This window comes from Roseateles sp. P4_D2, from assembly GCF_056401875.1.
Map to the genome: position 1 here is coordinate 53383 of NZ_JBFUIM010000017.1, position 55186 is coordinate 108568.

53 protein-coding genes and 1 tRNA gene (2 of these 54 running past the window's edge) are annotated in these 55186 nt (G+C 68.0%); 15 read left to right on the plus strand and 39 right to left on the minus strand.

The window, feature by feature from the left end; translation table 11 throughout:
* The 6 genes in view from map to AC1DW0_RS26130 are tightly spaced (at most 36 nt apart) and all read right to left on the minus strand, a layout consistent with a single transcriptional unit that may run on beyond the window.
* Window positions 1–94 carry the 5' end (the start) of a type I methionyl aminopeptidase gene (gene map / locus AC1DW0_RS26105; protein ID WP_477948885.1) on the minus strand. The gene continues 698 nt to the left of window position 1, outside the view, so only the first 94 of its 792 coding nucleotides appear in the window; it begins with the start codon at window positions 92–94; the stop codon falls past the left edge of the window.
* On the minus strand, window positions 91–339 hold the full coding sequence (locus AC1DW0_RS26110; protein ID WP_056197644.1) for a ParD-like family protein: 249 nt from the start codon (window positions 337–339) through the stop codon (window positions 91–93). The genes map and AC1DW0_RS26110 overlap by 4 nt, the downstream gene beginning before the upstream one ends.
* A 36-nt stretch (window positions 340–375) precedes the next feature.
* Window positions 376–819, minus strand: a complete 444-nt coding sequence (locus tag AC1DW0_RS26115) for an acyl-CoA thioesterase (RefSeq protein ID WP_056197645.1) — start codon at window positions 817–819, stop codon at window positions 376–378.
* Window positions 812–3628 (minus strand): ATP-binding protein, encoded by a 2817-nt coding sequence (locus AC1DW0_RS26120; RefSeq protein WP_457447273.1) that lies wholly within the window; start codon window positions 3626–3628, stop codon window positions 812–814. The genes AC1DW0_RS26115 and AC1DW0_RS26120 overlap by 8 nt, the downstream gene beginning before the upstream one ends.
* The gene (locus AC1DW0_RS26125) at window positions 3628–4308 is read right to left on the minus strand and encodes a hypothetical protein (protein ID WP_477948887.1); all 681 of its coding nucleotides are present in this window, start codon (window positions 4306–4308) and stop codon (window positions 3628–3630) included. Before AC1DW0_RS26125 ends, AC1DW0_RS26120 begins: the two co-directional genes overlap by 1 nt.
* The gene (locus AC1DW0_RS26130; protein ID WP_477948889.1) at window positions 4305–5609 is read right to left on the minus strand and encodes a hypothetical protein; all 1305 of its coding nucleotides are present in this window, start codon (window positions 5607–5609) and stop codon (window positions 4305–4307) included. The genes AC1DW0_RS26125 and AC1DW0_RS26130 overlap by 4 nt, the downstream gene beginning before the upstream one ends.
* Here AC1DW0_RS26130 and AC1DW0_RS26135 point away from each other — a divergent pair.
* The 4 genes from AC1DW0_RS26135 (at window position 5608) to AC1DW0_RS26150 (ending at window position 8434) form a co-directional block, all read left to right on the plus strand.
* A complete protein-coding gene (locus AC1DW0_RS26135; RefSeq protein ID WP_056197652.1) occupies window positions 5608–5934 on the plus strand; it encodes a PEP-CTERM sorting domain-containing protein in 327 nt (108 codons plus the stop codon). The two genes, AC1DW0_RS26130 and AC1DW0_RS26135, sit on opposite strands and share 2 nt — an antisense overlap.
* Window positions 5935–6008: 74 nt before the next feature.
* Window positions 6009–6809, plus strand: a complete 801-nt coding sequence (locus AC1DW0_RS26140; protein WP_457355211.1) for a DODA-type extradiol aromatic ring-opening family dioxygenase — start codon at window positions 6009–6011, stop codon at window positions 6807–6809.
* Between the two features lie 78 nt (window positions 6810–6887).
* Window positions 6888–7733: a ThuA domain-containing protein gene (locus tag AC1DW0_RS26145; protein WP_477948891.1), complete on the plus strand. Its 846-nt coding sequence runs from the start codon at window positions 6888–6890 to the stop codon at window positions 7731–7733.
* A gap of 26 nt (window positions 7734–7759) precedes the next feature.
* Complete coding sequence (locus tag AC1DW0_RS26150; protein ID WP_477948893.1) at window positions 7760–8434, plus strand: 2-keto-4-pentenoate hydratase; 675 nt, start codon at window positions 7760–7762, stop codon at window positions 8432–8434.
* Here AC1DW0_RS26150 and AC1DW0_RS26155 read toward each other — a convergent pair.
* Together AC1DW0_RS26155 and AC1DW0_RS26160 are read right to left on the minus strand one after the other, a co-directional pair.
* Window positions 8412–9011, minus strand: coding sequence for a DUF1294 domain-containing protein (locus AC1DW0_RS26155; protein ID WP_477948895.1), 600 nt, complete (start codon window positions 9009–9011; stop codon window positions 8412–8414). The genes AC1DW0_RS26150 and AC1DW0_RS26155 overlap by 23 nt on opposite strands.
* Before the next feature lie 61 nt (window positions 9012–9072).
* Window positions 9073–10713, minus strand: coding sequence for a DEAD/DEAH box helicase (locus AC1DW0_RS26160; RefSeq protein WP_457355219.1), 1641 nt, complete (start codon window positions 10711–10713; stop codon window positions 9073–9075).
* Between the two features lie 521 nt (window positions 10714–11234).
* On the opposite strand from AC1DW0_RS26160, the gene AC1DW0_RS26165 reads away from it, so the two are divergent.
* A complete protein-coding gene (locus AC1DW0_RS26165; RefSeq protein ID WP_477948897.1) occupies window positions 11235–11510 on the plus strand; it encodes a hypothetical protein in 276 nt (91 codons plus the stop codon).
* Window positions 11510–11749 (plus strand): DUF2087 domain-containing protein, encoded by a 240-nt coding sequence (locus AC1DW0_RS26170; RefSeq protein ID WP_477948899.1) that lies wholly within the window; start codon window positions 11510–11512, stop codon window positions 11747–11749. The genes AC1DW0_RS26165 and AC1DW0_RS26170 overlap by 1 nt, the downstream gene beginning before the upstream one ends.
* Here AC1DW0_RS26170 and AC1DW0_RS26175 read toward each other — a convergent pair.
* A complete protein-coding gene (locus AC1DW0_RS26175) occupies window positions 11729–13483 on the minus strand; it encodes a chorismate-binding protein (protein ID WP_477948901.1) in 1755 nt (584 codons plus the stop codon). The genes AC1DW0_RS26170 and AC1DW0_RS26175 overlap by 21 nt on opposite strands.
* A gap of 16 nt (window positions 13484–13499) precedes the next feature.
* Window positions 13500–14060: an oligoribonuclease gene (gene orn, locus AC1DW0_RS26180; protein WP_056197666.1), complete on the minus strand. Its 561-nt coding sequence runs from the start codon at window positions 14058–14060 to the stop codon at window positions 13500–13502.
* Window positions 14061–14111: 51 nt separating this feature from the next.
* Here orn and AC1DW0_RS26185 point away from each other — a divergent pair, with 51 nt between their 5' ends.
* From AC1DW0_RS26185 to AC1DW0_RS26200, 4 genes are all read left to right on the plus strand, one after another.
* Window positions 14112–15386 (plus strand): M48 family metallopeptidase, encoded by a 1275-nt coding sequence (locus tag AC1DW0_RS26185; protein WP_477948903.1) that lies wholly within the window; start codon window positions 14112–14114, stop codon window positions 15384–15386.
* A gap of 258 nt (window positions 15387–15644) precedes the next feature.
* Window positions 15645–15980: a 4a-hydroxytetrahydrobiopterin dehydratase gene (locus AC1DW0_RS26190; RefSeq protein ID WP_157281616.1), complete on the plus strand. Its 336-nt coding sequence runs from the start codon at window positions 15645–15647 to the stop codon at window positions 15978–15980.
* On the plus strand, window positions 15977–16879 hold the full coding sequence (gene rsgA / locus AC1DW0_RS26195) for a ribosome small subunit-dependent GTPase A (RefSeq protein WP_477948906.1): 903 nt from the start codon (window positions 15977–15979) through the stop codon (window positions 16877–16879). The genes AC1DW0_RS26190 and rsgA overlap by 4 nt, the downstream gene beginning before the upstream one ends.
* On the plus strand, window positions 16879–17556 hold the full coding sequence (locus tag AC1DW0_RS26200; protein ID WP_477948908.1) for a DUF3047 domain-containing protein: 678 nt from the start codon (window positions 16879–16881) through the stop codon (window positions 17554–17556). The genes rsgA and AC1DW0_RS26200 overlap by 1 nt, the downstream gene beginning before the upstream one ends.
* A gap of 1 nt (window position 17557) precedes the next feature.
* Here the strand turns inward: AC1DW0_RS26200 and AC1DW0_RS26205 are convergent, their stop codons facing one another.
* The 6 genes from AC1DW0_RS26205 to AC1DW0_RS26230 all read right to left on the minus strand — a co-directional run bounded on the left by AC1DW0_RS26205 (window position 17558) and on the right by AC1DW0_RS26230 (window position 24000).
* On the minus strand, window positions 17558–17824 hold the full coding sequence (locus AC1DW0_RS26205) for a hypothetical protein (protein WP_056197677.1): 267 nt from the start codon (window positions 17822–17824) through the stop codon (window positions 17558–17560).
* Between the two features lie 53 nt (window positions 17825–17877).
* The gene (locus AC1DW0_RS26210; protein WP_477948909.1) at window positions 17878–18603 is read right to left on the minus strand and encodes an SDR family oxidoreductase; all 726 of its coding nucleotides are present in this window, start codon (window positions 18601–18603) and stop codon (window positions 17878–17880) included.
* The gene (locus AC1DW0_RS26215) at window positions 18603–19568 is read right to left on the minus strand and encodes a CsgG/HfaB family protein (RefSeq protein WP_056197681.1); all 966 of its coding nucleotides are present in this window, start codon (window positions 19566–19568) and stop codon (window positions 18603–18605) included. The genes AC1DW0_RS26210 and AC1DW0_RS26215 overlap by 1 nt, the downstream gene beginning before the upstream one ends.
* Before the next feature lie 92 nt (window positions 19569–19660).
* Window positions 19661–22021 (minus strand): penicillin acylase family protein, encoded by a 2361-nt coding sequence (locus tag AC1DW0_RS26220; RefSeq protein WP_477948912.1) that lies wholly within the window; start codon window positions 22019–22021, stop codon window positions 19661–19663.
* Complete coding sequence (locus AC1DW0_RS26225) at window positions 22021–22809, minus strand: SDR family oxidoreductase (protein ID WP_056197683.1); 789 nt, start codon at window positions 22807–22809, stop codon at window positions 22021–22023. The genes AC1DW0_RS26220 and AC1DW0_RS26225 overlap by 1 nt, the downstream gene beginning before the upstream one ends.
* 75 nt (window positions 22810–22884) lie before the next feature.
* Window positions 22885–24000, minus strand: coding sequence for an ABC transporter substrate-binding protein (locus AC1DW0_RS26230; protein ID WP_477948914.1), 1116 nt, complete (start codon window positions 23998–24000; stop codon window positions 22885–22887).
* 238 nt (window positions 24001–24238) lie between these two features.
* On the opposite strand from AC1DW0_RS26230, the gene AC1DW0_RS26235 reads away from it, so the two are divergent.
* A complete protein-coding gene (locus AC1DW0_RS26235; protein ID WP_457392940.1) occupies window positions 24239–25825 on the plus strand; it encodes a sensor histidine kinase in 1587 nt (528 codons plus the stop codon).
* Window positions 25826–25827: 2 nt separating this feature from the next.
* On the opposite strand, the gene AC1DW0_RS26240 is transcribed toward AC1DW0_RS26235, so the two are convergent.
* The 14 genes from AC1DW0_RS26240 to AC1DW0_RS26305 all read right to left on the minus strand — a co-directional run bounded on the left by AC1DW0_RS26240 (window position 25828) and on the right by AC1DW0_RS26305 (window position 40564).
* On the minus strand, window positions 25828–26031 hold the full coding sequence (locus AC1DW0_RS26240) for a hypothetical protein (RefSeq protein WP_477859059.1): 204 nt from the start codon (window positions 26029–26031) through the stop codon (window positions 25828–25830).
* A gap of 55 nt (window positions 26032–26086) precedes the next feature.
* Complete coding sequence (gene gtfA / locus AC1DW0_RS26245; protein ID WP_477948916.1) at window positions 26087–27583, minus strand: sucrose phosphorylase; 1497 nt, start codon at window positions 27581–27583, stop codon at window positions 26087–26089.
* A complete protein-coding gene (locus AC1DW0_RS26250; protein ID WP_477948918.1) occupies window positions 27580–28893 on the minus strand; it encodes an MFS transporter in 1314 nt (437 codons plus the stop codon). The genes gtfA and AC1DW0_RS26250 overlap by 4 nt, the downstream gene beginning before the upstream one ends.
* 1 nt (window position 28894) lies before the next feature.
* Window positions 28895–29776: a PfkB family carbohydrate kinase gene (locus AC1DW0_RS26255; protein ID WP_477948920.1), complete on the minus strand. Its 882-nt coding sequence runs from the start codon at window positions 29774–29776 to the stop codon at window positions 28895–28897.
* A 5-nt stretch (window positions 29777–29781) separates the two neighbouring features.
* Window positions 29782–32106, minus strand: a complete 2325-nt coding sequence (locus AC1DW0_RS26260; protein WP_477948922.1) for a TonB-dependent receptor — start codon at window positions 32104–32106, stop codon at window positions 29782–29784.
* A 254-nt stretch (window positions 32107–32360) separates the two neighbouring features.
* A complete protein-coding gene (locus AC1DW0_RS26265; RefSeq protein WP_457355252.1) occupies window positions 32361–33413 on the minus strand; it encodes a LacI family DNA-binding transcriptional regulator in 1053 nt (350 codons plus the stop codon).
* Between the two features lie 117 nt (window positions 33414–33530).
* Window positions 33531–35210, minus strand: a complete 1680-nt coding sequence (locus tag AC1DW0_RS26270) for an MFS transporter (RefSeq protein ID WP_056197700.1) — start codon at window positions 35208–35210, stop codon at window positions 33531–33533.
* A 263-nt stretch (window positions 35211–35473) separates the two neighbouring features.
* The gene (locus AC1DW0_RS26275; RefSeq protein WP_477948925.1) at window positions 35474–36133 is read right to left on the minus strand and encodes a DsbA family protein; all 660 of its coding nucleotides are present in this window, start codon (window positions 36131–36133) and stop codon (window positions 35474–35476) included.
* Window positions 36130–36357: a DUF1289 domain-containing protein gene (locus tag AC1DW0_RS26280; RefSeq protein ID WP_477948927.1), complete on the minus strand. Its 228-nt coding sequence runs from the start codon at window positions 36355–36357 to the stop codon at window positions 36130–36132. Before AC1DW0_RS26280 ends, AC1DW0_RS26275 begins: the two co-directional genes overlap by 4 nt.
* A complete protein-coding gene (locus AC1DW0_RS26285; protein ID WP_477948929.1) occupies window positions 36354–36866 on the minus strand; it encodes a YbaK/EbsC family protein in 513 nt (170 codons plus the stop codon). Before AC1DW0_RS26285 ends, AC1DW0_RS26280 begins: the two co-directional genes overlap by 4 nt.
* Before the next feature lie 34 nt (window positions 36867–36900).
* The gene (locus tag AC1DW0_RS26290) at window positions 36901–37290 is read right to left on the minus strand and encodes a hypothetical protein (RefSeq protein ID WP_457355260.1); all 390 of its coding nucleotides are present in this window, start codon (window positions 37288–37290) and stop codon (window positions 36901–36903) included.
* 32 nt (window positions 37291–37322) lie between these two features.
* Complete coding sequence (locus tag AC1DW0_RS26295; protein WP_457325824.1) at window positions 37323–37709, minus strand: DUF3224 domain-containing protein; 387 nt, start codon at window positions 37707–37709, stop codon at window positions 37323–37325.
* Window positions 37690–38955 (minus strand): cyanophycinase, encoded by a 1266-nt coding sequence (locus tag AC1DW0_RS26300; protein ID WP_477948931.1) that lies wholly within the window; start codon window positions 38953–38955, stop codon window positions 37690–37692. Before AC1DW0_RS26300 ends, AC1DW0_RS26295 begins: the two co-directional genes overlap by 20 nt.
* A 124-nt stretch (window positions 38956–39079) precedes the next feature.
* Window positions 39080–40564: a cyanophycinase gene (locus AC1DW0_RS26305; protein WP_457355266.1), complete on the minus strand. Its 1485-nt coding sequence runs from the start codon at window positions 40562–40564 to the stop codon at window positions 39080–39082.
* Window positions 40565–40731: 167 nt separating this feature from the next.
* Here AC1DW0_RS26305 and AC1DW0_RS26310 point away from each other — a divergent pair, with 167 nt between their 5' ends.
* The gene (locus AC1DW0_RS26310; protein WP_477948933.1) at window positions 40732–43434 is read left to right on the plus strand and encodes a TonB-dependent receptor; all 2703 of its coding nucleotides are present in this window, start codon (window positions 40732–40734) and stop codon (window positions 43432–43434) included.
* Here AC1DW0_RS26310 and AC1DW0_RS26315 read toward each other — a convergent pair.
* From AC1DW0_RS26315 to AC1DW0_RS26325, 3 genes are read right to left on the minus strand one after another with little or no spacing between them, the layout of a single operon-like run.
* On the minus strand, window positions 43427–43846 hold the full coding sequence (locus AC1DW0_RS26315) for an acyl-CoA thioesterase (protein WP_477948935.1): 420 nt from the start codon (window positions 43844–43846) through the stop codon (window positions 43427–43429). The genes AC1DW0_RS26310 and AC1DW0_RS26315 overlap by 8 nt on opposite strands.
* Entirely contained in the window at window positions 43843–44466 is a 624-nt protein-coding gene (locus AC1DW0_RS26320) for a YceH family protein (RefSeq protein ID WP_477948937.1), read from the minus strand. Before AC1DW0_RS26320 ends, AC1DW0_RS26315 begins: the two co-directional genes overlap by 4 nt.
* Window positions 44466–45248 carry an SDR family oxidoreductase gene (locus tag AC1DW0_RS26325; RefSeq protein ID WP_056197721.1) on the minus strand — a complete coding sequence of 261 codons (783 nt, stop codon included), beginning with the start codon at window positions 45246–45248 and terminating at the stop codon, window positions 44466–44468. Before AC1DW0_RS26325 ends, AC1DW0_RS26320 begins: the two co-directional genes overlap by 1 nt.
* Before the next feature lie 132 nt (window positions 45249–45380).
* Between AC1DW0_RS26325 and AC1DW0_RS26330 the strand changes: the two genes are divergently transcribed.
* Both AC1DW0_RS26330 and AC1DW0_RS26335 read left to right on the plus strand, forming a co-directional pair.
* Window positions 45381–47057, plus strand: a complete 1677-nt coding sequence (locus AC1DW0_RS26330) for an electron transfer flavoprotein-ubiquinone oxidoreductase (RefSeq protein ID WP_457355273.1) — start codon at window positions 45381–45383, stop codon at window positions 47055–47057.
* Window positions 47058–47126: 69 nt separating this feature from the next.
* Complete coding sequence (locus AC1DW0_RS26335) at window positions 47127–47942, plus strand: DUF72 domain-containing protein (protein ID WP_457447330.1); 816 nt, start codon at window positions 47127–47129, stop codon at window positions 47940–47942.
* Here AC1DW0_RS26335 and AC1DW0_RS26340 read toward each other — a convergent pair.
* A complete protein-coding gene (locus AC1DW0_RS26340) occupies window positions 47939–48556 on the minus strand; it encodes an FMN-binding negative transcriptional regulator (RefSeq protein ID WP_056197727.1) in 618 nt (205 codons plus the stop codon). The genes AC1DW0_RS26335 and AC1DW0_RS26340 overlap by 4 nt on opposite strands.
* 38 nt (window positions 48557–48594) lie before the next feature.
* Here AC1DW0_RS26340 and fdhD point away from each other — a divergent pair, with 38 nt between their 5' ends.
* The gene (gene fdhD, locus AC1DW0_RS26345; protein WP_056197730.1) at window positions 48595–49359 is read left to right on the plus strand and encodes a formate dehydrogenase accessory sulfurtransferase FdhD; all 765 of its coding nucleotides are present in this window, start codon (window positions 48595–48597) and stop codon (window positions 49357–49359) included.
* Here the strand turns inward: fdhD and AC1DW0_RS26350 are convergent.
* The 5 genes from AC1DW0_RS26350 to tilS form a co-directional block, all read right to left on the minus strand.
* On the minus strand, window positions 49350–51428 hold the full coding sequence (locus AC1DW0_RS26350) for a sensor domain-containing diguanylate cyclase (RefSeq protein WP_477948941.1): 2079 nt from the start codon (window positions 51426–51428) through the stop codon (window positions 49350–49352). The two genes, fdhD and AC1DW0_RS26350, sit on opposite strands and share 10 nt — an antisense overlap.
* Complete coding sequence (locus tag AC1DW0_RS26355) at window positions 51425–52423, minus strand: tripartite tricarboxylate transporter substrate binding protein (protein WP_477948943.1); 999 nt, start codon at window positions 52421–52423, stop codon at window positions 51425–51427. Before AC1DW0_RS26355 ends, AC1DW0_RS26350 begins: the two co-directional genes overlap by 4 nt.
* Window positions 52424–52587: 164 nt before the next feature.
* Window positions 52588–52681 (minus strand) — tRNA-Ser (locus AC1DW0_RS26360).
* Between the two features lie 48 nt (window positions 52682–52729).
* Window positions 52730–54010 (minus strand): aspartate kinase, encoded by a 1281-nt coding sequence (locus AC1DW0_RS26365; RefSeq protein WP_477948945.1) that lies wholly within the window; start codon window positions 54008–54010, stop codon window positions 52730–52732.
* A 60-nt stretch (window positions 54011–54070) separates the two neighbouring features.
* Window positions 54071–55186, minus strand: partial view of a tRNA lysidine(34) synthetase TilS gene (tilS, locus tag AC1DW0_RS26370; protein WP_477948947.1) — the 3' portion only. Its footprint extends 189 nt past the window's final position; the window shows 1116 of its 1305 coding nt (coding positions 190–1305); the start codon falls outside the window, past its right edge — the gene reads right to left on this strand; it ends in the stop codon at window positions 54071–54073.

Below are 55186 nucleotides of genomic sequence, written 5' to 3' on the forward strand. Positions count from 1 at the left end.
GGGGCTTGAGCATGGCCAGCACCTCGGCGATGAGGTGCCCGGCCTCGCGAGCCTTGGCGACCTCGGCGGATGTTCGCAGTTTCAGGCTCTTCATGCCCGGGCCCCCTTGGCCTTGGGTGCCTGAGCCCAGCCGGCCAGGCGCGCCAGGTCCAGCCCGCCCTCCTGCTCGGCGCGGATCAGCAGCTGGCAGATCTCGCTGTGGCTCAGCTGCGGGTGCAGTTCGGCCAGCATGCCGATGCGCATCCAGTGCTCGGCCTGGGCATTGATGGAACGCGACAAGGCCTGGCTCGCAACGCGCAGGCTCTCGTGCATCGGATCGGAGATTTTGACGATTCCCATGCCGCGACTATATACGCTTCGTATACGAAACGTATATCACTCAGGCTTGGGCACCACCACCGTTTCGTAGGCGCTCAGGAACTCGGGCGGCATGCGCCGCGGCTTGCCGCTGCTGATCTCGATGCACACCAGCAACCACCGGCCGCGCACCAGCGTGACGCCGTCACTCGCGCGGCGCAGTTGGAAGCGGCGCTCCATCGTCAGCTTGCCGTCGCTGTCGGTCAGCCATGTGCCGAGCACCAGGGCCTCGCCCTCGAACGAAGGCAGCAGGTAGTCGTAGTGGCCTTCGCGAATGGCCATGGCGCGGTCCTGGCGGCGGTAGTCGTCAAGCGACAGGCCGAGCGCCTCGGAATGCGCCCAGCCGGCCTGCTCGCACCATTGCACATAGACGGCGTTGTTGGTGTGGTCCAACCCGTCGATGTGTTCGGCCGCCGGCGTCAGCGCCAGCGTGAACGGGGACGGGTAGTCCCAGTCATTCATACACGGAGACTTCCGGCCGGCGCGCCAGCACCGCGATGGGCGGCGCCCAACGCTCGCCGCGCGGCTTCTTGCTCGTCACCAGCGTGATCTCGCTGGGCTCAAACACCTCGACGTTGTGCGTGATCGGCGTCGTCAGCAGGTATTGCGCGCGGGTCGAGCGCAGGAAGTGCCCGACGAGCTGGATGTTGCGCACGTCCAGGTGGGCGAAGGGTTCGTCGATGAAGACGAAGCCGCCCGGCGTCTCGTCGTCCTTCATCAGGCCCACCAGCAGGATCAGGCTCTTCAGCACCTGCTGGCCGCCCGACGCCTCACCGTCATTCAGGCCGACCTCACCCTTGCCGTCGAAGTTGAACTTGACCTGTAGGCCCGCTTGCGCGAGTACGGTGTCGTCGTTGTCCAGGTGGGGTAGCACGGCTTCGGCGGTCACGCCGGCCAGTTCACCCAGTTCGGCAACGTTCTTCTTGTAGCGGCGCACGGTGGCGCGCATCACGTCGATGTAGCGCTCGCGGGCGTTGAAGGCGGCGATGCGGGCCAGCTCGTTGCTGGCGCGGCGGTCGCTGAGCTGGGTGTCCTGCTCGTGCACCTGGGCCGACATGCGGGCGTGACGGTCCACGACGCTGGCATCGACCTCCCAGTGGCCGCCTTGCAGTTCCTGGTCGACATGGTGGGCGCGGATCTCGGCCTGGCGGGCGTTCTCGAACTCGTCACGCAGCGCGGCCAGCGCGATGGGCGTGACCCAGGACTTGGGGAACTGGCTTTTCTGCGTGCGCGACTGACGCGATGCCGCACGCAGCGCCTCGCGTTTGGCCTCGTGCTCACGCACTCGGCCCGAAGCTGAGCCCTCGCCGTCGCGCAGCGCGATCTGCGCGGCTTCATAGGCCTGCTCGCTGCGCGTGGAGTCGCGCAGCATGCGGTCGTGCTCGCTGTCCAGCGTGCTCATGCGCGTGGACGCTTCGGCGCGCGCTTGGCGCAGCACCGGCAGGCGCGCGCGGGCTTCGGCGAATTCGTCGGAGCGTTCGCTCAATTCCTGCGCAGCCTTATGCCCAACGGCTGCGCGCTGCACGTCCTTGAACTGGCGTTCGACTTCCGCCTGCGCCTTGGCGATGCGGCTCAGCTCACCGTCCCAGCGGGCCAGCTCGGCCTCCAGCGCACCGCGGCGCGAGTCCACGGCCGACGCGCCGAACTGATGGTCGCGCGGCTCGACGAAGACGCTGCGGCCGCCGCGGCCGTCGCGGTAGTAGGCGTCGGTCGTGATCCATTCGCCGCCAGCCTTGGCGCCCTCTTCCGTCGACGTGACGCAGCGGATGCCGCCCAGCTGGCGCACCAGCCAGGTCGGCAGCGGCGCACTGACGTTCAGCGCCGCCAGCAGCGAGCCGGCCGGCGCCTGGCCTGCGGCCTGCGTGTCGGCGACGACGTAGTGGCGGTAGCGCTGCTTCGCCGCAATGTCGAAGGCGCGGCCTTCGTCGCTGCGGTGCTTCAGCACGACGACCCAGCGCGATGGGCGCAGCAGGCCTTCGGCGGCGGCGCGCCAGGTTTCGTCGGCGATGTCGACGCTGTCGGCAACGAGGTGGTGGGCGATGCCCGCGTCGTCCAGCGCGCGCTTCATCGGCGCGACCTCGGGCGGCGGCGGGGGCAGGCGCTTGCCGCTCAGCTCGCCCAATGCGGTCTGCGCGCGGGCGGCCTTGTCGCTGGCACGGGTGTAGTCGGCGCGCAGGCGCTCGCGTTCGCCGGCCAGTTCCTGCATGCGCGCCGTCAGCGCGGCGGCATCGGCCTCCACGTCGGCCAGCGCCTTCAGTTCGTCCTCACGCTTGACCAAGGCCTCGGCGGGCCGCTCGGCTTCGCGCGCCGAGTCGAACGCGGCGCGGGCCTCACGGCGTTCGCCGTCCAGCGCCTTCATGCGCTCCTTGGCCGCTTCCTGCGCCGTGAACAAACCATGCAGCGCCGCGCGCTTCTCGGTCAGCACCTTCACGTCACCCGAGGCAAACAGGCGCTGGCGGTGCAACTCGCGCGCATCGCGGGTGATGCGTTCGCGCACCTCGCTCCAGCGCAGCACGGGCAGCACTTCGGTGGCCAGGCGCTCGCGCTCCTGGATCTTGAGCTGGTACTGGCGGTGGCTGTTGACGCGGTTGGCCAGGTCGCTCAACTGCGCCTGCGTGTGCGCCAGCTCGGCACCGGCCTGCTCGACTTCCTTGCCCAGCTGTTGCTGGTGGCTGCGCGCCTGCTCGTAGCGGTCCAGCACCTCCTGGTCGCCGAACACCTCGAAGACGAGGCGCAGCAGCTCCTTAGGAGAAAGCTCGCAGAGCCGGTCGGTCTGGCCCTGCTCCAGCGCCAGCACGCGACCGATGGCGCGCGTGAGGCCGGCCGCTTCCAGCCGCTTCTTCCACGCCTCGATGCCCAGCCAGTCGCGGTCGCCTTTTTCGGCCAGTTGCTCGATCTCATGCGCACCGTCGAGGATGGTGTAGCGGCGCACCCAGTCGCCACCGTGGCGCTCGATGCGGCAGGCCAGCGTCACTTGGTCGCCGTACAGCAGCGACGAAGCGAATGGCCGGCTGCTGTTCTGGCGCGAGCGCGGGCGGTTGTCCACCAGCGCGCGCAGCCAGGCCGTCTCGGCGTTGGCGTGGCGGGCGTAGGTCTTGTACGTGCGGCCGCCGGAACACTCCAGGCCCAGCAGCGTGCGCATGGCGTCCAGCAGCGTGGTCTTGCCCGAGCCGTTGGGGCCGGCGATGGTGATGATGGCGCCGTCCAGCGGCAGCGTGACGCGCTGGCAGTAGTCCCAGTGCAGCAGTTCTAGCGATTGCAGGTGGAACATCAGTCGTCGATATGTTGTTGTTCTTCTTCACGCGGCAGCGCGTGGCCGGCGCGGGCGAGCACGTCGCCCATGGCGCCATCGAGGATGCGCGGCGCCAGCAGGTCGTAGTCGATCAGCAGGTCCAGCAGCGGCCCCTCGGCAATGTCCTCGCCGCGGCGCGTGATGAAGCCGTGGCGCTCCAGCAGCTTGAGGTTGGTGTCCAGCCGCAGCTTCTTGCCGAGCTGGTCGCCAAAGTCCGCCAGCAGGCTGCGGTAGCTGATCAGCGGCGCGACGCTGGCGGCCTGGGGCAGCGGCTTGTCGGCCGCGAACATCTCGCCCTGGCCGGCGTGGATGGCGTCGCTGCGCGCGACCTGGCGCTGGCGCTTCGGCAACACGATGAGCGACCACAGCACCACCAGCAGCGCCACGCCATCGCGCGGCAGATCGAGGTTGTTGTTAGCGGCCAGGCCCATCTCGCCGAACACGGCGCTTTCGGCCGGTCGCACGAGGGCGACGGCGATGTGGTCGGCGTGCACGTTGTCCACCACCTTGAGCCCGACGGCCCCCAGGCGCTGGCCCAGCAGGGTCCACAGCTCGGTGTCGATCAGCGCGCGGCGCACCAGCGGGTGGCTGCGCGGCAGCCAGCGCCGGGCCAGCAGTTGCGCCGCCAGTTGGGCGGCGTCGTCGAGAGGTTGGCTCATGAAGAAGAGGCTTCAGGTGTGAGGACGCCGCGGCTCATCCATTTGACGAACTCGTCGTCGACGGGGCCTTGTTCGGCGGACCAGCGCACGCTCCACGGCTGGCGGGCCATGTCGCCGGTGGCGCCCTTGAGGTGACGCGCCTGCGCGTCGCCCAGCAGTGGCAGCAGCTGGGCGCGGTAGGCGGCGCGCGCGTAGCTGTCACCCAGCACGGCGGGTGACAGGTCGCGTTCGATGGGATCAGTGGCCGCCCAGGCCGTCAGCAGCGCCTGCATCTGGTCCATGTCAGGCGGCAACTGCATGACAGCCAGCTCGCCCGTCGGCGCGGCCTGGCCTTGCGGCAGCGCGGCGATCTCGGCAGGCTTGGGGCGGTCGCGCTCGAACTCGGCCTCGGCCGTGTCGACGAGGTCGTGCTGCGACACGAGCACGGGGTGCACCGGCCGCTCCCAGCCATCAGCCAGCAGTTTGGCCAGGTCGCCCTGGCTCTGCAGCCAGCGGCGAACATCGGTCGTCGTGATGCCGGTGGAGCCGAGCGTCACACGCTGGCGGTCGGCTTGCTGCAACGCGCGGTTGAACTGGCTGGCCATCGCCAGCAGCCGCGCCTGCGCCAGGCCCAGCTCGCGGGCCAGGCGCTCCAGACGGGCATCGCCGGCGGCTTCGGCCTGGGCAATGATGGCACCCAGCGCCTCGCCAGCGCGATCCACCAGCGTCAGCGCCTTCTCGAAACGGGTGCGTGCGCGGCGCAGCGCGAACTCGCTGCCGCTGGCGATGGCATCGGCAAACTCGTCGTACAGGCGTGAGAGTTGGGCCAGCAGATGCTGCAGTTGCGCAGGTTGCAAGGTGCCGAGCTGATGGGCGCCGGCCACGCCAGCCAGCAGCGAGGCCAGGTCGCCGTCGGGCGCCTGCTCCTGCGTCAGCGGCTGCAGCAGGCCCACGAGCTGCTGGGCCAGCGGCGTGACGGCATAGGTCTGCGCGGTCGCGTCCCAGGCCAGCAGGTCGGCCTCGCGCAGGCGCTTGAGCACGCTGTCCAGCACCTCGTCGCGCAGCACGTGGAAGGCCTGGTTCAAGGCCTCGCGGGTCAGGCGCGACTCGCGCAAAGCCAGCAGCTCGAAGAACACCCACAGCCGCAGCCGCGTGACGCCCGCCGGGCCCTGGAACAGCGCCCGCAGCGCGACCTGCAAGGCGTCCTGGCGTTCGAGCTGCCACCACAGCAGCGCATCCGCCGGCGCGGCGCCGTCGCGGAAGTAGTCCTCCACGCGATCGGGGCGCGCGGTGTCGTCGGTGTCCAGGGGTGTCGTCAACATGGGGCGCGGATTATCGACGGGCCCTGAAGCCGCCAAATTAGGTGGTGTCGAGGGGTTTGACAGTCGACAGTCGCCGTCGGACAAGCTCATCACCAATTTCAATATCGACATCGGCTCGGCCCTGGGCACCAACGACGCTTTCGTCGGCTTCACGGCCGCGACCGGCTCGGGCTACCAGAACCACGACATCCTGAACTGGCGGCTGGCCAGCGACACCTCCATCACCACCGATCCAGGCCGTCTGCCCGAGCCGGCCGACCTGGCGCTGCTGAGCCTGGCCGGCGTGACGGCCCTCGCAGCCTCCCGGCGTCGCCGCGGCGGCTGACGTTCGGCTTTTGCGAACGCCGGCATCAAGCCGACTGAACCCAGGCCCGCGCAAGCGGGCCTAGTCTTATGGGCATGCAAACCCCTCGCCTGCCCAGCTTCTTCCTCTCCCACGGCGGCGGCCCCTGGCCGTTCATGGACGGCGACTACCGTCGCGCCCACGCCAGGCTTGAGACCTCGCTGCAGGCCCTGCCGGCCACGTTGCCGGCCAAGCCGAAGGCGATCCTGATGATCTCGGCCCACTGGGAAGAGGCCGCCTTCACTGTCATGACCTCGCCCGCGCCCGGCATGCTCTACGACTACGGCGGCTTCCCGGCCCACACCTACGAGGTGGTCTACCCGGCGCCGGGCGATCCGGCGCTGGCCGAGCGTGTTGTCGCACTGATCCAGGCCGCCGGCCTGCCCGCCGCCCGCGACGCCCAACGCGGCTTCGACCACGGCGCCTTCTGCACGTTGGTACCGATGTACCCCGACGCCGACGTGCCCGTCGTGCAGCTGTCGCTCAAGCGCGGCCTGAACCCGGTCGAACACATCGCGCTGGGCCGCGCCCTGGCGCCGCTGCGCGACGAAGGCGTGCTCATCCTGGGCAGCGGCTTCAGCTTCCACAACCTGCGCATGTACGGCATGGCGGGGCGCGAGCCGTCCGCCGCCTTTGATGCCTGGCTGCAGTCCACCCTGCCCTCTCCGGCCGGCCGTGCTGAGCGGCTGCTGGCCTGGGCCCAGGCACCCGCCGCCCGCCTGGCCCATCCGCGCGAGGAACATCTGCTGCCGCTGATGGTGGCCGCCGGCGCGGCCGAGGGCGAGGCCGCCAGCTGCAACTATCACGAGACTGAATTCATGGGCGGCGTGACAGCATCGAGCTTCCGATTCGGGTGACCGCGCGATTGGCGTCCTGACGACAGGGAGCCCCTGGGTGCTAGATTCGCTGAAGCCGCTTCGTCACCACAGGTCTTCATGAACTCTCATCACTTCCTTGCGCTGGCTCTGGCGCTCGCTGGCTTCCCCGCTTTCGCCGCCGAGACACCGAAGCCCCTACGCGCCCTGCTCATCACCGGCGGCTGCTGTCACGACTACGGTGCGCAAAAGGATCTGCTGAAGGAAGGCATCGAGGCGCGGGCGAACATCGTCGTGGATCAAATGCACAGCGACAACACCACCGGCAGCCCGCCGCTGCCCCTCTTCGGCAACCCCGACTACGCGCGTGGCTACGACGTGGTCATCCACGACGAGTGCGCGGCCGACCCGCGCGACCCCAGCTCGTTCAAAAGCGTCTTGAAACCCCATCTGGACGGCATGCCCGGCGTCAATCTGCACTGCGCGATGCACAGCTTTCGCTCTGGCGACTACACCAAGCCGGTAGCCCGCGGTGCGGACAACGCCCAATGGTACGAATACCTCGGCCTGCAATCGACCGGCCACGGACCGAATGAACCCATCGCGATCACCTTCGTCGACAAGGATCATCCGATCACGAGGACGCTCGACGGTTGGACCACCGTCAATGAGGAGCTCTACAACAACGTCCAGATCCTCGATGGCAAAGCGCTCGCAAAGGGCAGGCAGATCGTCAAGCAAAGCAGGCGGCAGCCCGACGGCAGCGTGACCGAAGAAGCACAGGCCGTCGAAACGGTCGTCGTCTGGACGAACGAATTCGGCCCGAAGAAGACGCGCGTGTTCAGCACCTCACTCGGTCACACCACGGCCACCGTCGCTGACGCCCGCTATCTGGACCTGGTCACCCAAGGCATTCTCTGGGCCACCGGCAAAGTCGACCAACCCGGCTACGCCAAGAAGAAGTAAGGCCACTCGCTGCTCCACTTCAAGCCATGACGAAAGCCCTGATCGATGCCCTGGTTGCCTGCCACCGTGACGGCAGCCGCTTGAGTGCCGCCGACTGGACCCACGCCGTACGTGACGAGGCCGATGCCTATGCCGTGCAAGACGGCATCGCCCGGGCGCTGGACTGGCGCTTCGACCGCTGGAAGTCCGGCGGCGCCAGCGCCCAGGGTCCGTTCAGCCATTCGCCAGTCAACCCCGTCCCCGGAACGTCACTGCTTGGTGTCGAGGCCGAGGTGGCGCTGCGCATTGACGCGGATGGGAGGGCGCAATCCATGTGCGTCGCTGTTGAACTGGTCGCCTCGCGCTGGCAGGAAGGGCTGGACGCGCCTGCCTTGCTGCGCATGGCCGACCACCAATCCAATGCCGGTCTGCTGCTCGGTGCCTGGCAACCCTATCGCCCGTTGCAGTGGGGTCAGCTCGAATGGCGTCTCAGCCTCACCGGCCAGCCCGATGTCGTCCGCCGTGGCGGGCATTCCCTGGCCGATCCGGCCGCCGTATTGCCGGCCTGGTTGCGCCATGCCACGCGCCATGGCGCCACCTTGCCAGCCGGCACCATCGTGACGACCGGCGCCTGGGGCGGGTTGCATCCGCTGACGGGTGCGGCCCGCGGCACGCTGGCCTTCGAGGGCCTGGGCGAACTCAGCTTTTCAGTAGCGGCGTGAAGATCGCAGCGAAGGCCGCGATGTTGAGGATCACCGTCAGCCAGTAGATGCGCCGGAACGCCGGCTTCACGCTCTTGTGGCGCAGCAGTTGCTGGGCGAGCAACGCGCCCGGCCAGCCGCAGGCCAGCGACAGCCCATGCAGGGTCTTCTCGCCCACGCGCCAAGCTCCCTGCCTGGCGGCCCGCTTGTCGAGCGCATAGACGATGAAGGTCGCCATGCTCATGGCGGAATAGATGCCCCAGAGCCAGTTCGGCAAGCCCCAGAGGAGATGGCAGGCCAGCACAAAGCCGGCAAAGGCCGGCACCAGCAGCAGCACACGGCTGCGATCGCGCGGCGCTGCGGGTAGCGGCGGCGCCTTGATGGGCCGCACGGCCAGCGCCCTCGGCTTGCCCTGGGCGTCAGAACCCGCCTGGAAGCTCAATCGCTCACCCACCACCGGCCGCTCGGCGCGGGCGGCAAAGGCCTGGATATGGACAAAGAGGCGGGCCGGGCCGCCGTCGGGCGCGATGAAGCCATAGCCCTTGGCGTCGTCCCACTGGACGAGGGTGCCGGTCTGCTTGTCGCTGGAACTGGTCATAAAAAAGGGCCCGCACTGCGGGCCCTCCATCATCGCCGGGGCGGCAGATGCCGCCGCGGGATCAGCGGCCGAAGCCGCCCTTGCGCGGGCCGCTCGGCGGACGGCGGTCGCCGAAAGCCGGCTTGGCGCCGAAGCTGGGCTTGCCGGCCGGCTGGAAGGAGCGCTCGCCGCGCGGCGCGAAGCCACGGTCGTCACGGGGCTGGAAGCCGCGATCTTCACGCGGTGCGAAACCACGATCCTCACGCGGAGCAAAGCCGCGGTTGTCACCCTGCGGCGCAAAACCGCGATCTTCACGGGGAGCAAAGCCGCGGTTGTCGCCTTGCGGGGCGAAGCCACGGTCATCGCGCGGCGCAAAGCCACGGTCCTGGCCGCCAGAACCATGATTGAAAGGCTTGCCACCACCGTGGAAGGGGCGGCTGCCCTCTTCACGACGGAAAGGCTTGTTGCCGAAGCCAGGGCGGCCGCCACCGAAGTGGCCACGTGGGCCGCGGTCGTCGAAGGAACCAGCCGGGCGCGGCGGGAAGATGCGCGGCTCTTGCGTCTTGGGCTCAAGACCGGCGATCTGCTGCACGGGGATCGTCTGCGTCGTGAACTGCTGGATGCGGCGGATCATGGACACGTCGTCACGCAGGCCCAGCGTGATCGCCAGGCCCTGGCGGCCGGCACGGCCGGTGCGGCCGATGCGGTGCACATAGTCCTCGGCCTTCATCGGCAGGCCGTAGTTGATGACGTGGCTGATCGTCGGCACGTCGATGCCGCGGGCCGCGACGTCGGTGGCCACCAGCACGCGCACTTGCTTGCTGCGCAGAGCCTGCAGCACGCGGTTGCGCTTGCCTTGCGGCATCGCGCCGTGCAGCGGTGCCACCGAGTGGCCGATCTCGGCCAGGCGCTCGGCCAGCCAGTCGGCGTCACGCTGCGTGCTGGTGAAGACGACGGCCTGCTCCATCTCCGGCAGGGCCAGGATGGACTCCAGCAGCTGGTCCTTGTGGTGGGGGTTGTCGGCCCAGTGCAGGCGCTGCTCGATGTTCTCGTGCGTGTCGGTGTGGTTGGCCACCTCGATGCGCTGCGGATCCTTCAGCAGGTTCTGCGCGAGGCGGCCGACGTGGCCGGCGAACGTGGCGCTGAACATCACGGTCTGGCGTTCAGCCGGGGTATTGCCGGCGATCATCGTGATGTCGTCGATGAAGCCCATGTCCAGCATGCGGTCGGCTTCGTCCAGCACCAGCATTTCGACATTGCCCAGCACGCACTTGCCGGAGTTGATGTGGTCGATCAGGCGGCCGGGGGTCGCGATCAGGATGTCCAGCGGGCCCATCAGCTGGCGGATCTGCAGCGGGTAGGGCATGCCGCCCAGCACGGTGGCGACCTTCAGGCCCGGAATGAAGCGGCCGTAGGTCTGTGCGGCCTTGGCAACTTGCATGGCCAGCTCACGGGTGGGGGCCAGCACCAGGATCTTGGGGCCATAGACCTTGCCCTTTTCGCGCTTCTTGCTGTCGTCGCCACGTGCGGCCAGGATCTTTTCCAGCGCCGGCAGGATGAAGGCAGCGGTCTTGCCCGAGCCCGTGCGCGCCGAGACCATCAGGTCCTTATTGGCGATGGCAGCGGGAATGGCGAGCGTCTGCACGTCGGTGGCGTTCTCGTAGCCGGAATCTTTCACGGCCTTCAGGACCACTTCGTTCAGGCCCAGGGTATCGAAACTCATGTCGTTCTTTCAGTCAAAAGCCCGTCCATGCCGCCCGAAAATCAGTGAGGGCGGACACGCAGGCGCTGAACAGACCATGCCGTTCAGCAGTCAAAGTCGCTGGGAGAAAGCTCGTGTCGGGCGGCTCGGGCTGCTGGTTGCAGTCGGGTGCGGCACGGGGGAACAGTCAAAGCGACGGCTTCATCGCCGCCGACCGATCCACGAGGGGTGTTCGAGAAGCCGTATGAACTACGGGCCGAACGAGGTCAGAGGAGACGTACGAAGCTCGGTTGGAACCGAGCGAAGCTGCGACTGTAGCACAGATCAGGGTTTTCACGGAATCCACCCCTGAGGCGCGGGTGTGAGCTCTGGCACACTTGCGGCCCGGGTCGGCAGAACACCCAGGCCTTGCCGCGCGGCACCCGCCGCGAGCTGAACCTGCCACGCATACCGCCTTCGTTCACGTGAACCTCGCGTGCGCCCTGGCTGCAAGTCGGCAAGCCCAGCCTCTTTCGTCGTTGGCGTGCGCATGGAGTGCCATCATGGCCCGTGAATCCCTGCCCCTCGTCGTGGACGACTTGTCCACCTTCACCAAGTCTCTGCGCACGCAGTTGCTGGCGCACCCCGCCACGCCAGGCCACCAGACCCTGCTGAACATGCTGGCCCGCGCAGCCGGGCATCGCAATCTGCAGATGCTGAAGGCGCGTCCGCCGGCCCTGCCCGTGCGGAACACAGCGACATCGTTCGCCGCACGCTGCGCCTGTTCGACGATCAGGGCCGGCTGCAGCGGCTGCCCGTCAAGCGCTCGCTGCAGTTGATGGCCCTGTGGGGCCTGTGGATGCGCTTCGACGCCAAGCGGCCTTACCGCGAGCGCGAGGTCAACCAGATCCTGACGGCCTGGCACTGCTTCGGCGACTACTGCACGCTGCGCCGTGATCTCGTCACCCAAAGCCTGATGGCGCGTACGACGGACAGCTCGGTCTACACCAAGCTGCCAGCGCGGCCGGGCGAGGACGCGATGGCGCTGATGCGGGCCTTACGTCAACTCGGCAACTAGCCAGCCGCGCAGGCTGTTGAAGAAGGCCAGGCCCTCGGCACGGGCCAGATCCTGCCGGGTCAGCCGTGCTTCCTTGAGACGGCCCAGGGCCAGTAGCTCAGCACGCAGCACGCCGGGCAACACCCCGGCGGCCAGCGGCGGTGTGAGCCACTGGCCGTCAAGCCGCAGGGCAAGGTTGCCGAAGCTGCATTCGGTCAGCTCGCCCGCCTCGTTCCAGAGGATGACGTCGAAGGCTTGGGCTGGCTTGTCGAAGGCATACAGCTCGCGGCGTGTCGTCTTGTGGGCCAGGAACTCGGCACTGGGCCCGAGCGTGGGAATGGGCTGATCGGCCAGCGCCAGCAGCACCGGCTCGGCCATCGGAGTGAAGGCGGTCAGCGTGTGATGCAGGCGCCCCTCGGCGTCGCCGGTCAGGCGCAGGCGCCAGCTGCCTTGTGCGTGGGCCTCCGCCACTGCCTTCAGGTGGGCCCGCGCCTCGGCCAGCGAGAAGCGCAGGCCGAAGTGGCGCGCCGTGCGCTGCATGCGGGCCAGATGGGCGTCGCCGCGCACCGCCACGCCGCCCTCCAGCCGCAGCGTCTCCAGCGCCTCGACGGGCGCCTCGGCGCGCGCCAGGAAGCGCGACTTGGCCCGCCATTCGGCGATTTCGGCGGCTGGCTCACTGTCCAGCGTGATGGCACTGCCGATACCGCAGGTCAACGCATCGCCGTGGAACTCGACGGTGCGGATGGGCACATTGAAGGTGGCAACGCCGCCGGGCTGGATCAGGCCCAGCGCGCCGCAGTACCAACCCCGCGCCGTCGGCTCCAGCTCGCGGATGATCTGCATCGCGCGGATCTTGGGCGCGCCGGTCACCGAACCGCAGGGGAAAAGTGCCGCGAAGGCATCGGCCAACGTCAACCCGCCGCGGCTGACGGCCGTCACGGTGGACGTCATCTGCCAGACCGTTGGCAGCGCATGCAGCTCGAACAGACGCGGCACGCGCACGGTGCCGAGCTGAGCGACGCGGCTGAGGTCATTGCGCAGCAGGTCCACGATCATCAGGTTCTCGGCGCGCTCCTTCTCGCTGGTGCGCAGGTGCGCCTGAGCCGCCTCGTCGTCGACACGGTCGCGGCCGCGCGGCGCCGTGCCCTTCATGGGCTGGGCCGCCAGCAGCCAGCTCGCCTTGGCACCGGGCACGGGACGCCAGTCGAAGAAGAGTTCGGGTGACACGCTGGCCGCGCCGGCTTCGCGCAAGAACAGGCTGAAGCCGCCGGGCTGGCTGGCGTGCAGGGCGAGGAAGAGCTGCTCGGCGTCCAGCGCGCCGGCCGCCGCGCGCAGCCGGGTGGTCAGATTGACCTGGTAGCAATCGCCGTCACGGATGTAGGTGCGGATGCGCTCGATGGCTGCCGTGCCGTCCGGTTCGGCGTCATTCCAGCCCAGGAAGCCGCTGTAGGCCGGAGGCAGCTCCGGCCAGGGCTCAGGGGGCGACTCGTAGACAGCGAACTCGGCCAGCGGCGCGGTGGCGCCGTGCGTCTTCAGTGCGGTGTCGAAAGCCGCGGCGGCCTCGTAACGCAGCCCCCCAAGCACCCAGGCGCCGGCTCGTGCCGCGGCTTCGGCCTCGGCGATGACGCCATGCACCTCATCCAGCCGCGTCGCCCGCAACCAGCGCGTCGGCGGCGTGGCCCAGCAGCCGCGCAGCCGCTCGCCGTCCTCGCGGGCCAGCGGGTGGCTGGGGAAGTCGAAAGCGGCGTGCAGCAAGCGCCGTGCGGCCCGGTCAGGCCAGGTTCAGGAAATGAGTGCGGTAGTGGACGAGCTCGTCGATGGATTCGTGGATGTCGGCCATGGCCGTGTGGGCCTGAGCCTTCTTGAAGCCCTCCAGCGCGGCGGGCTTCCAGCGCTTGGCCAGTTCCTTCAACGTCGACACGTCGAGATTGCGGTAGTGGAAGAAACTCTCCAGCTCGGGCATGTAGTTGGCGAGGAAGCGGCGGTCCTGGCAGATGCTGTTGCCGGCCATCGGGCTCTTGCCCTTGGGCACGTATTGCTTCAAGAAGGCGATGGTCTGGGCGGCGGCCTCGGCCTCGGAGACGGTCGAGGCCTTGACGCGGTCGATGAGGCCGCTCCTGCCATGGGTGCCCTTGTTCCAGGCATCCATCGCGTCCAGCGTCGCGTCGCTCTGATGCACGGCAAAGACCGGGCCTTCGACGCGCTTTTCGAGGTTGGCGTCGGTCACGACGACGGCGATCTCGATGATGCGGTCGGTGTCGGGATACAGCCCCGTCATTTCGAGGTCGATCCAGATCAGGTTGTTTTCGCTGAGGGCAAGGGTGTCGGACATGCTGGGCTCACTCTGAAGATGAGGAATTCTCGCAGCCTAAACTTGAGGCTTATGTCTCCCCTGCTGTTGTCCCTTGCTTTTGCGGTCGCGCTCGCCGCCTCGACCCTCGTCAAGTTCTGGCTGTCCTCTCGGCAGATCCGCCATGTCGCCGCCCATCGCGGCCAGGTCCCGGCAGCCTTTGCAGGCAGCGTGACGCTGGTGGCTCATCAGAAGGCGGCGGACTACACGGTCGCCCGCTCCCGCTTCGGCCTGCTGGCCCTGGCCTTCAATGCGGCCGTGCTGCTCGGTTGGACGTTGCTGGGCGGCCTGAACGCTCTGAACAGCTGGGCGCTGGAAGCCAGCCGCATGCTGCCCGAAGCTTGGCAAGGCATGGGCTACCAGCTCGGCCTGGTCGCCGTCTTCGTGCTGGCGGGGTCGCTGCTGGACCTGCCCTGGGAGCTGTGGTCCACCTTCCGCATCGAGCAGGCCTTCGGCTTCAACCGCACGACGCTCAAGCTCTTCTTCGCCGACATGGCCAAGGGCCTCGCCGTGGGGGTGCTGATGGGCCTGCCCATCGTCGCCCTCATTCTCTGGCTGATGGGCGCAGCCGGGCCGCTCTGGTGGCTGTGGGCCTGGGGCGCGTGGATGGGTTTCAACCTGCTCATCATGGTCATCTACCCGACCGTCATCGCACCGCTGTTCAACAAGTTTGAGCCGCTGACCGATTTGGCGCTGAAGGATCGCGTCGAGAAGCTGATGGCGCGTTGCGGCTTTGCGGCCAAGGGCTTGTTCGTCATGGACGGCAGCCGACGCTCGGCGCACGGCAATGCCTATTTCAGCGGCTTCGGCCCGGCCAAGCGCGTGGTCTTCTTCGACACGCTGCTGACCAAGCTCAACGGCAGCGAGGTGGAGGCCGTGCTGGCCCATGAGTTGGGCCACTTCAAGCACAAGCACATCACCAAGCGCATCGTGTTGATGTTCGCCATGAGCCTGGCCGGCTTTGCGCTGCTGGGCTGGCTGGCGCAACAGCCGGCCTTTTACCTGGGCCTGGGTGCGACGCCGAATCTCGACGCACCCAATGACGCGCTGGCGCTGATCCTCTTCCTGCTCGCCGGCCCGGTGTTCGGCTTCTTCGTGACGCCGCTGGCGAGCCACTTCTCGCGCCGCGACGAGTTCCAGGCCGACGCCTATGCCCGCGCCCAGGCCAGTGGCGCCGACCTGTCCTCGGCCCTGCTCAAGCTGCACGAGGACAATGCCGGCACGCTGACGCCGGACCCGGTCTACGCGCGCTTCTACTACTCCCACCCACCGGCCGCTGAGAGGCTTGCAGCGCTTGGGGCCTCTTGAGGGCTCGGAGGTCGGATGCGTTGTCACTCAAAAGCCCGCGAGCAAGGCGCGATGCCGAAGCTGGGGTCGCCCCCAGCGAGGCTTCGCAACGCCGCGCGCGGGTTTTTGAGTGCCAACCCTTCGGGAGAGGGTCTGCGCGGGCGCATGGCGTCGTTGCGCGCCTGGCCTGGGCACGAGCCCAGGCGGCGTCGCACGCCTAGCCCTGCACCCGCGCAGACCCTCTCGCACCGATCTCCGAGCCCTCAAGAGGCCCCTCTCATGAACGATCTGCTGCTTGCCCAATGTGACCCCAAGGCCCCGCTGATGGATGCCGACACGCGCAACCGCGTGCTGGCCGCCCTGCCCGGCTGGCTGCCCGACCCCGAGAACAAGCTGATCGGCCGACGCTTTGGCTTCGCGAACTTTTACCAGACCATGGCCTTCGTCGACGCGGTCGCCGAGATCGCCCATGCGCAGGACCATCACCCCGAGATGCTGGTCGGCTACGACGCCTGCACGGTCAGCTTCACGACGCATTCGCGCGGCGGGCTGACCTTGAATGACGCGATCTGTGCGGCACAAGTGAGCGCCTTGCCCGAAGCGACCGGTACATGAGTAAATTCCAGGCGCTGGACCTGGGACTTGTCGTGCGCGGCCATGGCCGCCACTACATCGTCGAGGACTCGGAGGGCAAGCGCTTCGTCTGCCACCCGCGCGGCAAGAAGAGCGAGGCTGTCGTTGGTGACCAGGTGCGCTTCGCCGATTCCGGCGATGAGGGAGTCATCGAAGCCGTCGAGCCTCGGCGCAATCTGCTGTTCCGCCAGGACGAGTGGAAGACCAAGAGCTTCGCAGCCAACCTGGACCAGCTGCTTGTCCTCGTCGCTGTCGAGCCGGTGTTCAGTGAGAGCCAGCTCACGCGCTCCCTGATCGCCGCCGAGTCCGCCGGCATCAGCATGGCCATCGCGCTGAACAAGACCGACCTGCCGGGCACCGATTCGGCCCGCGAGCGCCTGGCGCCTTATCGCGCCATGGGCCTGAAGATGTTCGAGGTCGCGCTGAAGGCCGACCCCGAAGGCTCCCGCGCGACGCTGGACCCCTGGCTGGCCGGCCAACGCACCTTCGCCCTCGGCCCCAGTGGCACGGGCAAGAGCACGCTGATCAACCTGCTCGTGAAAGACGCCAAGGCCCAGATCGGCGAGATCTCGCAGGCGCTGAACTCCGGCCGCCACACGACGACGACGACGCAGTGGTACTGGACCGACGAGACACGCACGACGGCGCTGATCGACTCGCCCGGCTTCCAGGAATTCGGCCTGCGCCAGATCGACGCCGCCGAGCTGTGGCGCTACATGCCCGACCTGCGCGAGCACGCCAACTGCCGCTTCGCCAATTGCAGCCACATCCACGAGCCCGACTGTGGGGTGCGCGCGGCCGTGCAGGCGGGCCAGATCAGCGCCAGCCGCTATCGCATCTACGGCGAGATCCTCGAAGAGCTGCAGCGCAAGACCTGGTGATGCGCGGCGCACTCGCCTTCAGCGCCCTGGCCTTGCTGGCCGGCTGCGCCACGACCGTCGCCCCGCCTCCAGCCGCCGAAGGCTGGCAGCCGCTGGCCCTGCCCGGCAAGAAGCTTACCCAGTACAGCTGGACGGAGAAGGACGGCCGCCCCGCGCTGGAAGCTGCTTCGGATCGCTCGGCCAGCATCTGGCGCAAGCGACTGGAGCCGGCGCCGCCCAACGTCGGCGAGGTCAGCTTCTCGTGGTGGGTGCAAAGCCTGATCCCGGGTGCCAATGTCTCGGACATCGACCACGAGGACGCCGTCGCCCGCGTCATCTTCGGCTTCGCCGGCGACATCGACAAGCTGCCGCTGCGCACGCGCATGAAGTTCGAACTCGCGCAGGCGCTGACCGGTGAGGTGCCGCCCTATGCGACGCTGATGTATGTCTGGGACAGCAAGCTGCCGGTGGGCACCGTCGTCATCAACCCGCGCAGCGACCGCATCCGCAAGATCGTCGTCGACTCCGGCCCGGCCGAGCTGCGCCGCTGGCGCGAGCACCGCCGCGACCTGGCCGCCGACTTCCGCCTGGCCTTTGGCGAGACGCCAGGCCCTTTGACCTCGATGGCCGTCATGACGGACAGCGACAACAGCCGCGCGTCGGCGCGCACCTGGTACGGGCCGGTGGAACTGAAATAGCTCAGCGCTGGTCGGGTGAGCGCAACGATAGTGGCGCGGCGTCGTGCACTTCACGCGCTTCGACGTCCACCACTTCTCCCGCCGGCTGGCGGCGCTGCGCCCACGGGTTCTTGTTGACACGGAACTGCAGATTCGGCTTGCGGCCGGTCAGCAAGCTGACGAGCAGGAAGGCCAGGAAGGCCAGCACGGCGATCAGGAAGAGGCCCAGGCCGATAAAGGCGCCGACGACGAGCATCAGCAGGCGAAGCAGCAAACGGAACAGCGACATGACCCCTATTCTGAACGCTGAGCGCCCGCTGGGGCCGTGACGATCGTCACCCCTCAGCCCCGCCCGACAAACGGCATGCTCGTCGCCATCACCGTCATCGTCTGCACATTGGCCGACAGCGGCAGGCCGGCCATGTAGACGACGGCGCGGGCCACGTCCTCGACGTCCATGCGCGGCTCCACCGCCATGGTGCCGTTGGCCTGGGGCACGCCACGCGTCATCTTCTCGGTCATCTCGGTCGCGGCATTGCCGATGTCGATCTGGCCCGCCGCAATGTCGAAGGCGCGGCCGTCCAGGCTCAGGGACTTGGTCAGGCCGGTGATGGCGTGTTTGGTGGAGGTGTAGGGTGCCGAGAACGGCCGCGGCGCGTGGGCCGAGATGGAACCGTTGTTGATGATGCGGCCGCCGCGCGGCGATTGCGCCTTCATCAGCGCGAAGGCTGCGCGGGCGCAGAGGAAGCTGCCGGTCAGGTTGGTGTCGACGACTGCGCGCCATTGCGCCACCGTCAGCTCATCGATGGGCACGGCCGGCGCGGAGATGCCGGCGTTGTTGAACAGCAGGTCCAGCCGGCCGAAGCGCTCGCGCAGCGTCGCGAAGGCGGCGTCGACCTGGGCCTCGACACAGACATCGGTCTGCAGGGCCAGCGCATCCGGCAGGGTCTCGCGCAGGGCCGCCTCGCGACGACCCATCAGCGCCAGCGTCCAGCCTTCAGCCGCCAGTGCGCGGGCCACGGCCCGGCCGATGCCGGAGCCGGCCCCAGTGACGAGAGCGACCTTCATCAACGACCGCTCGGCGACACCAGGGTGCGCTGTACCCAGCCGCTGAAGTTGGCGGCGTCGACCTTGACGAAGCCGTCCTTGACCTCGCCGGTGGCAACGAGTTCATCGCTGCGGTTCAGCGTGGCAACGACCTTGCTGTCGCGCGACGGGGCGGCGTAGGCCTTCACGTTGGAGATCTTGGCCACGAGCATCTGGCCCGCGGGAACGGGCGCGCCAGCCTGCGTGGAGGCGCCCGCATTCGCGTCGCCGGCGGCGCTGCCGGTGCGGATCAGGCTCTGCTGGTCGCGGATGCCCAGCACGATCTTGTTGTAGTTGTCGAGCAGGCTGGCAGCGATGAGCTTGCCTTCGGGCGTGCTGGTGTAGCCGCCCGCGGCGCCCAGCGCGCCGCCGCCGTAGCCCCAGCCGCCGATGGAGAAGTCGGTCTTGGTGGCCTTGCCTTCAGCCGCAGCGACCTGGATGCTGGAGCGCACGTCGGCGATCAGCAGGCTGGTGCTGGCCTCCTTGAATTTCAACCCGCCGGCGATGGCGCCAATGCCGCCCAGCCGGTTGCCCAGCAGGCCACCAATGGCGCCGCCGACACCGCCGGTGTTGCTGGCAGCCACCAGCACATTGGGCGTCATGACGAAGTCGGCCGCCTGCATCTGACCCTTGCCGACGTTGGATTCCTGGCGCATCTCGCCGGCGGCGGCGAGGTTGCGCTCCTGCTGCAGGTTCTGCATGGCCACGCCGCGCTCGACGACGTCAAAGCAGCCCGACTGCTGCACCATCATGCGCAGCAGCGATGCAGGGGAGCCCAGGCCGTAGTGCGACAGGTGGTTCCAGCCGTGCTGGGGCTCGGCCACGGCCAGCACGCCGAGCTTCTTGGGGCACTTCTCGACATTGGAGCCCGCCTCCTGGGCCTGCGCGGCCACCGCGGCAAAAGCCAGAGAAGCCAGCACGGCCCTGCTGAGCGTCTTGTTGTTCATCGTGATCCTCGCTTCGTTATCGGGTGACAGGGATTGTGCCCAGCGGGCGGTTCGGCTGGCGTCCCCATTCCGCGGGAATAGGGTCGCCTGGATCAGGGGCGCAGCACGAGTCGGTGCACGGTCTCGCCGGGCAGGAAAGGCAGGGCCTCGCCGGCCAGCCAGGCGGCATGGTCGCCACGGTAGAAAGGCGACATCGGGTGGCCGCTCTGACCGCCCGGGATGACGAGGATGCCGCTCTCCTCGTGGCCGGGCGACACCACCATGCGCTCGCTCTGGCCATGGCCGTGGTTGTGCACGCGTGGCATGTGGCTGTCGCCGGCCATGCCCTGGGAGGCCTGGTCCAGCCAGCTTGTGAGCGCCGGCACGGCGACGCTCAGCGGGTGGCGCACGCTGGTGGGGTTGTCGGCGCCCCAGGTGGCTGCGGCGAGGCTGCCGTATTTGCTCAGCAGCTCCTGGCGGCTGTCGAGCACGGCGCGCTGCAGGAGCTCGGGCCAGGTCTTGAAGCTGCCTGGCAGGGTGTCAGGCCGCGCCGCCTGGATCAGCGCCCAGCCGGGCGTCTCGGGCACCAGCTTCAGGTCGGACAGCTTCGCGCCTTGCGCTTCCAACAGGCCAGCCAGCGGGTCGAAGATGTTTTTCAGCGCCTGCAGCCGGAAGGAGCGCACGAGCAGATAACCGACCGCGTCGGGTCGGGCCGCGTCGGCGCCCTTCTCGACCTCGGCGCGATAGTCCGCCAGGCCGTTGTTGGCCACGAAGTCGGGCGTCAGCACCTGTTCCAGCAGCAGCTTGCGCCAGCGCTGATGGAAGAGTGCGCGATGGTCGAGCTGGATGGCGTGCAGGCCGGCTTCATCGAACTTGTCCTGGGCGCGCAGGTCATCGCGGATCTGCCGGGCGCGGGCGCCGAGATCCCAGCCACCGTTGCCGAGCAGCTTCATCGCCTCGCCACCGACCATGCGCGAATTGGCCGTCCACAGCCGCCCGTCAGCCGGGTCGACGATGCGCGGCTGCTCGGCCGCGCCGAGATAGCCCTGCCAGCGCGAGCGGCCGTCGCTCCAGTCCTGGGGACGGTCCATATCCTCGGCGCCGACGCGTTTGGGCATCGCGCCGATGACGGTCCAGGCGATACGCCCGCCGGCGTCGGCCACCAGCAGGTTCTGGGCGGGCATGCCGGCGCCCGCGGCCAGTTGCACGGCCTCGTCGACATTGGCGGCTGTCTCCATGTGCATCAGGCGCAGATTCATGCCCTCGCGGTCATGGGCCACCCAGCGCAGCGCATAGGCCTGCCCGCTCGCTGCCTTTTGAGGCATGACGGGGCCCCATTCGCTTTCCAGCACGACATGGTCGACCGGGGCCTCGCCCGCGATCTCGATGCGCTCGACGGCACGTTGCAGCGGCTTCTCAGCGCCGCCAGCCAGGTAGTGCGTGCCAGCCGCGTTGAGCTTCAACGCGACGACATCAGCCCAGTCGGAGGTCGTGTTCGTGAAACCCCAGGCCACGTGGCCGTTGCTGCCGACGACGAGCAGCGGCGCGCCGGGCAGGGTCACCCCAGCCACGTCATGGCTGCCGGCCGCGTCCTTCCACTTCATGCGCGCCTTGAACCAGGTGCCGGGCGAGCGCAGGCCCAGGTGCATGTCGTCGGCCAGGATGGCCCGCCCGCCCGCGCCATGCGCGGCCGCGACGGCGAAGTTGTTGCTGCCGATGTCACGGGCGTCACGCAGGCTGCAGTCGCTGCAGGCCGTCTTGGCAGCGCGCAATGCGGCCGGCAGCGGCCCCGCTGGCAGGGGCACGGCAGTCACGCGGCTGTCGTCCATGGCGGCCTGCCAGTCGGCGCTGTGCTGAGTCAGGAACGCATACCAGTCGTCCGGCACGGCCTCGCGCAGCAAGCCCGTGGCGACGTCGTCGCGGCCCTGGGCGCCCTGCAGGTCGAGGTACATGCCATAGGCGACGAGGACGGTGTCGGCCGCGACCCAGGGCTGGGGTTGCTGGCGCAGCAGCAGGTATTCGGGCGGGCGTGCGCCGAGGCCGGCCAGGCCAGCGTTGACGCCGCTCACGTAGGCGTCCAGCAGCGCGCGCTCATCTGCGGCCAAGGCCGCGATGCCGGCTTCAGCACGGTGGCGGAAGCGATGCAGGCGGCGCGACTTGTCCAGCGGCAGCGCCTTCGCGCCCACCAGCGCGGACAGCTCGCCAGCCGCGTTGCGGCGCATCAGGTCCATCTGGAAGAAGCGCTCCTGAGCGTGTGCGAAGCCCAGGGCCCGGGCCACGTCCAGGCGGTTCTCGGCCGTGATGGTCAGGTAGCCGCGCGCGTCGCGCTGCAACTCGGCCGGCGCACTCAGGGCGGCGATGGCACGTTCACCGTCGAGCTGGGCCAGGCTGCCACGCAGCGTCAGCCACAGCGCCAGAGCGAGCAGCAGCACGAGGGCCAGCAGGGCAAGGAGGATGCGCTTGAGCCACCTCATCAGAATGTCCCCGGGTAGCCGCCGCCGTCGAGCAAGATGTTCTGGCCCGTCAGGTAGGCGGCTTGGGCGCTGCACAGCATGGCGCAGATGGCGCCGAACTCGGCGGCGTTGCCGAAGCGCCGCGCCGGAATGGCCGCGCGGCGCCTGGCCGCCAGTTCATCCGCGCTGACGCCCGCCTTGGCGGCGCCGGCGGCGAAGCCCTTCTTCAGTCGGTCGGTATCGAAGGCACCCGGCAGCAGGTTGTTGATCGTCACGTTGGCGCCGGCCAGGCGCGGTTGGCGGGCCACGCCGGCGACGAAACCCGTCAGGCCGGAACGCGCGCCGTTGGACAGACCCAGCGTGTCGATGGGCGCTTTAACCGCGCCCGAGGTGATGTTGACGATGCGACCGAAGCCGCGCGCAGCCATCGCATCCACCGTCGCCTTGATGAGCTCGATGGGTGCCAGCATGTTGGCGTCCAGCGCGGCGATCCACTGCTCGCGGCCCCAGTCGCGGAAATCCCCGGGCGGCGGGCCGCCGGCGTTGTTGATGAGGATGTCCACCCGCGGGCAGGCCGCGAGCGCCGCTGCTCGGCCTTCGGGAGTGGCAATGTCGCCGGCCACCGCGCGCACCTCGGCGTCAGGGTTCAGGGCCCGCAGCGCATCAGCTGTCGCCAGCAGCTCGGCTTCGCCGCGCGCCGTGATGACGACGTTGACGCCCTCACCCACCAACGCCTCGGCACAGCCTCGGCCCAAGCCCTTGCTCGCCGCACAGACCAGCGCCCAGTGGCCTTTCAGTCCCAGATCCATGTCAGCTCCTCGATCGCCATGCGCGGCCTTGACAGGCCCGCATCATCGCGCGGTCGAGGGTGCTGCGCGCCGAGTTCAGCGCTTGAACTTGCCGTCCTCGCCCACGATGGACACGTCGGTGTACTCCAGGCCGCTATGCTCCTTCTCGGAGTAGTGCACCTGCAGGCCGCCCAGGTCGATGCGGGCGCCGTCCAGCGCCTTGGCCAGGCTCTCGCGCGTGATCTCCTTGCCCGGTGCGCGCTTGAGGGCTTCGACGATCAGTTTCGCTGCGGCAAAGCCTTCAACATGGGCCGGCGTCAGCTCGTTGCGGCCGGCGGACTTGGCCAGGCTCAGCGCCTCCCGCACCATCAGGTTGGCCGTCGAGCGCTCGTAGGGAAAGAGCTGGGTCACGATGACCCCACGGCTGTCATTGCCCAGCGCCTTCACGAAATCGGCCGAGGCGTTGTTGGACAGCGTGGCCACGTGCGCCGTGGAGCCGGCCGCGCGCAGCGCCTGCACGCCCTCCACAACCGCATAGGCCGGCCCGATCAGCACGACGGCCTCGATGCCGGCCTTGGCGATGGCCTGCATCGTCGGCGCGAGATCGGGCTTGTTGCGGTCAAAGCGCAGATTGGACATGGCGCGCAGCTTGATGTCGTCCAGGCCCTTGATGGCGCCCTTGCCGGCGTCGTTGCCGAAGGGGTCGTTGACCTGCACGATGGTGATGCGCTTGACGCCAATGCCGGCCAGGTGCTTGACCGCGCGTTCCGCCTCCTTCTGGTAGCTGGCGCGCAAGTGGTAGACCCAGGGCTGGACCGGCTCGCGCAGGCTGATGGCACCAGTGGCGGGCGCGATCAGCGGCAGCTTGTTCTCCTTCAGCACGGGCAGCAGGGCCTCGGTCGGGCCGGTGCCACGGCTCAGCATCAGCGCCAGCACACCCTGGCTGGCCAGGGACTTGGCCGCGGCCACGGCGGTCGCCGGGTCGTATTTGTCGTCCTGCGTGACGAGCTCGATGTTCTGGCCCTTGATGCCGCCCTGGGCATTGACCGAGTCAAAGTACAGCTTCGCGCCCTCGGCGCTCTCCTGCACGATGCCGGCCACGGGCCCTGAAAAGCCCGCCACCATGCCGATGCGCAGGGTGCTTTGCGCGAATGCGCCATTCATACCAATACAGGCAGCGAACAAGGCCGCCAGGCCAACCCAACGCTTCACTGTTTTTCTCCAGGCCAAGCGCCCACAGAGGCGCGTTTATGGCCGCGGATTGTGGGGCCAGCCCCCCCGCCCCCAGCAGCCCCTCTCCCCCAGGAAAAACCCGGGCTTCACCGGGTCTGAATGCGCATTTGCACCGCTTTTGCCGGGCCTACACTCTGGCCGCCTCGGTGCCGTGTTCGCGCTGCCAGCGCCCGTCTCCGCGCCGCCCATGCCGGAAAGCCCCTTGCCGCCTATCGCCTTGCCCCGCACGCCAGCACCTGCATACGGTTGGCAGCGCAGTTCCCTGACCTTCGCTGTCGTGCTGGCCCTGCTGCTGGGGCTGCTGCTGCCGACAACGGCCGTGTTGCTCTATGACGGCCAGAAGACCCGCGCCACCGCGATGGAGGACTTGAAGCGCGACCTGTCGCGCGCCACCGAGGTGATGGCCCTGTCGCTGGCCGAGCCGGTCTGGCAGGTCTCGCCGGACCTGGCTGACCCCATGGTCAAGGCGCAGATGGACGATCCACGCTTCGTGTCGGTGCAGGTCGTCGAGCCGGCGTCATCGGCCCCCTTCCTGTCGCAGCAGCGCGCTGGCGAGCAGGGCGACAGCGATCTGGTGCTGAGCCAGACCCGGCCCATCCAGCGCGACGGCCGCGAGATCGCCAAGCTGACCGTTCGCATGAGCGCCGCGCCGCTGCTGCAGGCCAAGCAGGCCGAGGTCTGGCGCACGGTCTGGCGCAGCATGCTGACGCTGACGCTGTCGCTGGCACTGATGCTGTGGGTGCTGCAGCGCTATGTGATGCGGCCCATGACCGAGCTGACCGGCTCAGCCGAGGCGCTGGCGGCCGGGCGGCTGGACCAGCCTTTGCGTGTGGCCGGCGCCGACGAGATCGCACGCGTGGGCGTGGCGATGGAGCGCATGCGCCAGGCCCTGCTGTCGGCCTTCGAGGCGCTGCGCCAGCACAACGTGAACCTGGAAGAAACCGTCGCCCAGCGCACTGCCGAGCTGACGACCAGCAATGCCGAACTGTCCGAGGCGCTGGAAACGCTGCAGAAGGCGCAGCGCGAGCTGGTCGAGTCGGAGAAGCTCGCCTCGCTAGGCCGCCTGGTGGCGGGCGTTGCCCATGAGCTGAACACGCCGCTGGGCAATGCACTGACCGTGGTGTCGGCCCTGGACGACCGCTACAAGCAGCTCGAGGCCATGCTGTCGGGCAGCGTGCAGATGCGCCGCAGCACGCTGGAGGAACTGGCGCGCGACACGCGGCGCGGCCAGGACATCCTGCAGCGCAACGTGCAGAAGGCCGCCGACCTGGTGCGCGACTTCAAGCAGGTGGCAATCGACCAGACGGCCGACCTCAGGCGCGACTTCGACCTGGCCAAGGTCGTCGAGGACGTGCTCGTCATGGTCGAGCCCAGCTTCAAGCACACGCCCTTCGTCATCGACACCGAGCTCTGCCATGGCCTGGTGATGAACAGCTATCCCGGCGCGCTCGGCCAGGTGCTGACCAATCTGCTGATGAACGCGCTGCTGCACGGCTTCGACAGCGCGGCACAGGGGCACGTCAAGGTCTATTGCGCGGCGCTGGACGAAGAGCAGGTCGAGCTCAGCGTGACGGACGATGGCCGCGGCATGGACGAGTCCGTACGGCGGCGCATCTTCGACCCCTTCTTCACCACCAAGCTGGGCACCGGCGGCTCGGGTCTGGGCATGCACATCGTGCACAGCATCGTGACCAATGTGCTGGGCGGCCAGATCGAGGTGCGCTCCTCGCCGGGCGAGGGCACGCAGATGCTGATGCGGCTGCCGCTCAACGCACCGCAACGAGCCAGCGGCGAGCCGGCATAGGCTTACTGCGACGCGCCAGAAGCCGGGGCGGACGCCGCTTCGGCCGCAGCGGCAACGGCGGCCGAAGCCGCTGCAGAAGCTGCAGGCTCGTGTCCACCCGTCACGTCATGCTTCTCACCGCTCAGGTCGATGTTGCCGCCGCTCTTGGTCAGGATGAAAAGCGCCAGCGCGGCAAAGGCGATGAAGCCGACGATCAACTTCCACATGCTCGGGTCTCCACAGGTTTGTACTGCGGCGCATTCTGGCGACCGAGGCTGACGCTCAACTGAAGGCGAAGGTCTCCCGGCGACCGCCCTCGCCGCTGTAGCTCAACGCGTGGGTGAGGTCGCGGAAGTTGACGCGCAGCGCCGCCCACTCGCCGTGCTGCTGCCAGCGCAGGTGCAACTCGTCGTCGCCACTGGGCTCGACGCGGAACTCGCCGCAGAACGCCGGGTGCTGGTTGCGCAGCCTGATCAACTCGATGAGCCGGCGCACCACGGGGCGTTCGCAGTCGCGCGCGATCTCACCTTCGCTGTAGTGATGGCGGTTGATGTCGCGGCCGACCTGCGTGCGTGCCAGCAGGGCCATGTCGTTGTGGCCGGCCAGCAGGCCGACGTAGTAGACCTGCGGCACGCCGGGCAGGAAGAACTGGATGGCACGGGCCAGCAGATAGGCCGTCTCGTTGCGGCCCATCGCGTCGAAGAAGCTGCAGTTGACCTGGTAGAGGTCGAGATTGCTGGCCGCGGCCCCGGTGGCGCGCCGACTTTCGCCGCCGCTGGCCGCGTGGATGCGCTCCACCAGCGCGTCCAGCTCCGCGGGCGGCACGAGGCCGGGGTGGGCCGCGCGGTCGCTCGCGTCGGCACCGATGTCGATGATGCCGATGCCGTCGTGGGTGTCGAGCACGGTCAGCGCGTTGGTCGGGCGGATGTCGATCCAGCGCTTCAGCGCGGCGGCGGTGTGGAAGTTGAAGGCGTGCAGCACCAGTGGCGGCAGCGCGAAGTCGTAGACCCAGTCGACCCTGGCAGCGATCTCGATCTGGCGCTGGTGATAGGCGTGGATCTCGACGAGCACCTCGATGCCCAGCGCCCTCGCTTCGCCCGCGAACTCGGCGATGAAGTCGAAGGTCTCGGCCATCATGAAGCAGCTTCCGCCGGCCTTCTTGATGGCGTAGCCGACGGCATCCAGCCGCACCATGCGAATGCCGTTGCTGGCAAAGGTGCGCAGGATGCCAGCGAGGTAGGCGCGCCCCTGGGGGTGGCGCACGGCGATGTCCACCTGCGCAGCGGTAAAAGTCGTCCACAGGATGCGGCGCTCGCCGTTCTTGAACGTCACGGGTGTCAACGGCAGGCCAGGCCGCGGGCGGTAGACGGCCAGCAGGTCGCACTCGGTGGCGCCGTTCGGGAACACCGAATCCAGCGTCAGGAACAGGCGCGCGTAGGCCGAGACCTCGCCCTTCTCGGCGTAGTCGAGGAACTGCGGCGACTCGCTGGACATGTGGTTGACGATGACGTCGGCCATCACGTCCAGATCCTCGGTCAGCGCCTTGATGTCATCCCAGTTGCCCAGGCGCGGGTCCACCTGCGTGTGGTCGATGGGGTCGAAGCCAGCATCGGCACCATCGATGGCATGGAAGAACGGCAGCAGGTGCACGCCACCGAACACGCCGTGCAGCGGCGAGCCCGGCTCACAAAGCAGCTTGTGCAACCGTGCCAGGTCGGCGCCGTCGCGCTGGCCGCCGAGGCGGTCGACATAGGTGATGAGCTGGACTTGGTTCTTCATGAGGACTTGGGACTCTTGACTGCCAGCACGCACAGCGCAGCGAGCGCCAGCAGCACGCCGGCCAGGCGAATGACGTTCTCGGGTCGGCCGCCCAGCAGGCCGTCGTAGAACAGGGGCAGCGTCACCGCTTGTATCAGCATGGGGATGACGATGAACATGTTGAAGATGCCCATGTAGACACCGGCGCGCTCGGGCGGGATGCTGCCGGCCAGCAGCACATAGGGGTTGCCCATGATGGAACCCCAGGCGAGGCCAATGCCGACCATGGGCAGGAAGAGCCAGGTCTTGTCATGGATGCCGGGCAGCGCCCACATGCCGGCGGCCGCACAGGCGAGTGCGAAGGCATGCACCCATTTCGCGCCAAGGCGTTTGGTGAACGGCACCATCGCGAAGGCGGCGACGAAGGCGACGGCGTTGTAGAAGCCGCCGACCTGTCCGTTGAGCAAGGCCGCGTCGCGAAAGCCGGCGCTGTGCGGGTCGTCCGTGCCGAAGACCGTCGCGGCCAGCGTCGGCACGATGTAGATCCAGTAGCACATCATTCCGTACCACTGGAACAGCGCCATCCACCACAGCCGCCGCATCGTGGCTGGCATGTCGCGCAGCGCGGCCCAGATCTCGGTGAGCGTCGCGCCCAGGCCATGGGGCAGCGCGCGCAGGCGGGCGATCTCTTCAGCCGGCAATGGCAGCTCCGGCACCCGGCGCACCGACCACCACACCGTCGTGAACGACAGCAGCGCGCCGATGACGAAGGCCAGCGTCGTGACGACCGGGATACCGTTGGCGCCCAAAGCGTCCTTGTTCATGCCGAAGAAGACCAGCAGGCTGGGCGTCAGATAGGCCAGCGTCTGCGCCAGGCCGGTGAACGAGGCCTGCGTGAGAAAGCCGCTGGCGTGCTGCTCTTCGCGAAGCCGGTCGCTGACGTAGGCGCGGTAGGGCTCCATCGTCACGTTGTTGGCGGCGTCCAGGATCCACAGCAGGCCGGCCGCGAACCACAGCGCAGGGCTGAAGGGCATGGCCAGCAGGCCCAGCGAGCAGATCAGCGCGCCGATGAGGAAATAAGGCGTGCGCCGGCCCAGGCGGTGGGTCGTGCGGTCGCTCATGGCGCCAATGACGGGCTGCACCAGCAGGCCGGTGATAGGGCCTGCCAGCCAGAGGTAGGGCAGGCTCTTGCCGTCAGCGCCCAGCATCTGGTAGATCGGGCTCATGTTGGCCTGCTGCAGGCCGAAGCTGAACTGGATGCCGAGGAAGCCGATGTTCATGTTCACGATCTGCGTGAACGACAAATGCGGCGACAGGTGGGGCTTGTTCATCTCATTCCTCGGCCGGCAGCGCGTGCAAGGCCTCGCGCCAGGGGGCCAGCGCTGCCGGGTCTGGCGGCAGCGGACCGCGCACGCCGCAGATCATCGCGGCGTAACGGTTGGCCAGGTGCAGGGTCGCACCCAGGTCACGACCCAGCGCCAGCCCGGCCAGCAACACCGCCGTGAAGCCGTCGCCGGCGCCGACGCTGTCGACGAAAGCCAGCTGGGCCACGCCCTCGCCTGTCGCCAGCACGCGGCCGTGCTCGCCGTGCAGCACGTAGCCGGCGGCGCCGCGCGTCAGCACCAGGCCTTGCAGCGCAAAGCGGGCCATCAGCGCCGGCAGCGTGGGCTCGAACCAGGTGAGCAGGCAGCCGAGTTCGTCCTCGTTGAGCTTGACCCAGTCGGCCAGTATCAACACTTCAGCGGCCAGTTCGGGCGTGTCGGTGCCGGGGCGCAGATTGAGATCCAGCAGACGCGGGCCGGCCATGCGCTTGACCGTGGCGCGGATGGCTGCGCGCGAGACGGCGTGGCGCTGGGCCAGGCTGCCGAAGTAGACGATGCCGGCGTCACCCACGGCCGGCGCTTCGAGGTGGTCCCAGGCCGCGTCGACATGGATCTCGAAGCGATGGCCGCCGCCCGCATCCTCATGCACGCTGACGCGTCCAGTCGCACGGGTCGTATCGCGCTGGATGCCGTCGATGGCGAGGCCGTAGCGCGCTGCACTTTCCAGCACGAGGCGGCCCGCCGCATCATCGGCACCGACGCGACTGACGAAGCGCAGCGGCACATCCAACGCGGCCAGCGAGCGCGCCACGTTGAAGGGCGCGCCCCCGGCGACCAGGCCGTCGTGGAACTCGTCCACGAGGGCCTCGCCCAGTACCAGGATGGGACTCATCGCGCTCAGAAGCTGTAGCGCAGCGAGGCCTTCACGGTGCGGCCCGTGTAGGCGCGCGCGGCGCCGCGGCCGTCGTTGCTCTCGGTGTAGGCCAGCTCGTTGAAGAGGTTGTTGGCCGCCAGCGAGAGCGTCGCACGGTCGGTGAGCGCATAGCTCGCGAATGCGTTGACGACGGTGTAGGCCGGCAGCGTGATCGTCAGCGCACCGGTGGGGCCATCGTCCAGGCTCTTGGTCGTGCCGACGATGCTGACGCCAAAGCTCAGTGCATCGTTCAGGTTGACCGTGGGCGTGAGCTGGTAGACGACCTTGGCCTGGCGCTTCGGAGCCCGGCCGTCGGCCTGCTTCGCGTCGGTGTAAGTCAGGCCGCCCAGCACGCTGACGACGCCGAAACGGGCCGAGCCTTCCAGCTCCAGGCCATTGCTGCGGTAGCTGTTGGCCTTGGCGACGATGGGGTTGGTCGTCACGTCGACGTTGACCTCGTCGGTCTTGGCGTGGAAGAGCGTGGCGAACAGGCTCATGCCACCGCCGCGGATCTTCACGCCGGCTTCCGCCTGTTTGACCTTGTTGGTCGGGATGGTCGGGCTCTTGCCGTTGACGAGGTTGGGGTTGTTGAAGAAGGTGATGCGGTCGGCGTTGTAGGCAGCGCCGTCGGAATAGCGGGCGAAGACGGACAGGTCCCTGCTCAGCGCGTAGTTGCCACCGAGCGAATACGAAGTACGGCCGAAGTCGTAATCAATGGCGTTGGGCTTGGTCAGGTCGTAGCTGACGCCGGCGTTGGACTGGTAGTAGGCGCCGCTGGCCTTCTGGTTGTCGCGGCGCACACCGATGTCGGCCGACAGCGCGCCGGACTCCAGGTTGAGCACCACGTAGGGCGCGTTGGTCGTGTACTTGCTGTCCTGCGTGTTGCTGCAGCAGCCACCAAAACCCGGCGAGCCGTTGACGACGCCGGGCACGTTCAGCACGCGGGCGCCCTCGCCGCTGGCCGACAGCGAGTACTGGTTGAAGTTCCACGTCAGGTCCAACTGCTGCACCGAGGTGTAGAGGCCCGCCACGGCGCTGAGCTTGGCTGCACCGCCGAGTTCGAAGTCACGCGAGAACTTCAGGTCGTTGGCCATCAGGCCGGCGTTGTCGACCTTGGTGTTGAAGACGACGGCCGTGAACTTGTTGCCCGTGTAGGCCGCACCGGCATCGGGGCCGGTGGCCAGCGTCGTGCCGGCCGGCGCGGCGGCCACGTCGTCGCCCGGGAAGATGCCGATGAAGCGGCCCGAGTTGCGGCTCCACGAGAACTTGTTCTGCAGGCGGAAGCCCCCGCCAGCGTCGAGGTCCATCTCGGCGCCAAAGGCATCACTCTTGGCCGAAAGGCCATCGCGGATGTTGCTGGTGGCGCGGCTGTTAGTGTTGGTCAGCGTGCTGTCCAGCGACCAGGCGGCGTCGTAGAAGGCGGCGCGGCGCGGGTCCAGGCCGGGAATCTCCTGGATGCTGCCGTTCACGTACTTCACCGGCGTAGGCATGAAGGTCGGGCTGTGGTCGTCCAGGTGCTTGAGGCTGAAGCGCACATAGCTCTTGCCCTCCAGTTCGAAGGTGACGTTGGCGCGCACCTGACCGCCGTTCTCGGTGCCGTCGGCGCCTTTGCGGCCACCGTCGCCCACGCGGTAGAAGCCACCGATGAAGAAGCGCGTTTTGGCCGCCAGGCGACCGCCGTAGCCGAAGTCGACGCGGGTCTGGTCGAAGTCCAGGCCCTTGGTCAGCTGCAGGCTGCCACCGGGCTCCAGGCCGGTCTTGCCGATGAAGTTGATGATGCCGCCGGGCGCGCCGGTGGCCAACAGCGCGGCCGAACCGCCACGCACGACCTCCAGGCGCTCGAAGCCGGCGTCTGCGCGCATCCAGGTGTCGGGCGTGGCGAAGGCGATGTCGCCGAACTGCAGCACGGGCAAGCCGTCTTCCTGGAACTGGATGTAGCGCGCGCCGCCGGCCGAGACCGGGATGCCGCGCACGGCGACGTTGGCGTTGGACTCACCGCCGCTGGCCTCGGCGCGGATGCCGGGCACGCCCCGGAGCAGGTCCGTGGCACTGGCGGCGGTGACGGCCGCGACGCCTTCGCTCTCGATGGTCGAGATGGCCACGCTGGAGCGCATCTTGGACTTGGCCGTCGAAGTGCCGGTGACGACGACGGCGTCGAGCTTGAGGCCGTCGGCCGATTCAGCGGCGGTAGCGGCGACCTGTTGGCCTTGCGCGGCCACGCTCAACAGCGCCAGGGCCACGGCGGCGGACAGCGGTTGCAGAGACGGGCGGCGGCTGGACCGCGCGGCGGTCGGATGGGGGCTGGGCATGGAGTCTCCTGGTGTCGGTGTTTGAGCGCCCTCTGCGGGGCGAAGCGGCTTGGCCGCCCTGTCGAGCGCCGATCCGTGCCGCCATTCTGCGTCGCCGCCGTTTGTTTTGCAATCGATTGCATTTCGGTAGAAACACGTATTCGACAAACATCATTGGTACTGATATTTGACCGAATGAAAACGATAGGCAGCCGCGCTCCGGTCCACAGCTGCGCTGACCGGGCGGCGCGGGCCGCGCGGTCAGGGTGCTGCCGTCAGGCGTGGGGAGCGCTCTCGCGCAGCGTCAGGTAAACCGGCATCGTGCGCGGCCCGGCGCGTTCGCCACGCAGCTGGCCCAGCAGTGCTTCCACCAGCTCAGCACCCGCTTCGGCCACCGGTTGGTGGACGGTGGTCAGCGGCGGGTCACAGTAGGCGGCCAACGGCATGTCGTCGTAGCCGATGACGGCCACGTCGCCCGGCACGCTGCGGCCCGCGGCGCGCAAGGCCTGGATGGTCAGCAGCGCCAGCACGTCGCTGCAGCAGACGACGCCGTCGAAGCCACGCTGTGCAGAACAGAACTCGCGCAGCACTTCGGTCGCCACGCCGGGCTCGAAGGGCGCGGCCAGCTCCAGCGCGGGGTCGACGTCCAGGCCCGCCTCACGCAGCGCCTGGGCGTAGCCCTGGCGGCGCAGCCAGACCTCGGGCAGATTGGCGTCGCCCACGAAGGCGATGCGGCGTCGACCCAGTTGCAGCAGATGACGCGCGGCCAGCGTGCCGCCCAGCACGTTGTCGCCACCCACGCTGCAGTAGAGCTGCTGCGGCATCTCGCCACCCCAGACGACCAGCGGGAGCTTGCGCGCGGCCATGTCGTTGAGCTGGTCGTGGTGGCGCCATTGGCCGATGAGGACGACGCCAATGGCCTTGCCGGAGTCGAACCAGTGCGAGGCCAGGTCCAGCCGCTCGGCGTCGACGCGCGACAGCAGCATGTCGTAGCCGCGGTCGGTCAGCGCGTCGGCGATGGAGCCGACGATGGACAGGAAGAAGGGGTCGGAGATGTGCTGGCGGGACTTGGCGTCGTAGGGCACGACGACGGCCACCGTCTTGTTCTCCTGCAGGCGCAGGTTGCGCGCGCCGAAGTTGATCGAGTAGTTCAGCGAGCGCGCCAGTTCGGCGACGCGCTGGCGCGTCTCGGCATTGACGAGCTCGCTGCCGTTCAAGGCCCGAGACACCGTGGACACCGACACGCCGGCCAGGCGGGCGATGTCGACCATCTGCAGCCGGCGTTGCTCACCAGCGCTGCTGTCGGAAGGGTCTTTGGACTTGGGCATCAGCGGCATCGTCGCAGGGCAGACTGCCATCGACAAGCAGGGCTAGCCAGAACGAAAAAGGCCGGCATGAAGCCGGCCTCGTGTAGACATCCCGGGAACTCCCCGGGAAAAACATGATCAGTCGCGGGCGTAGATGTCCACGTCCTTGGTCTCACGCACGAACAGCACGCCGATGACGAAGGTCGCCGCCGCGATGATGATGGGGTACCAGAGGCCGTGATAGATGTTGCCGTTCTGCGCCACCATCGCGAAGGTGATGGAGGGCAGCATGCCGCCGAACCAGCCGTTGCCGATGTGGTACGGCAGGCTCATCGAGGTGTAGCGGATGCGGGTCGGGAACATCTCCACCAGCATGGCCGCGATCGGGCCGTAGACCATGGTCACGTACAGCACCAGCACGAACAGGATGGCAATGACCATCGGCACATTGGCCTTGGCCATGTCGGCCTTGGCCGGATAGCCGGCAGCCTTCATCGCTTCGCCCAGCTCCTTCTTGAAGCCGGCGATGGCCTTGGTACTGGCTTCGTCGAACTTGTGCTCGGTCAGCTTGGTGGCGGTCGGGACGGCGATTTCCTTTTCGCCGACCTTCACGACCGTTGGTGCACCTGCGGGAGCCTCGATGGTCTCGGAGCTGGCCGACGACTGGGCCAGAGCACGCTTGGCAATGTCGCAGGCGCTGGTGAAGTCCACCTCGCGTGCCAGCGGGCTGCCCTGGAAGGAGCAACTGGCCATGTTGGTGGTCAGCGTGACCTTGGCGGTCTCCTGGGCCTTGGCGAGGTCGGGGTTGGCCGCAGCGGTCAGGGCCTTGAACAGCGGGAAGTAGGTCAGCGCGGCGAGCAGCAGGCCGGCCATGATGATGGGCTTGCGGCCGATCTTGTCCGACAGCGTGCCGAAGATGACGAAGAAGGGCGTGCCCAGCAGCAGCGAGATGGCGATCCAGATGTTGGCCGAGGTGAGGTCCACCTTGAGCACCGACGTCAGGAAGAACAGCGCGTAGAACTGGCCCGAATACCAGACCACGCCCTGGCCGGCCACCAGGCCGAAGAGCGCCAGCAGCACGATCTTCAGGTTCTTCCACTGGCCGAAGGATTCGGACAGCGGCGCCTTGGAGGTCTTGCCCTCCGCCTTCATCTTCTGGAAGGCGGGCGATTCGTTCATCGACAGGCGAATCCACACCGAAACGCCCAGCAGCAGGATCGACACGATGAAGGGAATGCGCCAGCCCCATTCGCCGAAGTCCTTGTCCGACATCGAGTTCTTCACGCCGAGGATGACCATCAGCGACAGGAACAAGCCCAGCGTCGCCGTCGTCTGGATCCACGAGGTGTAGGCGCCACGCTTGCCGTGAGGGGCATGCTCGGCCACGTAGGTGGCGGCACCGCCGTACTCACCGCCGAGGGCCAGGCCCTGCAGCAGACGCAGGCCGACCAGGATGACCGGCGCCGCGGCGCCGATGGTCGCGTAGGTGGGCAGCACGCCGACGATGAAGGTCGACAGGCCCATGATCAGGATGGTGACCAGGAAGGTGTACTTGCGGCCGATCATGTCGCCGAGGCGGCCGAACACCAGCGCGCCGAAGGGGCGCACGATGAAGCCGGCGGCAAAGGCCATCAGCGAGGCGATGAAGGCCGCGCTCGGATCCAGGCCGGCAAAGAACTGCTTGGCGATGACGGCCGCCAGCGAGCCGTAAAGGTAGAAGTCGTACCACTCGAACACCGTGCCCAGCGAGGAGGCGAAGATGACCTTCTTCTCCTCTTTGGTCATCGGCGTCGCGGCCGTCGAAGTCGCAGTTGCCATTGATATGTCTCCGTCAGTTGTCGGGCCGCCCCACAGGCTTCCCTCACCGCGACTATTCACACCGCCTCTGACCGTGTTCTGACGCCAGTCTGAATCGAGGCTGACAAACTCCGCAGGAACCCGCAGTCAGCATTTCTCAATGCGAGATCAGATGACCCTCGCGGGTAAATCCTGAGACGTTTTGAATCATGTCTGCCGGCCTGCATGCCGGCAGTCCTTCGCGAGGCGTCGAACAAGCCGCAGGGCTTGTTCTTGGTCCGCGCTCAGTGTTTCCGGGTGATGCCGGGCCGGGCCTGGGCCGCTGATTCCCAAGTGCCGCTGCGAAACCAGGGGTCGTCCTGCAGCGCTGCGCGCAGCATCGGCAGCGCATCCTGGCCCCAGAACAGCCGGCCTTCGAACTCGACAGTCGGCACGCCGAAGACGCCCAGAGCCAGTGCCGCCTCGGTCTCGCTGCGCAGACGCTGCTTGACGGCCTCGCCGGCCGGATCCTGCGCGGGCGCAAGGCGTTCGGCCAGCGCGGCGATGCGGGCGGCGTCACTGGCGTCGGCACCGGCGCCACGCCAGACGTGATGAAACAGCTGCTCGACGACCCAGCGCCCCGGCGTGTCGCCCGGCTGGCCTTGCGGCGCCGCACAGGCCCAGGCCAGGCGCAGCAGGGGCAAGGGGTTGAAGGGATGCTGAGCCGGCGGGTCCAGCACGACGCCCTGGGCGTGCGCCAGCCAGGCCACCTGGCGGAAGGTCCAGCGCCGCTTGGCCTCGATCTCGGCCGGGCCCTTCTGGCCCAGGGCCTGCAGCAGGGCCGCAAACAGGATAGGCCGGTAGACGACCTCGACGCTGTGGCCCGCCAGCGCTTCGGGCAGGGCCTCGAAGCCCAGGGCCGCGTAGGGCGAGATGGGGTCGAAATAGAAGGTGAGCCGCTTCATCGATCCTGTTCCTCGCTGTGGGGCCAGGGCCCCAGCCAAAGGCCGTGGCGATGCATTTCGACGCGCCTCTCGGGCAACTGGTCGAGGATGTGGCGCTGCACGGTCTCGGGCGCTCCGCCCCAGCCGGCAATCTCATTGATGCTGCGCCCGCAGCCGCGACACCAACCGCTGGCTGCATCCATCTGGCAGACGTTGACGCAGGGCGAAATGACCGCAGGTTTCATGCTTGGACGACGTCGATGACGGGCGCGCCCGTCAGCTTCTCCAGCTCGCTGGGCGTCAGCTTGAACACGCCATTCGGATGCCCGGCCGCGGCCCAGATGATGTCGAAGCGGAACAGCTCGCGGTCGATGAAGAGTTGAGGGGGTGCCGCGCCATCACTGGGTGCGAAGCCGGCCGGTGACACGCCACCGATGGAGAAGCCGGTGCGCGCCTTGACGAAGTCGGCGTCGGCGCGGCCCAGAGCGCCCGTGTGGGGCTTGAGCTTGGCCTCGTCGACACGCCTGTCGCCCGAGGTGATGACGAGAACGGCCGCGTCATCGGCCTTGCGCCGGAAGACGACGGACTTGGCGATCTGGCCCAGGGTCACGCCCAGGGCGTCGGCGGCCTCCTGGGCGGTGCGGGCCGCAACGTCCAGCCACAGCGGCCGGTGGGGATGGGCCAGGGCGGTGAGCGCGGCGCTGACGCGCAGGAAGCCTTCGGGTCGGGTATCGCGGAGATCGGTATCAGCCATGGCCGCAATTGTGTCGCGGCCGGCGCCCGCCACGTCAGTCGCGGTCCTTGCCCTTGTGCTTGCCATGGCCCTTGCCATGGCCTTTGCCCTGGTCGTTATCGTCGCCCCGCCGCTCGTAGCGCTCCTGGTACCAGTCCTCGCGGACGAAGTAGACCGGCATGCCGCAGGCGTTGTACTTGGCGCAGTGCTTGTCCCAGTGCTTCTGGTGGCCGGGCGGGATGCGCATATAAACGGGCTCGACATGCACCGGCCGCCGCTGTACCCAGACGGGCTCGCGCAGCACGACGGGCGGCGGCGCCGTCTGGCCGATGTCGATGCGGCCGTAGAAGCCGGGCTGGCCGACCTGGATGGACACACCGACGTCGGTAGCCTGGGCGGCGCCAGCAATCAGCAGCAGCGTGATGAGGGGCAGGATCTTCTTCATGGTGTCTCCTTGCTTCAGGCCAGGTTTCAAGCTTAAGGCAGCGTGAAATCGAAATCGTAGAAATGCTGGTGGCCTTCAACGCGGATGTTCATGCGGCCCGCCAGGCCGGCCAGTGCGCCGGTCCCGGAGTCTGGCACAACGGTGATGGCGAGGCTGGGCGTGCCGCGCTCCATCAGGCCGTGATGCACGAGGGCGAAGCTACCCTCGCGGCCTTCCAAGCTGCCGGTCACGGTCTCCAGCGCCACATAGGCCGCCGAGCCGGCGATGCTGCCGTGCGTGGCCAGCATCTGGCCGGCGCCACGGGCCTCGAGGGCGCCGCGATATTGCTTGTCCAGCACCATCCGGCCGAGGGCCGGACTTGCCGCCTCGGCAGCCTGGGCCGTCATCCCCACCGTGAACTCACCGCTGACCGTCGCCATCACCACTCTCCTTCGAGCCGGGCCGGCTCGCCAACGCCGATTCGACCACGGGCTGCCCCTCGGCGGCGAGGGGTGTGAACAGTGGCTTGGCGACCCGCACGGGGATGACATCCAGTCGGGCCTGCAGCACCGTGTAGTCCTCGCCGCCGCCGCGGACGGCACTGCGCCAGCCTACGAAGCCAGGGGCACGGCGCAGCCGGAACTCGAAGCCCACGTCGGGCGCCGGATCGTCGGCGTGCGGACGGGCGCGGTAAGCGAGGCCGCCCACCTCGGGCTCGGGGCCGTCCAGCAGCTGCGTCAGCGCGCCGAGGATGCAGCCGTCGCCGAGGATGTCGAGGAAGAACCGGTCGGACTGCAGGCGCGGCTTGAAGTCCGGGGCGCCAGGGTCGATGCGGGGCTCGCGCTGCTTGTGCGGCGCCGGCGTCGTCTCGCCGCTGGCCAGGTCGTGGCAGTCGCCATGGTCGAGATAGGACAGGCGCACGCCCTGCAGGTTGAAGGCCGGCAGCGCGGCGTCGCGCGTCGCGTCGCCAAGATCGACGAGGACGGCACCGCTGCCGCCGATGACCTCAAGTTGCCCGCCCTTGATGACGACGGCCGCGTTCTCGTCCACACCGAGGCCCAGGCGGCAGCCCAGGGACTGCAGGGCCGGCAGCATGCGGCCGATGCGGCCGCGCTTGAGGAAATGCTGGTCAATCAGCAGGTCGGGGCCGAGGAAGGCCAGGCCCCGGTCGTATTCCAGGCCCGGCCGCCACTGGCCCTTGAGAACGGCCAGGCTGTCCATCGCATCGCGGAACATCATGCGGCTCATGACCGCGGCACCGGCACTGGTGCCAGCGATGACGCCGCCACGCTCGAAGACCTGTCGGATGGCCGTCAACATCGCCGTTGGCTCGCCGCCCGGCTGCAGCGTGTCGACGATGAGCTCCTGGGCGCCACCGGAGAAGAAGACGGCGCGGCAGGCAGCGACGCGGGCGATCAGGGCCGTATCGTGCAGCGTTCCCTGCAGATCTCCCTCTTCGAGATTGGGGGCGACGGGAATGATCTCGGCGTGCGCGCCGCAGCGCTCCAGCGCAGCGGCGATCTGGGCCGCGACGCGCTCCGGCTCATAGGCCGCGGTCGGAAAGACGGCGATGGACGCACCGGCGCCCCCGGCCTCGTCGACGATGCGCTGCCAGACGGCGTCGCTGTCAGCTTTGAGCGCGCCACCAATGACGATGACGGTGCCGACGGGGGAGTGGCTGTGCAAGATGGGTGCCGGGCAGGCGCAGTTCACGAGCCCGACATCTTGGCAGGCTCCCGCGCAATCCGACAGCGGGTCAGGCCCGAGGAAAAGCAACGCTTGTGACCAAGCGCTGCTGCCGGCTGCCGATTCACTGGCCCGAGGGCGCCGACGCTGCGGGAACGCTCGTGGCGGGCAGGCTGGCCGCAGGCTTGGGCGGCCCCGACCAGCCGCCATACAGCGGCATCGGCAGGCGCACGGGGCTGATGTCGAGGTAGAGGTTGGTGACCGTGAACTGTTCGCCGCCGAATTCCTCGGTGCTCCAACCCAGCGAGTCCGAGCCCTTGTAGAGGCGGAACAGGAAGCCGAGCTCGGCCAGCGGGTCGTTGGTGCGCGGCAGCACGTCGAAGGCCAGACCCTTGACCTCCTTGCGCACGCTGTCGATGAGGCGTGTCATCGCGTTGGAGATGGTCGAGTCGCCCATCATGTCGAGGTGGAAGACATCGTCGATGTAGCTCGGCTTGAAGTTGGGCGACTCGGCGTCGTGCAACTCGCCGCGCAGCTTGGGCGCCGACGGCGTCGCCGAGCGCGCGCGCAGGTGGTAGCGGTCGCCGTGCTCGAGGTAGGACAGGCGAGCGCCCTGCACGTTGAAAGCGCCCAGCGAGGGATCGCTCTTGGCCTCGGTCAGGTCCACGACCAGGCAGCCGCGGTCGCCGATGACCTCGATCTCGTCACCGCGGATGATGGCGGCGGTGTTCTCGTCCACGCCCAGGCCGAGCTTGTAGCCCTTGGCCATCATCAGCGGGATCATGCGGCCGAAGCGGCCGCGCTTGAGGAAATGCTGGTCGACGAACAGATGAGGGCCGACGAAGCCCAGCCCGCGATCGATCTGCTTGCCATCCGAAAAGCGGCCCTTGAGGATGTTGATGTTGCTGGGCGGGTCACGGAACATCACGGTGCTCATGATGGCCGCACCGGCGGAAGTGCCGGCGATGACGCCGCCCTTGCGGTAGACGTCCCAGATCGCCTCCAGCATGGGCGTGCTCTGGCCACCGGGCTGCAGCACATCGACGATGCGCTCCTGCACGCCGCCCGTGAAGAAAATGCCCTTGGCGGCCTTGACCTTGGCGATCAGGGCCGGGTCGCGCACGACCTTGCTCAGGTCCACCCACAGGAACTTGGGCGCCACCGGCAAGGCCTCGGCCACGGCGCCTCGGCGCTGCAGCAGATCCACGATCTGCTTGGCGCTGGCCTCGGGATCCTCACTGGCTGTGCCGAAAACGACGAAGCGCGCGCCCTTGCCGCCGGCCAGTTGAACGATGCGTTGCCAGACCTCTTCGTTGTCGGCCTTCAGCGCGCCGCCAATCGGCACGGCATAGCCGCGGATGGCGGGCTCGGACTCGGGCAGTGGCTGCAGCGCCCCGGAGGCCTGTGCCGGACCGGCTTGAACGGCCGACGCGGCCTTGGCGGGCGCCGGTGCCGCAGCGCGTGGTGCCGATGCCGAGGCCGGCGCCGACGGACGCAGCAGCCTGAAGCCTTGCGGCGCGCTCGCCGCCGGTGCCGTCGCCGGCGGAGCCGCCTGTACGCCCATGGCTGCCGCCATTGCCGCCACACCGGCCCAGATCCATGCCCTCATGCCCACACCCCTCCTTGGTCAGACCGCGCATGATGACAGAGCGCCGATGACCGTTCGCCCCTAATTCGAACGACGAGGGCGTGGCGCGCACGAGACGAATCGCCGGCTTGGAGCCCGGCAGCTAGCGCCGCCGTGCCTAGACTCGCCCGAACCACGGAGAGTCGCCCATGAAAACCCCCTGCCCTTCCCGCATTGCCGTCACTGCTGCTGCAGCGGCCCTGCTTGCGCTGAGCTGCGCTGCCCAGGCCCAGTCGACGCTGGAGCGCGTCGAGATCACCGGCACGGCGATCAAGCGCATCGAAGGCGAGACGGCGCTGCCGGTGCAGGTCATCACGCGGGGCGAAATCGACAAGGCCGGCGTGACGACGGCCGCCGAGCTGATCGCCCGCATCAGCGCCAGCGCCAACAACCTGACCGACGGCGGCAGCGTGGCCTATGGGGGCTTTCGCGACCAGATGGGCTTCAACGCCGCCAACCTGCGCGGCCTGGGCGTGTCGTCCACCCTTGTGCTGCTGAACGGCCGGCGCGTGGCCAACTTCGCTTCGCCCGGCGACGCGGCCGGCGTGGACCTGAACAGCATCCCGGCCGCCGCCATCCAGCGCGTCGAGATCCTGCTCGACGGCGCCTCGTCGCTGTACGGCTCGGACGCCATCGGCGGCGTCATCAACTTCATCACCCGCAAGGACTTCTCCGGCATCGAAATCAACGCATTGGCCGGCAGCACCACCGAAGGCCACGGCGCGGCCAAGCGCTCGGCGACCGTGGCCGGTGGCTTCGGCGACTTCGGTCGCGACGGCTTCAATGTCTTCGGTGTACTGGACGTGCAGAAGACCAGCAGCCTGAACGCCTCCAAGCGCCAGTTCATCAAGGACCTGGACATCCCGGGCCGGCTGCCAGACCTGCTGTCCAGCGCGAGCTTCCCCGGCAATATCCGGCTGTCCAACTACCAGCGCGACACGCTGATCGGCGAGGGCTACAGCAGCAACGGCAGCACGGTCATCGACTCCAAGACCGTCAACCCGGCCGCCGCCGCGGGCTGCAACCCGCCCGCCAGCCTCTACCTGCCTGACGGCATTGGTGGCGCGGACGGTTGCACCTTTGACTACATGCGCGATATCGAGCTGTATCCGAAGTCGAAGAAAAGCAGCATCTTCGGCCGCGGCATCTTCAACCTCGGCGGCGGCCACCAGGCCTTTGCCGAGGTGTCGCTGGCAAGGGCGCGCACCCTCTACACCGGCACGCCCAACCGCGTGGACGCCGACATGGACGTGTCGCGCGTGCCGGCCTTTGCAGGCAGCGCGCTGAACAGCCTGGACGCCGACGACGAGGAACGCATCATCACCGTGCGCACCCGCCTGTCCGAAGCCGGCCTGCGCACCAGCGAGCTGGTGTCGACCACCCAGCGCGTCGTGGCCGGCATGACCGGCCTGGTGAGCGGCTGGGACTATGAATGGGCGCTGAACCACAGCACCAGCAAGGTCTCTGACCGGGACTTCCAGGGCTATCTGAACGAGCAGATGATCCTGGACGGCTTCGCGAACGGCACGCTGAACCCCTTTGGCCCGTCCAGCGCTGCCGGCCTGGCCCTGTATGAGAAGTCGCAGATCCGCGGCGAGGTGCGCCACGCCACCGGCAACATGGACAGCCTGGACTTCAAGGCCTCCAAGGCGCTGACGAAGCTGGCGGGCGGCGACCTGGCCGTGGCCATCGGCGGCGAGTACCGGCGCGAGAAGCAGAACTACCACCAGTCCGACGCGCTCAAGCAGGACCTCATCCTCGGCGAGACCACGCAAGGCCCCGACTCCGACTTCGGCAAGTCGCGCAAGGTCGGCGCCGTGTTCGGCGAGCTCAGCGCGCCCATCACCAAGCAGCTGGAGCTGTCGGCCGCGCTGCGCTATGAGAAATACCAGGTCAGTGGCGGTGCGGCCAGCCCGAAGATCGGCCTGAAGTACGTGCCGATGCCGGAGCTGCTGCTGCGCGCCTCCATCGGCAAGGGCTTCCGCGCGCCCAGCCTGTCGGACCTGTACCGCCCCGTCACCGAAGGCTCGTCGGCCACGCTGGTCGACCCGGTCTGCCTGGCCGCCGACCCGAGCAACACGCCCACCGACTGCTCGGACATCTGGGTCACGCTGAACTTCAGCAATGCCAAGCTCAAGCCCGAGAAATCGCGCCAGTATTCGCTGGGCATCGTCTTCGAACCCCGGCGCGGTGTCAGCCTCAATGCCGACTACTGGAACATCGAGAAGACCAACCTGATCAGCACGCTGGGCGTGGACGTCATCCTGGGCAACCTGGCCAAGTACGGCAGCCTGGTCCACCGCGATGAAGACGACGCCATCGAGGCCATCGACCTCTTCAAGGAGAACCGCGGCAAGCAGCGCATCTCCGGGCTGGACCTCGGTGTGAACCTGAGCGGCCTGAAGACCGGCTTCGGGCAGTTCGGCCTGCGCATCAACGGCACGCTGACGCTGAAGTCGCAGCAGCAGACCGGCGACGGCGACCCCTTCGTCAGCAACCTCGGTGTTTTCATCAACGACGGTGTCGTGCAGCGCTGGCGCCACACGGTCAGCCTGGATTGGGAAACTGGCCCCGTGTCTATGACGTTGTCCAACAGCTATCTGCAGGGCTACAACGACCAGCACATCATCGGCAAGCCCGACCGCAAGGTGTCGGCCTATTCGCTGTGGAATATGTCGGCCGGCTGGGAGGCCAGCAAGTCGACCACCCTGCGCGTCGGCGTGCAGAACATGCTCAACAAGGCGCCGCCGTTCTCGCAGCAGGCCTGGTTCTTCCTGTCCGGCTACGACCCGAGCTACACCGACCCGCGCGGGCGCTACATCTACGCCAGCTTGAAGTACGCCTTCAGGTGACGAGTGCGCGCACCCAGTCCGGCAGGGCGATGGCCTTGTCGGTCTGGGCGTCGAACCACAGCGTAGTCGCGCCACCCTCGGCGCAGATGACGCCGGGTTCGTCGGCGCGCTCCAGCGTGATCCAGGTCTCGAAGCTGGTACGGCCCGCGTCGCTGACGTAGTGCCTGGCCAGCACCTCACCCGGGCATTTAAGCTGGCGATAGAAGTTGCAGAAGGCGTTGACGATGACCGGCCCCTGCCCGCCCGGATTGGGCGCGGCGCCGATCTGCGTCAGCCAGTCCACACGCGCGATCTCCAGGTAGCGGAAATACAGCGTGTTGTTGATGTGGCCCATCGCATCCATGTCGCCCCAGCGCATGGGAATGCGCACCTCATAGGTGAGCTTCTTGTCGACCGGGACGAGATACCTCACGGCGTGATGCCGAGGTCAGCGGCGATGCGGTTGACGAGGCTGCGCAGCGCGGCGACCTCGGCGCGCAACAAGGCAACCTCTTCATCGCGAGGTTGACCCACCGCCGCGGCCTGCTCGAACGACGCCACCGGCCCGCACAGCAGATGCGCCCAGCGCGCCTCGCGGGCGCCGGGCGCCTTGGGCAGCTTGACGGCCATAGGCTGCTCGCGCTCGGCCAGCTCCTCCAGAAAGCCCTCCACCGACGACACATCGGCAAAGCGGTGCAGCCTCTCGGTGTTCTGGCGCAGTTCGGCCGCCGTCTGCGGGCCGCGCAGCATCAGCTGGGTCAGCAGCGCCATCGCGGCGCCGGGCACGCCCATGCCGCGCGCAAAGTTGTGCTCGTAGCGCACGACGCGGCTGCCGCTGACCGTCGTGACCAGGTGCAAGGCCTTCAGTTCCTCCACGGTGGCCAGCACCTCGGCTTCGCTGACGTCCATGACCGGGTCACGCGCCGTTTTCTGGTTGCAGCCCGAGGTCAATGCATTGGCCGACAGCGGATAGCTGTCCGGTACGGTGCTTTCCTTCTCGACGAGAACGGCAAGGACGCGGGCCTCCAGCGGGGTCAGGTCTCGCTTCAACATCAAACTCCGAAGCCGTCGTCAGCCTGGATCACTGCACCGTTGATGAAATGGCTTTCGGTGGCGCACAACATCAGCAGTGACGTATCCAGATCCTTCGGCTGGCCGACGCGCTTCCTGGGCAGCATGTCGACCAGCTTCTTGCCCTGCTCGGTGCCCCAGTGGTGGTGGTTGATCTCGGTGTCGATATAGCCCGGGCAGATGGCGTTCACGTTGATGCCGTAGCGGCCCCACTCCAGCGCCATCGCTCGCGTCATGTGGATGACCGCGGCCTTGCTCATCGCATAGACGCCAATCTGGCCCAGCACACGCAGGCCGGCCATGGACGCGACGTTGACGATGCGCCCACCGATGAAGGTGCCCGGCGCCGAGCCGCGCGCGCGGGCCAGCATGCGCTTGCCCACCTCCTGCGCGACGAAAAAGGCGCCGCGCGTGTTGGTGTCCATCACGTAGTCGTAGTCGTTCTCGGTGACGTCGGTGAGGCGCTGCGTCGTGGACACGCCGGAGTTGTTGATCAGGATGTCCAGCGTGCCGACTTCGGTCTCGGCGTGGGCCACCGCGCTCTTGATGCTGGCCACGTCGGTCACGTCCAGCTGCACCACATGGGCGTCACCGCCATTGCCCTCGATTTCGGCGCGCAGGTCCTTCAGCCGCTCGACTCGCCGGCCCGCCAGCACGACGCAGGCACCGGCCTGGGACAGGGTCCTGGCGAATTGCGCGCCCAGGCCGCTGGACGCACCGGTGATCAAGGCCACGCGGCCTTCGAGATTGATGGAGTAACTCATGGGACTGCCTTCCGAGTGGGTTGCGTCCATCCTACCGGTCTAGACCGCCCAACCTAAAAAAGCACGATCGTTCGATTCGCAATCCAGCCTCTCTAGAATCGCGCGCAATTCAAAAGCTGACGGAGAACCTGCATGACGTCCGAAGAGATCCTCGCCCAGTTCGGCCCCCGCGAGTCCATGGAATACGACGTGGTCATCGTCGGTGGCGGCCCGGCCGGCCTGGCTACGGCCATCCGCCTGAAGCAGCTCAAGCCCGATGCCAACATCGTCGTGCTGGAGAAGGGCTCTGAGCCTGGCGCCCACATCCTGTCGGGCGCCGTGATGGACCCGCGTGCGATGGAGGAGCTGTTCCCGAACTGGAAGGAACTCGGCGCGCCGCTGAACCAGGCCGTGTCCGGCGACGACGTGCTGTTTCTGTCCGAGACGGGCAGCCAGCGCACGCCCGACTGGCTCGTGCCTCGCAATTTCCACAACCACGGCTGCTACGTCATCAGCCTGTCCGACGTCGTCAAGTGGATGGCGCAGCAGGCGGAAGGCCTGGGCATCGAGATCTTCCCGGGCTTCGCCGCCGCCGAGGTGCTGTACGACGAACAGGGCCGTGTGAAGGGCGTGGCCACCGGCAATATGGGCCTGGGCAAGGACGGCGAGCCGACCGACCACTTCCAGCTCGGCATGGAACTGCTCGGCAAGTACACGGTGTTTGCCGAAGGCGCGCGCGGCCATCTGGGCAAGCAACTGCTTGAGAAGTTCAAGTTGACCGAAGGCAAGGACACGCAGACCTACGCCATCGGCGTGAAGGAGCTGTGGGAGGTTCCGGCGGACAAGGCCCAACCCGGCAAGGTCGTGCACACGGCCGGCTGGCCGATGGAGGGCGACACCTTCGGCGGCGGCTTCCTCTACCACCTGGAAAACAACAAGGTCACGCTGGGCTTCGTCATCGGCCTGGACTACGACAACCCCTTCATGAGCCCGTTTGAAGAGATGCAGCGCTGGAAGGCCCATCCGGCCATCCGCGCCCACATCGAAGGCGGCAAGCGCATCGGCTATGGCGCCCGCGCCATCAACAACGGCACGCCGCAGGCCCTGCCCAAGACGGTGTTCCCGGGCGGCTGCCTGATCGGCTGCGATGCCGGCTACCTGAATGCCGCGCGCATCAAGGGCAGCCACGCAGCCATCAAGAGCGGCATGCTGGCCGCCGAGGCGTTGGCACCCGCGCTGGACGCCGGCCGCGCCCAGGACGAGCTCGCCGCGTACCCCGAAGCCTTCGAGAAGAGCTGGCTGAACGAGGAACTGCAGCAGACGCGCAACTTCAAGCTCTGGTTCAAGAAGGGCAAGACGACCGGCCAGTTGATGACCGGCATCGAGCAGTGGTTGCTGCCCAAGCTCGGCATCAAGAACCCGCCCTGGACGCTGCACAACTACAAGGGCGACCACGAGTCCCTGCGCCCGGCGGCCGAGTGCAAGCCGATCGCCTATCCCAAGCCCGACGGCAAGCTGACCTTCGACCGCCTCTCCTCGGTGTTCATCTCCAACACCAACCACGAGGAAAACCAGCCCGCCCACCTGACGCTGAAGAACAACTCGGTGCCGGTGCAGGTCAACCTCGCCAAATACGCCGGCCCCGAAAGCCGCTACTGCCCGGCGGGCGTCTACGAGTTCGTGCCCAACGAGGGCGGCAGCGGCGAGCGGCTGCAGATCAACGCGCAGAACTGCGTGCACTGCAAGACCTGCGACATCAAGGACCCGACGCAGAACATCGTCTGGGTCACGCCCGAGGGCGGCGGCGGGCCGAACTACGCGGGCATGTAAGCCCTCTTGCAATGCAAGCACCCTGGCCGATAGACTGTTTTTTCATACAGCCATCAGCCAGGAGTCGGCGTGAGCAACGGAACCATCAGGGTCGGTATCGGCGGCTGGAACTTCGAGCCCTGGCGCGACAACTTCTATCCCAAGGGCTGGCCGCAGGCCCGTGAGCTGGAATATGCGAGCCAACGCCTCACGGCCATCGAGATCAACAGCACCTACTACGGCGCGCAGAAGCCCGCCACCTTCGCCAAGTGGCGCGATACGGCACCCGCCGGCTTCATGTTCTCGCTCAAGGCCATCCGCTTCGCGACCCAGCGCCGCGTGCTGGCCGACGGGGCAGACTCCATCAAGCGCTTCGTCGACAGCGGCATCGCCGAGCTCGGCGACAAGCTCGGGCCCATCGTCTGGCAGTTGGCGCCGACGCACCGCTTCGACGCTGGCGATCTGACGGCCTTCCTGGAACTGCTGCCTGCTCAAGTCGATGGCCTGAAGCTGCGCCATGCACTGGACGTGCGCCATGCCAGCTTCCAGTGCCCCGAATACCTCGCGCTGGCCCGCCAGTACAAGGCCGCGACGGTGTTCACCGAGTCCGACGACTACCCGCCGATTGCCGAGCCGACGGGCGACTTCGTCTACACGCGCATCATGCGCACGCACTCGGAAGAGGCGCTGGGCTGCAAGCCCGAGGTCTTCCCGCAACTGGCCGGGTCGGCGCGCATCTGGAGCGAGGGCGGCGAGCCCGAGGGCGTGCCGCGCATCGAACCCGCACCCACGGCGAGCACGGCGCCGCGCGATGTCTTCGTCTACTTCATCAGCGGTGCCAAGGAGCGGGCGCCGCATGCCGCGATGGCGCTGCGCCGGGCGCTGGGCGAAGAGGTCCCTGTCTAGGCCTCCAATCGCGTCATCCATTCAGCCGTAGCGCGTTCTTCGGCCCGCTCGGAGGCCGCGAGCGCCTCGCGAATGCGCTGGCGTTCCACCGCCGCGCGGTTCTGGCTCATCTTGAGCTTGAGTTCCCAGCGCGTCACGCGGATGCGAAAGCCGACGATGGCACCCAGCAGCTTGCGCTGGTAGTCCTCGTTGAGGCCACGCCACTGCTCGGCGTACTCGGGCTCGAAGCGGCCGATCAGCCGCTTCAGCAGCCCATCCTTGTCGACCTGGCCGTCGATCAACTCGATGTCGCCATAGGCATGCAGGGCCGCATAGTTCCAGGTCGGCACGTTCTGCACCGCGTCATAGTGGCTCGGGCTGATGTAGGCGCTCGGGCCGCTGAAGACGGCCAGCAGGCTCTTCTGCTGTGACAGCCAACCCCAGTGCGGATTGGCGCGTGCCATATGGCCTTCCAGCACAAGGCCGTCCTGCTGCGGCACGACGACCAGCGGCAGATGACTGCCGAAGCTCTCGCCCTGCGCATCCGGCCCGATCAGCAAGGCCAGCGGATGCTCGGCGATCAGGCGCAATGCATGGTCGAGGTCGGCAGACTTGAAATGGGCGGGCAGGTACACGGTGGCTCCAGCAAAACGAGGCTTCTATCATCGCCGCCATGCAAACCGAGGCCGCGCTGCGGACATTGAAACCCCTGAATACGGCGACTGACGAAGAGGTCGCCGCCGAGGTGCCCGTGGCGCTGACGGTCAACGACATCTCGCAGGCCGTCATGCTGGCCACGCCGGCCGATCTGGAGGACTTCGCCCTCGGCTTCGGCCTCGCGGAAGGTTGGTTCACGTCGCGGCGCGAACTGCTGGACGTCGAGATCGAGACCCGGCCCGAAGGCATCGAACTGGCCCTGACGGTGACCGCCGCCTGCGAGCAGCGCCTGAAGGTGCGCCGGCGCACCCTGGCAGGCCGCACCGGCTGCGGCCTGTGCGGCGTCGAAAGCCTGGCCCTGCTTGGCGCGCTGCAACCCGCCGCCGTCAGCGCGCCAACGCTGGCCCCGCAGGCGCTGGACCGGGCGCTGGCCGCCCTGCCCGCCGCCCAGGTGCTGAATGCGCGTTGCGGTGGCCTGCACGGTGCGGCATGGTGCCTGCCCAGCGGTGAACTGCTGCTGGTGCGCGAGGATATCGGCCGCCATAACGCACTCGACAAGCTGACCGGTGCCCTCGCCCGCTGCGATGCCGACGCACGCAAGGGCTTCGTGCTGATGTCCAGCCGAGCCAGCTTCGAGCTCGTGCACAAGACGGCGATGGCCGGCGTCGGCCTGCTGGCCTGCATGTCGGCTCCCAGCAGCCTGGCCATCGCGACGGCGCGCGGCCTGGGGCTGGAGCTCTGGGCCTTCGTGCGCGAGGGCCGCGCGACGCGCTACGCCTGACGGTCGCTCAGCGCCATCGGCTCTGACGTTCGGGTTTCGCCTTCGCCGGCCAGGAAGCAGCGAATGACGATCTGATCGCGGCCGCAGCGCTTGGCTTCGTACAAGGCGTCGTCAGCCGCGGCGTACATGGCCTCCGGCGTCAGGTTGGAGCTCGGCGCGGCCCACCAGGCCAGGCCGAAGCTGGCGGTCACAACGCGCTGAGGGCTGCCCTCGTGAGGCAGAGCCAGGGCGTGCAGGGCAGCGCTGAGCTGGCTGACGAAATGCTCGGCCGTCTCGGCCGACGTGGCCGAGAAGATCACGCCGAACTCCTCGCCGCCCAGGCGGAACAGCGCATCGGTCGAGCGCTTGAGGGAGTCCTTGAGCGTCTGCGCCAGGGCCTTGAGGACGGCATCGCCGGCCTGGTGGCCGTAGCGGTCGTTGTAGGCCTTGAAATGATCCACGTCGAGCATGCACAAGGCCACGGCCTGGCCGCGCTGGGCGCCGGCCAGGGCGGCCAGGCAGACATCATTGAAATGACGCCGGTTGAAGGCGCCGGTCAGGGCGTCGACGATGGCCAGGTCGCGCAACTGGCGGTTTGCCGCCTCCAGGGCGCGGGCATCGTCATACAGCCGCTGCTCGTCAGCCTTGCGGCGGGAGATGTCCATGTGCGTGCCGGCCAATCGCAGCGGGCGCCCCTGGGCGTCACGCTCGAAGACGCTGCCGTTGCTCTGCACCCAGACCCAGTGGCCCTCGGCATGGCGCATGCGGAACTCGGCGGTGTAGCGCTCGTCCGCACCGCTGAAATGGCGCTTCATCGCCAGGTTGGACTCGATGAGGTCGCCGGGATGGCAGAGTCTTTCCCAGGTCGTGCTCGTCACAGGTTCGAGTTCGGCGCGGCTGCGGCCCAGCATCCGGGCCCAACGCTCGTTGATGTCGAGCCGGCCGGTGTCGATATGCCAGTCCCAGGTGCCGGCCGCCGTGCCGTCCAGCACATTGGCCATGCGCTGGCGATCCTCGGCCAGGTCAGCCTCGGTCCGCTCCAGGCGGCGCCTGACGACGAGGCTGCGCGCCACCGCCAACGCGACGAGCAGGGTTGCCAGGCTGCCTGCGGCCAGGACCAGTAGCGGTGTTCTGTCACCTTCCCCAGCCAGCACGCCGGGCCGGGGCCTGAGCACCAGTTGCCAGGGGCGCCCGCCCACGTCGATGCTCAGCGCCGTGTCGCGCTCGTCGGACTGGAAGGGTTCACTGCCGGCCGATGAATAGATGAGCCGGTGCTTCTCCTCCTGGTCGAAGACGAAGACATCCAGGCCATTGGCGTCGGCCCGCAGCGCCGCCTCGGCCATCAGCGTCGGCAGCTCGATGACGCCGGCCAGGAAACCCGTCAGCTCGCGGCGACGCGCCTCGACGCCCGTCGGCTGCGAGATCCGGTAGACCGGCGCGGACACCGCGAAGCCGCTGATGGCGGCCGCCTGCTGGCCAAGCCGGATCAACGGAAATGTCTCGGACGCGATGGGCACGCCGGCATCGCGGGCGAGCAGCTTGGAGCGCATGCGGCGCGGGTCGAAGGCCATGTCCACACCAACGGCGGAGCCGTTCTCGGGCCAGGAATAGCGCACCGGCACATGCACGTCGCGCTCGTGCGCGGCGATGAACCCCTCGCCCTGGTATTGCGGCGCCGGCTCGACGACGCGATAGCCCGGTTGCTCCAGATTCGCCTGCCTCTCGAACTCAGCCAGCTGCGCATGCGGCACGACGGGCTGCCACTCCAGCAGGGTCAGGGCCGAGGAATCGGTGACCAAGCCGGCGCCATAGCGTGCGAATTGAGCGCGCGTCAGCCCCGGTTGGGCCGACAACATCCGGCTGGCCGCCTGCAGCGTCTCCACCACCCTCACCAATTGCAGATCAAAGGCGCCGACGACGCTCTGCCCCATCGCGTTCAACAGCTCGCGCTGCTGGCCCGCAGCCTTCAGCGCCAGCGAGCGGTAGGCGCCCACGCTACCTGCCAGGCCCATCACCAAGATGAGCACGACCAGCGCCGCGTCCACGATCCAGGGCCAGAGTCGACGGCGCGACGGACTGCCCAGGCTCATGGCCGGGCCTCCAGCGTCGTCACGAGGCGCTCGTAGAACTGCCCCTGCTGGCGCAAGTACTGCGTCGGGTCCTTGACTGCGTGGATGCGGGCTGACGCGCTCAGCGCTTCGGTGCCGGCCTGCCACTCGGGCTCAGCAGCGACCTTGTCGAGCAGTGCGCGCCAGCGCAGAACGGCCTCGGCCGTCATGCCCGCCGGCCCGAGCAGCGCCGACCAGCCCTGCAACTGCTGCATATCGCGCAGGCCGAGCTCGGCGGCGTTCTGCAGTTGCGGCAGCGACCTCAGCCGCCCGTGGGCGGTCGTCATCAATCCACGCAGGGCGCCCGACTGCACGGCCGGCATGATGCTGCGCGCGGTGTTGCAGCTGAAATCCACCTCGCCGTTGAGCAGGGCCTGGGTGGCCAGTGAGTCCTGGCCGAAATGCACCGGCTTGGCCGCGTCGCCCGGCAGGCCGTTCAATGCCAACAGATAGCGCACGGCCAGGTTTTGCAGGGTGCCGGCACCGCTCGTGCTGTAGCGCAACTGCGCTGGCGTCGCGGCGATGGCTGTCAGCAACTCGCGCATGGACACAATGGGCGTGCCGCTGCGAACGGCGCAGATGAGCGGCGCCTGGTCGAGCACGGCCAACACCGTGAAGTCACTCAATGGCGCGGCCGTGCGTGGCGACAGCGCCGGCAGGATGGCAACGCTGCCCACCCGAGCCAGCAACAGCGTCAGGCCATCGGGCGCGGCTTGCCTGACAGCCCGCCCCGCTGCGGCGCCCGATTCAGCCGTCAGATGGACGATCTCGAAGCCCACGCCGCCAACGCGTGTCGCGCTCTGGACGAAATTGCGCGCCGAGCCGTCGGCCTCACCGCCAGCCATGAAGGGCACGAAAAGCCGGACGGTGGTCGGCGACACCGGCAGAGCATGAGTGATGGGCTGCACGGCGCGCGCGGCCGCAGCGGCCAGCAGCGCCCCGGCAAGCACCAGCAGGGTAGCGAAGCCCTGCCTCACCCGATTTATTGTCTTGACCGCCACGTGGCGATCATAAATAACCGAATAAACGGGAGATTTGGCAAATTTGGACTTGAAACGATCAATTCGTGACGAATCGCCCAAAAGCGCCTGTTGAACGCCGAAAAGACAAAGCCCGTCACGAGGACGGGCTTTGATGTGTTTGGAGGAGACGGAGGGATTCGAACCCTCGATTCGCGTTTTAGCGCAAATACTCCCTTAGCAGGGGAGCACCTTCGGCCACTCGGTCACGTCTCCAGCACAGCCCCGCATTCTATACCAGTGCGGAGCACTCTCAGACAGAAATCAGGCCGCGGTAGCGGCTTCCTGATCCAGGTCGAAGGCCTTGTGCAATGCGCGCACGGCCAGCTCCATGTACTTCTCGTCGATGACGACGCTGGTCTTGATCTCGCTGGTCGAGATCATCTGGATGTTGATGCCCTCTTCCGACAGCGCGCGGAACATCTTGCTGGCCACGCCGACATGCGAGCGCATGCCGATACCAACGATGGAGACCTTGCAGATCTTGGGGTCGCCGACGACCTTGCTGGCGTTGGTGGCCGGGCCGACCGTGTTCTGCAGCAGCTCCATCGTGCGCGCGTAGTCGTTGCGGTGCACGGTGAAGGAGAAGTCGGTCTTGCCGTCGTGGGAGACGTTCTGGATGATGACGTCGATGTCGATGTTGGCCTCGGCCACGGGTCCCAGGATCTGGAAGGCGATGCCGGGCTTGTCGGGCACGCCGAGCAGCGTCACCTTGGCCTCGTCACGGTTGAAGGCAATACCCGAAACGACGGCTTGTTCCATGTTCTCGTCCTCTTGTTCGAAAGTGATCAGCGTGCCGGAGGCGGCCTCTTCAGTGATGTCGATGTCCCAGGGTGTGAAGCTGGACAGCACGCGCAGCGGCACGCGGTACTTGCCCGCGAACTCCACGGAGCGGATCTGCAGGATCTTGGAGCCGAGCGAGGCCATCTCCAGCATTTCCTCGAACGTGATGGTGCTCAGGCGCCGCGCCTCGGGCACCACGCGCGGGTCGGTCGTGTAGACGCCGTCCACGTCGGTGTAGATCAGACATTCGGCAGCCTTCATCGCCGCAGCAATCGCCACGGCCGACGTGTCGGAACCCCCGCGGCCCAGCGTCGTGATGTGGCCTTCCGGGTCGATGCCCTGGAAGCCGGTGATGACAACCACCTTCCCAGCGGTCAGGTCAGCACGCACGCGGACATCGTCGATGCTCTCGATGCGGGCCTTGGTGAAGGACGAGTCGGTGGCCACCGGCACCTGCCAGCCGGCATAGCTGACCGCTTCCAGCCCTTCGGCCTGCAGCGCAATGGCCAGCAGACCGACGGAGACCTGCTCGCCGGTGGCGGCGATGGCGTCCATCTCGCGCATCACGGCCGGCGTCATGCTGGCCGGTGACAGTTCCTTGGCCAGACCGAGCAGGCGGTTGGTTTCACCGCTCATCGCCGAGGGCACGACCACCATCTGGTGGCCGGCGCGCACCCATTTGGCGACGCGTTTGGCCACGTTGCGGATGCGATCGGTGGACCCCATCGAGGTGCCGCCGTACTTGTGGACGATCAGAGCCATGTGTTTGAGCGAAGGCTGGAAGAGTGAGCTGCCGGGACGGATGCTCGCAAACCCCCGATTTTATGCGGCAGTCCCGCCCTCGCCTTCGCTCTGCGGCAAGGCTGCGTCCTCCAGCCAGCGCAAGGACAGCTTCGGCTCATCTTGATCGGCGAAGGCACGGGCGTCCATGCCAAGCCCGGCGACGGCAATGAGGCGCTGCTGCGCGTCAAAAAGCAGAGGCCCGCCGCGCCGCCACGGCGGCAGGCCGGCTTCCTGGCAGGCCTTCTTGAGGGCACGCTGCACGGAGGCCGGGGCCCGTTGGAATTGCTCACCGCCGGCGCGAGCGCGCTGGGTCAGTTGGGCGAGTCGCGCCACCGCGATGCCGGGCGAGGCCGGCTCGACGAGCCATGCGCCCTGCCAGGCCGGCTGAGGATGCAGGCCGGGGCGACTCAGGTTCAGCATCGACGCAGGCGGCGGGGCGGCCGATTCGGCGGCCCAGTAAAGGCCGTCGCGATAGGCGTGCACGGCACCACCGGGCGCGGGCCAGGACAGCGTGGCGCCCGAATGCCATTCAGACCGCAGGCGCTCGACCAGGCTGGCCGGCACGCTCGCGTACCGCGACAGCCAGGCGCGTAGCGCGTTGCTTGCGCGGGCGGGCGACAGGCGGAACACGGCGGCCAGATCCAGCCGCTCGGCGGTCGCGAGCTCCGCAAGGTCGGATGCCGCGACTTCCGCAGCCAGTTCCTCAGCCTGCTGCGCCCAGCGCGCCGACTGGGCCAGGCCCGCCTCGGCCGCCGCAAAGGCCGGCCACAGCGTCTGGCGCAGTCGGTTGCGGGCATGGCGCGCATCGGCATTGCTCGGATCTTCTATCCAGCTGAGCCCATGCTGCTCGGCGTAAGCGCGGATGAGGTCGCGCGGCTGATCAAGCCAGGGCCGTGCCCAGCAGACGCCGTCGCGCCATTGCGCCCTGGGCATGCCAGCAAGGCCCGCCGTGCCGGCGCCGCGCAAAGCCTGCAGCACGAAGGTCTCGGCCTGGTCCTGTCGGTGATGGGCCAGCAGCAGCAGGTCGGCCCCCGCCGCAACAGCCATGTCGTGCAGGGCGCGATGCCGGCCCGCATGAGCCCAGGCCTCCACGCTGTCGCCGCGCGCCGGCGATCCGCTCAGCCGCGTGCAGACATAGGCCGCTCCGAACTCATG

Bases quoted from the DNA above. Each gene is read 5' to 3' on its own strand.
- AC1DW0_RS26190 (WP_157281616.1), top strand. From the start codon at position 15,645: ATGAACGATCTGCTGCTTGCCCAATGTGACCCCAAGGCCCCGCTGATG.
- AC1DW0_RS26310 (WP_477948933.1), top strand. From the start codon at position 40,732: ATGAAAACCCCCTGCCCTTCCCGCATTGCCGTCACTGCTGCTGCAGCG.
- AC1DW0_RS26155 (WP_477948895.1), bottom strand. From the start codon at position 9,011: ATGACCAGTTCCAGCGACAAGCAGACCGGCACCCTCGTCCAGTGGGAC.
- AC1DW0_RS26115 (WP_056197645.1), bottom strand. From the start codon at position 819: ATGAATGACTGGGACTACCCGTCCCCGTTCACGCTGGCGCTGACGCCG.
- gtfA (WP_477948916.1), bottom strand. From the start codon at position 27,583: ATGAAGAACCAAGTCCAGCTCATCACCTATGTCGACCGCCTCGGCGGC.
- AC1DW0_RS26160 (WP_457355219.1), bottom strand. From the start codon at position 10,713: ATGAGTTTCGATACCCTGGGCCTGAACGAAGTGGTCCTGAAGGCCGTG.
- AC1DW0_RS26125 (WP_477948887.1), bottom strand. From the start codon at position 4,308: ATGAGCCAACCTCTCGACGACGCCGCCCAACTGGCGGCGCAACTGCTG.
- AC1DW0_RS26200 (WP_477948908.1), top strand. From the start codon at position 16,879: ATGCGCGGCGCACTCGCCTTCAGCGCCCTGGCCTTGCTGGCCGGCTGC.
- AC1DW0_RS26210 (WP_477948909.1), bottom strand. From the start codon at position 18,603: ATGAAGGTCGCTCTCGTCACTGGGGCCGGCTCCGGCATCGGCCGGGCC.
- AC1DW0_RS26280 (WP_477948927.1), bottom strand. From the start codon at position 36,357: ATGAAACCTGCGGTCATTTCGCCCTGCGTCAACGTCTGCCAGATGGAT.
- AC1DW0_RS26135 (WP_056197652.1), top strand. From the start codon at position 5,608: ATGGGGCGCGGATTATCGACGGGCCCTGAAGCCGCCAAATTAGGTGGT.
- AC1DW0_RS26120 (WP_457447273.1), bottom strand. From the start codon at position 3,628: ATGTTCCACCTGCAATCGCTAGAACTGCTGCACTGGGACTACTGCCAG.
- AC1DW0_RS26145 (WP_477948891.1), top strand. From the start codon at position 6,888: ATGAACTCTCATCACTTCCTTGCGCTGGCTCTGGCGCTCGCTGGCTTC.
- AC1DW0_RS26215 (WP_056197681.1), bottom strand. From the start codon at position 19,568: ATGAACAACAAGACGCTCAGCAGGGCCGTGCTGGCTTCTCTGGCTTTT.
- AC1DW0_RS26220 (WP_477948912.1), bottom strand. From the start codon at position 22,021: ATGAGGTGGCTCAAGCGCATCCTCCTTGCCCTGCTGGCCCTCGTGCTG.
- AC1DW0_RS26255 (WP_477948920.1), bottom strand. From the start codon at position 29,776: ATGAGTCCCATCCTGGTACTGGGCGAGGCCCTCGTGGACGAGTTCCAC.
- AC1DW0_RS26290 (WP_457355260.1), bottom strand. From the start codon at position 37,290: ATGAAGAAGATCCTGCCCCTCATCACGCTGCTGCTGATTGCTGGCGCC.
- AC1DW0_RS26320 (WP_477948937.1), bottom strand. From the start codon at position 44,466: ATGTTGAAGCGAGACCTGACCCCGCTGGAGGCCCGCGTCCTTGCCGTT.
- AC1DW0_RS26165 (WP_477948897.1), top strand. From the start codon at position 11,235: ATGGCCCGTGAATCCCTGCCCCTCGTCGTGGACGACTTGTCCACCTTC.
- AC1DW0_RS26285 (WP_477948929.1), bottom strand. From the start codon at position 36,866: ATGGCTGATACCGATCTCCGCGATACCCGACCCGAAGGCTTCCTGCGC.
- AC1DW0_RS26185 (WP_477948903.1), top strand. From the start codon at position 14,112: ATGTCTCCCCTGCTGTTGTCCCTTGCTTTTGCGGTCGCGCTCGCCGCC.
- AC1DW0_RS26270 (WP_056197700.1), bottom strand. From the start codon at position 35,210: ATGGCAACTGCGACTTCGACGGCCGCGACGCCGATGACCAAAGAGGAG.
- AC1DW0_RS26130 (WP_477948889.1), bottom strand. From the start codon at position 5,609: ATGTTGACGACACCCCTGGACACCGACGACACCGCGCGCCCCGATCGC.
- AC1DW0_RS26170 (WP_477948899.1), top strand. From the start codon at position 11,510: ATGGCCCTGTGGGGCCTGTGGATGCGCTTCGACGCCAAGCGGCCTTAC.
- AC1DW0_RS26260 (WP_477948922.1), bottom strand. From the start codon at position 32,106: ATGCCCAGCCCCCATCCGACCGCCGCGCGGTCCAGCCGCCGCCCGTCT.
- AC1DW0_RS26265 (WP_457355252.1), bottom strand. From the start codon at position 33,413: ATGCCCAAGTCCAAAGACCCTTCCGACAGCAGCGCTGGTGAGCAACGC.
- AC1DW0_RS26305 (WP_457355266.1), bottom strand. From the start codon at position 40,564: ATGAGGGCATGGATCTGGGCCGGTGTGGCGGCAATGGCGGCAGCCATG.
- AC1DW0_RS26295 (WP_457325824.1), bottom strand. From the start codon at position 37,709: ATGGCGACGGTCAGCGGTGAGTTCACGGTGGGGATGACGGCCCAGGCT.
- AC1DW0_RS26365 (WP_477948945.1), bottom strand. From the start codon at position 54,010: ATGGCTCTGATCGTCCACAAGTACGGCGGCACCTCGATGGGGTCCACC.
- orn (WP_056197666.1), bottom strand. From the start codon at position 14,060: ATGTCCGACACCCTTGCCCTCAGCGAAAACAACCTGATCTGGATCGAC.
- AC1DW0_RS26250 (WP_477948918.1), bottom strand. From the start codon at position 28,893: ATGAACAAGCCCCACCTGTCGCCGCATTTGTCGTTCACGCAGATCGTG.
- AC1DW0_RS26205 (WP_056197677.1), bottom strand. From the start codon at position 17,824: ATGTCGCTGTTCCGTTTGCTGCTTCGCCTGCTGATGCTCGTCGTCGGC.
- rsgA (WP_477948906.1), top strand. From the start codon at position 15,977: ATGAGTAAATTCCAGGCGCTGGACCTGGGACTTGTCGTGCGCGGCCAT.
- AC1DW0_RS26275 (WP_477948925.1), bottom strand. From the start codon at position 36,133: ATGAAGCGGCTCACCTTCTATTTCGACCCCATCTCGCCCTACGCGGCC.
- AC1DW0_RS26350 (WP_477948941.1), bottom strand. From the start codon at position 51,428: ATGAGCCTGGGCAGTCCGTCGCGCCGTCGACTCTGGCCCTGGATCGTG.
- AC1DW0_RS26325 (WP_056197721.1), bottom strand. From the start codon at position 45,248: ATGAGTTACTCCATCAATCTCGAAGGCCGCGTGGCCTTGATCACCGGT.
- AC1DW0_RS26330 (WP_457355273.1), top strand. From the start codon at position 45,381: ATGACGTCCGAAGAGATCCTCGCCCAGTTCGGCCCCCGCGAGTCCATG.
- AC1DW0_RS26110 (WP_056197644.1), bottom strand. From the start codon at position 339: ATGGGAATCGTCAAAATCTCCGATCCGATGCACGAGAGCCTGCGCGTT.
- AC1DW0_RS26140 (WP_457355211.1), top strand. From the start codon at position 6,009: ATGCAAACCCCTCGCCTGCCCAGCTTCTTCCTCTCCCACGGCGGCGGC.
- AC1DW0_RS26150 (WP_477948893.1), top strand. From the start codon at position 7,760: ATGACGAAAGCCCTGATCGATGCCCTGGTTGCCTGCCACCGTGACGGC.
- fdhD (WP_056197730.1), top strand. From the start codon at position 48,595: ATGCAAACCGAGGCCGCGCTGCGGACATTGAAACCCCTGAATACGGCG.
- AC1DW0_RS26225 (WP_056197683.1), bottom strand. From the start codon at position 22,809: ATGGATCTGGGACTGAAAGGCCACTGGGCGCTGGTCTGTGCGGCGAGC.
- AC1DW0_RS26240 (WP_477859059.1), bottom strand. From the start codon at position 26,031: ATGTGGAAGTTGATCGTCGGCTTCATCGCCTTTGCCGCGCTGGCGCTT.